42 protein-coding genes and 7 tRNA genes (1 of these 49 only partly in view) are annotated in these 48,705 nt (G+C 59.7%); 2 read left to right on the top strand and 47 right to left on the bottom strand.

Annotated elements, in window-relative coordinates; translation table 11 throughout:
- Positions 1-214: 214 nt before the first annotated feature.
- The 15 genes from DXB98_RS03565 to DXB98_RS03495 form a co-directional block, all read right to left on the bottom strand.
- Entirely contained in the window at positions 215-1,519 is a 1,305-nt protein-coding gene (locus DXB98_RS03565) for an MFS transporter (protein WP_117743168.1), read from the bottom strand.
- A gap of 3 nt (positions 1,520-1,522) precedes the next feature.
- Positions 1,523-2,824, bottom strand: a complete 1,302-nt coding sequence (locus DXB98_RS03560; RefSeq protein ID WP_199407108.1) for a M20 family metallopeptidase — start codon at positions 2,822-2,824, stop codon at positions 1,523-1,525.
- 116 nt (positions 2,825-2,940) lie between these two features.
- The gene (locus DXB98_RS03555) at positions 2,941-3,924 is read right to left on the bottom strand and encodes a DMT family transporter (protein WP_117734685.1); all 984 of its coding nucleotides are present in this window, start codon (positions 3,922-3,924) and stop codon (positions 2,941-2,943) included.
- 339 nt (positions 3,925-4,263) lie between these two features.
- Complete coding sequence (locus DXB98_RS03550) at positions 4,264-6,453, bottom strand: YhgE/Pip domain-containing protein (RefSeq protein ID WP_117743167.1); 2,190 nt, start codon at positions 6,451-6,453, stop codon at positions 4,264-4,266.
- The gene (locus DXB98_RS03545) at positions 6,454-9,228 is read right to left on the bottom strand and encodes a YhgE/Pip domain-containing protein (RefSeq protein WP_233505076.1); all 2,775 of its coding nucleotides are present in this window, start codon (positions 9,226-9,228) and stop codon (positions 6,454-6,456) included.
- Positions 9,229-9,682: 454 nt separating this feature from the next.
- Positions 9,683-11,707 carry a molecular chaperone HtpG gene (gene htpG / locus DXB98_RS03540; RefSeq protein ID WP_117743165.1) on the bottom strand — a complete coding sequence of 675 codons (2,025 nt, stop codon included), beginning with the start codon at positions 11,705-11,707 and terminating at the stop codon, positions 9,683-9,685.
- A gap of 202 nt (positions 11,708-11,909) precedes the next feature.
- Complete coding sequence (locus DXB98_RS03535; RefSeq protein WP_117743164.1) at positions 11,910-12,410, bottom strand: GNAT family N-acetyltransferase; 501 nt, start codon at positions 12,408-12,410, stop codon at positions 11,910-11,912.
- Positions 12,411-12,450: 40 nt separating this feature from the next.
- The gene (locus tag DXB98_RS03530; protein ID WP_022094060.1) at positions 12,451-13,101 is read right to left on the bottom strand and encodes a tyrosine-protein phosphatase; all 651 of its coding nucleotides are present in this window, start codon (positions 13,099-13,101) and stop codon (positions 12,451-12,453) included.
- A gap of 17 nt (positions 13,102-13,118) precedes the next feature.
- Positions 13,119-13,859, bottom strand: a complete 741-nt coding sequence (locus tag DXB98_RS03525; RefSeq protein WP_117743163.1) for a CpsD/CapB family tyrosine-protein kinase — start codon at positions 13,857-13,859, stop codon at positions 13,119-13,121.
- A gap of 2 nt (positions 13,860-13,861) precedes the next feature.
- Entirely contained in the window at positions 13,862-14,518 is a 657-nt protein-coding gene (locus tag DXB98_RS03520) for a YveK family protein (protein WP_117734691.1), read from the bottom strand.
- Positions 14,519-14,713: 195 nt separating this feature from the next.
- Positions 14,714-16,138, bottom strand: a complete 1,425-nt coding sequence (locus DXB98_RS03515) for a cell wall metabolism sensor histidine kinase WalK (RefSeq protein ID WP_117743162.1) — start codon at positions 16,136-16,138, stop codon at positions 14,714-14,716.
- Positions 16,139-16,141: 3 nt separating this feature from the next.
- Positions 16,142-16,870 (bottom strand): response regulator transcription factor, encoded by a 729-nt coding sequence (locus DXB98_RS03510; protein WP_089572665.1) that lies wholly within the window; start codon positions 16,868-16,870, stop codon positions 16,142-16,144.
- A gap of 64 nt (positions 16,871-16,934) precedes the next feature.
- Positions 16,935-17,810 carry a phosphate ABC transporter ATP-binding protein PstB gene (gene pstB / locus DXB98_RS03505; RefSeq protein ID WP_117743161.1) on the bottom strand — a complete coding sequence of 292 codons (876 nt, stop codon included), beginning with the start codon at positions 17,808-17,810 and terminating at the stop codon, positions 16,935-16,937.
- A 103-nt stretch (positions 17,811-17,913) separates the two neighbouring features.
- Positions 17,914-19,152: a sensor histidine kinase KdpD gene (locus DXB98_RS03500; protein WP_117743160.1), complete on the bottom strand. Its 1,239-nt coding sequence runs from the start codon at positions 19,150-19,152 to the stop codon at positions 17,914-17,916.
- Positions 19,153-19,177: 25 nt separating this feature from the next.
- Positions 19,178-19,873 carry a response regulator transcription factor gene (locus DXB98_RS03495; RefSeq protein WP_117743173.1) on the bottom strand — a complete coding sequence of 232 codons (696 nt, stop codon included), beginning with the start codon at positions 19,871-19,873 and terminating at the stop codon, positions 19,178-19,180.
- Between the two features lie 199 nt (positions 19,874-20,072).
- Between DXB98_RS03495 and DXB98_RS03490 the strand changes: the two genes are divergently transcribed.
- On the top strand, positions 20,073-21,413 hold the full coding sequence (locus tag DXB98_RS03490; protein WP_158553135.1) for a D-alanyl-D-alanine carboxypeptidase family protein: 1,341 nt from the start codon (positions 20,073-20,075) through the stop codon (positions 21,411-21,413).
- Positions 21,414-21,735: 322 nt separating this feature from the next.
- Here DXB98_RS03490 and DXB98_RS03485 read toward each other — a convergent pair.
- From DXB98_RS03485 to serS, 8 genes are all read right to left on the bottom strand, one after another.
- Positions 21,736-21,826 (bottom strand) — tRNA-Ser (locus tag DXB98_RS03485).
- Between the two features lie 92 nt (positions 21,827-21,918).
- Positions 21,919-24,360: a lipopolysaccharide assembly protein LapB gene (locus DXB98_RS03480; RefSeq protein ID WP_117743158.1), complete on the bottom strand. Its 2,442-nt coding sequence runs from the start codon at positions 24,358-24,360 to the stop codon at positions 21,919-21,921.
- Between the two features lie 352 nt (positions 24,361-24,712).
- Positions 24,713-24,789, bottom strand: a tRNA-Arg gene (locus DXB98_RS03475).
- 347 nt (positions 24,790-25,136) lie between these two features.
- A tRNA-Arg gene (locus DXB98_RS03470) sits at positions 25,137-25,213 on the bottom strand.
- Between the two features lie 354 nt (positions 25,214-25,567).
- Positions 25,568-25,644 (bottom strand) — tRNA-Arg (locus DXB98_RS03465).
- Positions 25,645-25,998: 354 nt separating this feature from the next.
- Positions 25,999-26,075 (bottom strand) — tRNA-Arg (locus DXB98_RS03460).
- Positions 26,076-26,152: 77 nt separating this feature from the next.
- Positions 26,153-26,530 (bottom strand): hypothetical protein, encoded by a 378-nt coding sequence (locus DXB98_RS03455; RefSeq protein WP_117743157.1) that lies wholly within the window; start codon positions 26,528-26,530, stop codon positions 26,153-26,155.
- 173 nt (positions 26,531-26,703) lie between these two features.
- Positions 26,704-27,987: a serine--tRNA ligase gene (gene serS / locus DXB98_RS03450; RefSeq protein ID WP_117734698.1), complete on the bottom strand. Its 1,284-nt coding sequence runs from the start codon at positions 27,985-27,987 to the stop codon at positions 26,704-26,706.
- A gap of 111 nt (positions 27,988-28,098) precedes the next feature.
- On the opposite strand from serS, the gene DXB98_RS10265 reads away from it, so the two are divergent.
- Positions 28,099-28,272: a DUF6724 family protein gene (locus tag DXB98_RS10265; protein ID WP_171025133.1), complete on the top strand. Its 174-nt coding sequence runs from the start codon at positions 28,099-28,101 to the stop codon at positions 28,270-28,272.
- Positions 28,273-28,428: 156 nt separating this feature from the next.
- On the opposite strand, the gene proC is transcribed toward DXB98_RS10265, so the two are convergent.
- The 24 genes from proC to rsgA all read right to left on the bottom strand — a co-directional run.
- The gene (gene proC / locus DXB98_RS03445; RefSeq protein WP_117634270.1) at positions 28,429-29,199 is read right to left on the bottom strand and encodes a pyrroline-5-carboxylate reductase; all 771 of its coding nucleotides are present in this window, start codon (positions 29,197-29,199) and stop codon (positions 28,429-28,431) included.
- A 73-nt stretch (positions 29,200-29,272) separates the two neighbouring features.
- Complete coding sequence (gene rlmH / locus DXB98_RS03440; protein WP_022094530.1) at positions 29,273-29,743, bottom strand: 23S rRNA (pseudouridine(1915)-N(3))-methyltransferase RlmH; 471 nt, start codon at positions 29,741-29,743, stop codon at positions 29,273-29,275.
- 6 nt (positions 29,744-29,749) lie between these two features.
- Positions 29,750-30,688, bottom strand: a complete 939-nt coding sequence (locus DXB98_RS03435) for an SPFH domain-containing protein (protein WP_117743156.1) — start codon at positions 30,686-30,688, stop codon at positions 29,750-29,752.
- Between the two features lie 577 nt (positions 30,689-31,265).
- Positions 31,266-31,352: transfer RNA gene (locus tag DXB98_RS03430), tRNA-Leu, on the bottom strand.
- A 43-nt stretch (positions 31,353-31,395) separates the two neighbouring features.
- Positions 31,396-32,313, bottom strand: a complete 918-nt coding sequence (locus DXB98_RS03425; protein ID WP_117743155.1) for a TatD family hydrolase — start codon at positions 32,311-32,313, stop codon at positions 31,396-31,398.
- Entirely contained in the window at positions 32,303-33,163 is an 861-nt protein-coding gene (gene rsmA, locus DXB98_RS03420; RefSeq protein ID WP_117743154.1) for a 16S rRNA (adenine(1518)-N(6)/adenine(1519)-N(6))-dimethyltransferase RsmA, read from the bottom strand. Before rsmA ends, DXB98_RS03425 begins: the two co-directional genes overlap by 11 nt.
- A 107-nt stretch (positions 33,164-33,270) precedes the next feature.
- Positions 33,271-34,872 carry a methionine--tRNA ligase gene (gene metG / locus DXB98_RS03415; RefSeq protein ID WP_117734704.1) on the bottom strand — a complete coding sequence of 534 codons (1,602 nt, stop codon included), beginning with the start codon at positions 34,870-34,872 and terminating at the stop codon, positions 33,271-33,273.
- 69 nt (positions 34,873-34,941) lie between these two features.
- Positions 34,942-35,820, bottom strand: coding sequence for a 16S rRNA (cytidine(1402)-2'-O)-methyltransferase (gene rsmI / locus DXB98_RS03410; protein ID WP_117743153.1), 879 nt, complete (start codon positions 35,818-35,820; stop codon positions 34,942-34,944).
- 6 nt (positions 35,821-35,826) lie between these two features.
- Complete coding sequence (locus DXB98_RS03405) at positions 35,827-36,888, bottom strand: glycoside hydrolase family 5 protein (protein WP_117743152.1); 1,062 nt, start codon at positions 36,886-36,888, stop codon at positions 35,827-35,829.
- A 391-nt stretch (positions 36,889-37,279) separates the two neighbouring features.
- Positions 37,280-37,352: transfer RNA gene (locus tag DXB98_RS03400), tRNA-Phe, on the bottom strand.
- A gap of 123 nt (positions 37,353-37,475) precedes the next feature.
- Positions 37,476-37,760 (bottom strand): ribbon-helix-helix domain-containing protein, encoded by a 285-nt coding sequence (locus DXB98_RS03395; protein WP_035137167.1) that lies wholly within the window; start codon positions 37,758-37,760, stop codon positions 37,476-37,478.
- Positions 37,761-38,085: 325 nt separating this feature from the next.
- Positions 38,086-38,445 (bottom strand): DUF192 domain-containing protein, encoded by a 360-nt coding sequence (locus DXB98_RS03385; RefSeq protein ID WP_233505075.1) that lies wholly within the window; start codon positions 38,443-38,445, stop codon positions 38,086-38,088.
- Complete coding sequence (locus tag DXB98_RS03380) at positions 38,442-38,918, bottom strand: TadE/TadG family type IV pilus assembly protein (protein ID WP_055285913.1); 477 nt, start codon at positions 38,916-38,918, stop codon at positions 38,442-38,444. The genes DXB98_RS03385 and DXB98_RS03380 overlap by 4 nt, the downstream gene beginning before the upstream one ends.
- Positions 38,918-40,978 carry a hypothetical protein gene (locus DXB98_RS03375; RefSeq protein ID WP_117743149.1) on the bottom strand — a complete coding sequence of 687 codons (2,061 nt, stop codon included), beginning with the start codon at positions 40,976-40,978 and terminating at the stop codon, positions 38,918-38,920. Before DXB98_RS03375 ends, DXB98_RS03380 begins: the two co-directional genes overlap by 1 nt.
- 64 nt (positions 40,979-41,042) lie before the next feature.
- Positions 41,043-41,579 (bottom strand): TadE/TadG family type IV pilus assembly protein, encoded by a 537-nt coding sequence (locus DXB98_RS03370; protein ID WP_117734710.1) that lies wholly within the window; start codon positions 41,577-41,579, stop codon positions 41,043-41,045.
- Entirely contained in the window at positions 41,515-41,733 is a 219-nt protein-coding gene (locus tag DXB98_RS10080) for a hypothetical protein (protein ID WP_117734711.1), read from the bottom strand. Before DXB98_RS10080 ends, DXB98_RS03370 begins: the two co-directional genes overlap by 65 nt.
- A 1-nt stretch (position 41,734) precedes the next feature.
- Positions 41,735-42,298 (bottom strand): hypothetical protein, encoded by a 564-nt coding sequence (locus DXB98_RS10365; protein ID WP_147336106.1) that lies wholly within the window; start codon positions 42,296-42,298, stop codon positions 41,735-41,737.
- Entirely contained in the window at positions 42,262-42,495 is a 234-nt protein-coding gene (locus DXB98_RS03360; protein WP_117734713.1) for a hypothetical protein, read from the bottom strand. Before DXB98_RS03360 ends, DXB98_RS10365 begins: the two co-directional genes overlap by 37 nt.
- Before the next feature lie 10 nt (positions 42,496-42,505).
- A complete protein-coding gene (locus DXB98_RS03355) occupies positions 42,506-43,147 on the bottom strand; it encodes a type II secretion system F family protein (RefSeq protein WP_117734714.1) in 642 nt (213 codons plus the stop codon).
- A complete protein-coding gene (locus DXB98_RS03350; protein WP_117743148.1) occupies positions 43,144-44,070 on the bottom strand; it encodes a type II secretion system F family protein in 927 nt (308 codons plus the stop codon). Before DXB98_RS03350 ends, DXB98_RS03355 begins: the two co-directional genes overlap by 4 nt.
- The gene (locus DXB98_RS03345; protein ID WP_117743147.1) at positions 44,043-45,371 is read right to left on the bottom strand and encodes a CpaF family protein; all 1,329 of its coding nucleotides are present in this window, start codon (positions 45,369-45,371) and stop codon (positions 44,043-44,045) included. Before DXB98_RS03345 ends, DXB98_RS03350 begins: the two co-directional genes overlap by 28 nt.
- A complete protein-coding gene (locus tag DXB98_RS03340) occupies positions 45,368-47,017 on the bottom strand; it encodes a P-loop NTPase (RefSeq protein WP_117743146.1) in 1,650 nt (549 codons plus the stop codon). The genes DXB98_RS03345 and DXB98_RS03340 overlap by 4 nt, the downstream gene beginning before the upstream one ends.
- Positions 47,017-47,676, bottom strand: a complete 660-nt coding sequence (gene cpaB / locus DXB98_RS03335; protein WP_233502122.1) for a Flp pilus assembly protein CpaB — start codon at positions 47,674-47,676, stop codon at positions 47,017-47,019. The genes DXB98_RS03340 and cpaB overlap by 1 nt, the downstream gene beginning before the upstream one ends.
- Positions 47,677-47,928: 252 nt before the next feature.
- A protein-coding gene (gene rsgA / locus DXB98_RS03330) for a ribosome small subunit-dependent GTPase A (RefSeq protein ID WP_199407110.1) crosses the window boundary here: on the bottom strand, positions 47,929-48,705 show its 3' portion. Its footprint extends 177 nt past the window's final position; only the last 777 of its 954 coding nucleotides appear in the window; its start codon lies off the right edge, out of view; the stop codon is at positions 47,929-47,931.

The raw sequence follows: 48,705 nt of genomic DNA, 5'->3' as shown, positions 1-48,705 counted from the left end.
GGTATGGGGACTCGTTCGGCCAGACGCGCCGCCGCTGTTTGTGATCCCTTTTCCTCCGTCCCCTTCGGATCACGTGATCCCTTGGGGACGGAGGAAAACGGATCATTTCGTAGGCCCGTAGCCGCCTTGGAAACCGAATGATGGTACGAGCATCCATTCGGCTTCCAAGGCGGCCACGGGCAGAACGGGGCGAACAGAAAAGAACGACGGGCGCCTACTCCCCCGCCACGCTTGCGCGCAGCTTGGCGGCGATAGGCTCCGAGGCCAGCAGGAATACGAGCATGACCACAGAACACACCAGGCACACGATCCAGGTGCTCGCAAAGGAGCCCGTGGCATCGAACAGCACGCCCGAGACGATAGCGCCTACGGTGCCACCGACCATCTCGAGCGAGGTAATGGTGCCCGTGACCTTGCCGAGGTCGGCCATGCCAAACTGCTTGGACGCGGCGATGGTAGGCGTGATGGTGCCCATGCACGTTCCGATACCAAAGCTCACCGCGGCGACAATAGGACCGAGGTCCGTCGTCGGGAAGCACAGCGCCACGCAGGCGATAATGCACGCAACAGAGCCAAGGATATTGCCAAAGCGCAGGCCAAAGCGGTCATAGATCGCGCCGAGCGAAATCTTGGCGATAACGACGGTAACCATATATGCCGAAAGCACAGTACCTGCCCACATGGGATCGTGGCCGCCCGTGACAATCTTGGCGCCGTTGACGGTAACGCTCGTCATGTTGGTGACCTGGTTGGGCAGGATGGCGCCGTTGACCAGGCCCATAAAGAGGAAGGCAACGACGAGCAGCCAAAATGCCGGGCTCTTCTTGATACGAGACCAGCCGACGCTAACCTCGGGAGCCGTGTGCTCGTCCTTGTCGCCAGCCGTCGAGACGGACGGATCGCCCGGGTTCTCGCCGAGCGGCTTAAGGCCGATCTCGGAAGGCTTGGTGCGGAAGGAATACGCCGTGATGGGCAGCGCCGCCACCATGCAGACGGCAGCGAGCACCAGGAACGCAGAGCGCCAGCCAACGCTCACGATAAGCGAGCTCACGATGGGAGACAGAATGGCTCCGCCAAAGCCCGAACCCGAAAGTGCGATGGAAATGGCAAGGCCACGTTTGGCGGTAAACCAGTTGGCGGTCACTAGGCTGATGAGCAGACGGGTCGAGGCGACGGCAAAGCAGCCCGAGACGGCAAAGAGCACGTAGACCTGCCACAGCTCACCGACAAAGCTCATACCCGCGAGCACCGCCGAGGTAGCGATAACGGTGAGCGAGCCCAATACGCGGCCACTCACCTTATCGGCAACATGGCCGATAACGAGCGAACCCACGACGCTCACCACGGTGGAGATAGCGTTGGAGACGTTGTACTGGGCAAGCGTAATCCCGAGGTCGCTGACGATGAGCGGCTGGAACAGGCTCATGCAGTTGACGAAAATTGTGTAGCACGTGGCCATGATCACAAAGCCGGAGGCCACCACGAGCCAGCCAGGGAAGAATTTACGTTGCTGAGACATGGATTACTCCTTGTGGTCCGCAATGTATCCGAGAGCGACGGCGGCATAAGCCGCGGCGCCGAGGGGAAGCTCGGCATCGTTAAAGCGCGCCTTGGGATGATGCTGGGCAAAATGCTCGTCCGTGTCGGTTACGGCCGCGCCCACCGTAAAGTACGCACTTGGGATCTCGCTCGAGATAAGCGCGAAGTCCTCACTCGCCATGGCATGGAACAGCGGCAAGAAGGCGGCCTTGGGCAGCACTGCGCCCACGTAACCAAGCGACGCCTGAGTCATATCGCTGTCGAGTACGAGCGGGGGAACATCCGAGAGTGTCTCGATAGTCGCCGGCGTACGATATGTTGCGGCAACGCCGTTGACGACCTCGGCGATGCGGGTCTTGAGGTGCTCCATGAGCTCAACGTCGAAGCCGCGCAGCGTGCCTTCCAGCACGCAGGTATCTGGGATGACGTTGGCAGCCTGACCGCCGGCGAACTTACCCACGGTAAGTGCGACCTCCTTGGCCGCCGGCACCTCGCGGGAGATAAGCTCCTGGAGCGCCAGGTGCACATGCACGCCCGCCGTGATGGGGTCGATGCAAATCTCGGGGCTCGAGCCGTGACCACCCTTGCCCTGGAGCGTGATGCGAAAACCGTATACACCCGAAAGTGCAGGGCTGCCATAGAGCACCAGGCCAAGCGGCGACTGGCTGTTAACGTGCATGGCAAAAGCCGCCTGAGGACGCGGGTTCTCGAGCAAGCCGTCGGCGATGGCAGCGCGGGCGCCCTCAAAGGTCTCCTCGCCCGGCTGGAACAGCAACTTAACCGTGGCGTTGGCATCAACAAGCTCTGCCTCGCGGGCCTTGAGCAGGCGCGCCGCACCAAGCAGCGCCGTCGCGTGCATATCGTGGCCACAAGCGTGCATGCAGCCGTTGGTGGAAGCGAAAGGCTCGCCCGATTCCTCGGCAACGGGCAGGGCATCCATGTCGCCGCGAAGCATGATAACCGTACCGGACTGCTCGTCCGTGCACGCACCATTGCCCTGAGCAGCCGCGGCCGCACCGGCACCGATCAGGCCAACAACACAGGAGCCGTCGACAAGCGTGGTATAGGGAATGTCCATCTCGTCCAGACGTGCCTGGATATAGGCAGACGTCTGCGGAAGATTGTTACCGAGCTCGGGCATCTGATGGAGATCGTGGCGCCATGCGGCAAGCTCACCGGCAAATGCCTGGGCTTCTTTGACCAGGCCATCGTCGATAACGGTCTGCGCCGCTGTGGTAGCCTGAGGCGCTGGTTGCGGTTGAAGATCGGACAGAGCTGGTGCCATAGATGCCCTCCAGTAACGTTTTTGCAGCACGCACTTTGACAGCATAAAGTGCAAGGCACAACTGTAAGGGCATGACACAAAAAATGCCGCCCTGGAAGGGCGGCGCAGCAAGTTGTTTACAATTGCGGGCGAGATTTTCGGCGCAAGAAATCGAAATGCGTCTCGCTCAAGATAATCGACAAAAAGATGAGCGCAAAGCCGGCAAGCAGGCGCGAGGTGAGCGCCTCCCCCATCAGCAGCACCGAGAACAGCACGCCCGAGGGGGACTCCATCGAAAGAAGCAGCGAGCCCGTCGAGGCGGGGACATGCGCCAGACCGACGTTTTGGACGAGCAGGGCCACGCACGTACAACCCACCGAGAGAAAGGCCACCACGCCGATAAAGCTCGGCGTCCACACGGACAGAGGCGCCTGAGTCTCGAATAGTAGTGACGTGATTAAGCTCAAAACGCCATTGCCCACAAACATCCAAAACGTGATGACGTTGATATCCATCTTGCGGCCATACTTGGCGGTCACCGCCATCTGGATAGCAAAGAAGACCGCGCCGCCCAACGTGATGACATCTCCGGCATTGAACTCGACGCTATCGAGTGCCACCAGGCCAATGCCCGCCAGGCACAGCAATGCGGCGCCCAAGTTGTAACGGGTAAGCTTTTCTCCGCCCAGGACATAGCTCGCAAACGGCACGAGGATGCAATAGGTACCCGTCAAAAATGCACTCTTGCCCGCCGTGGTCTGTGCCAGGCCAATCGTCTGCAAACCGTACGCGCCCCACATAAGTGCGCCCATACCAAGCCCGACGATAAGGTTGCGAGCATTAAAGTGCGCGATGATTCGTTTGTGGAAAATGGCAAACATAACCAGTGATGCCGGGAGAAAGCGAACGTAGACCAGCTCGAACACCGGAACGGTATCGAGCGCATCTTTCATGGTGGTAAAGGAATAGCCCCAGATGACCGCCACCGAAAACAGCAAGGCCTTCCAGAAGAACGGAGAACGCGCTCCGGCGCCACGGGAGGTGCCGCCGGCGCCCAGGTCCTCCCGTGCGACAGGGCTATCGGGCATGTTTTCGATTTCATCAACGGCATTCTGGGCCATAAGGCATCCTCGCGCTCAGTCTGGGCGTGGTGTCCGCACGCGCGTGACCGCGTGCCGCCTCATGGTCAAATAAAAACAGGGCGCACCGGACCCCCGGTACGCCCCGCTACTGTAGCAACAACCAGTGCCGCATCGCAATCCAGCCCACTAAAGCGTTTTGTTCCGCCGTTCTACCGAACGGCGGACCGGCCGACGCTGCGCGAGCCGCATTCACGCCAATCTGACGTTCAATTTCAAGGGCGCGACCAGAAGGTCAGCGCCCTTTCATTTCACGTCACCTTGGCGCAAATGCGGCTCGCTCGCTGGCATTAGCGCTGCATCGGCGTTAACGTTGCTGTACTAGATAAGCTTTGTTGATTCCAGCTTTTCGATGATCCAGTCGTTGGCTTTGATGACCGGGCGGCGGAAGACGACGCCCAGTGCCAGCGACGGAATCAGATAGCTCGCCAGAATGCCTAGCTCAATCCAGTACTCCATATGGTAGGCACCGGCCATGGCGGCATGCATGGCGTTGATGCCGTGAGTAAACGGCAGGAACGGATAGATCGCCTGGAACACGGGACCGGTCATCTCGATGGGGAATGTGCCGCCCGAACCACCGACCTGCATGACCAACAGCACGACGGCGAGAGCCTTACCGATATCTCCAAACGATACCGTAAGCGTGTAGACGATATTGGAGAACACGAGGCTCGCGACCCAGCCCGCCAGCACAAACTGCAGCGGGTTGTCGCACTGAATGCCAAAGAACAAGATGTCGCCGGCGCACACGAGCGTCGCCTGCAGCAAGGCCAAGCCGCCAAAGAACAGGTAGCGGCCCAAATAGATCTCGTGCAGGCGTACGGGGATGAGCTCGTTGATAAGCTCATCGTCAACCGAGACCTTCATCATGGCCGCCAGTACGATCGAGCCGACCCAGAGCGACAGAATCGTGTAGAACGGCGCCATGGCCGAACCGTAGTTGCGGATCGGATAGACCGGCTTGCGATCGAGCGCAACGGGGCCGGAAAGCGACGCGGCGAGGCCCTCGGGGTCGTTGCCGATCATCGTCTTGATCGTGGCTAGATCATCAGACATAAGGGCACCGTCGAGCTCGTCCTTAAACGCGCTGATCTTGTCCGACGCCTCGCCCAGCTGATCGGAAGCCTTGTTGACCAGCTTTGCAGCCTTGGAGAGGCCCTTTGACAGCGAACCGGAAGCAGCGGTCAGGCCGGCAACAGCGCTATCCAGATCGCCCGAGATACCGTTGAGCGAATCCAAAACGCCCGAAATAGTCTTCTTGAGTTCTTTGGCCTTGACCGAAAACGTAGAGTCGTAGTCAATCTTGGCGCCCGAGATACCAGCCTTGGCATCCGCGATTGCCTGATCGACCTCGGCACGCGACTTGTTAACCTCTGCCATACTGTCCGTGAGCGATGTCTCGATTTTATTCAGCTCCGTGGCATTGTTGCGGTACTCCGTCGCGGTTTTGTCAAGCTCAGCAGCCGCGTCCTCAAGCCCTGCCTTGAGCTTATCGTTACTCACCTGGCCAGCAAGACTACGGAGCTCATTCGCCGTGTCAGCAATCTCGTCGGCACGTGTATTGAGCGCCGCTTCGGCTTTGTAGAGCTGAGACACCGTAAGGTCGACATGTTGGTTCGCAGCATCGAATGCATTTGCGAGCTCGGTGGATACGTTATCGAACGAGTCCGCGCTCCCATCAATAGCGGCATCGATCGCATCGCTGGCGGACTTGAGCGCTTGCTCGGAATCGGCAATACCGCTCTCGGCATGCTGCATGAGCTGCTTCACCGACTCCTCGGTCGATCCGGACTGCTTGAGCATACCGCTCGCCGACGTCAGCGAATCGGACGTGGAGCTCAAAATGCCCGCAAGCGACGTTGCGCTGGCCTGAATGTCCTGCAGGTCCTGGACCGAATCGCCCAGCGTCGAGGACAGGTTGGCGATAAAGTTGCTCACCTGGTCGGTGCTCATGTAATCGAGCAGGCTGGACACCGTCTTAAGGCCGATGGTCGTGATGGTCTTGGTAAAGGTCTCATTGACTTGGCTCTGGACGGCGCTCGAGCCCTTCTCGGTCACAATCTGGGCAATGGCGTTGGCCTTCTGGTTCTCGTAAAACTCGATATCGGCATGCTTCACCTCGGTCGAGAAAAGCGTCATCATGTCGGCGCTAAACGTTTTAGGGATAACGACGGCAGCGTAGTACGCGCCCGACTTAACGCCCTCGATCGCCTTATCGCGGTCGTTGAGGACAACCCAGTCGAAGTTCTCGTTGCCGCGCAGGGTGGCGGTTACGTTTTCGCCCACGTTGACCTCGACGGGGATCAGATCGCTCTCGTAGCCCTCATCGGTATTGACCACGGCAATCTTAAGGTTGCCGGTATTGCCGTAGGGATCCCAGCTGCCGGCGATGTTAAACCACGCGTACAGGCACGGCACGATAATGAGGCCCATCACGACGACCATGCCGATCACGGAGCGAGACACGTTTTGGACATCGCGCTTAAACAGGTGCAGGATGTTTTTCATTTATGCCTCACCTCCTTTAGAGTGCTTGCCAAGCGGGGTGGTGTCCCCGTCGTTTCCGTTTACGTTGTCAACGCCGTCGGCATCTTGAGCCTTACGATGCGCACCGATATGCGGCAGACGGCTCGTGGGCTGTTCGCTGTCCTTGGTGCCCCGCTCGCTGGCGTTGAGACCAAACATGCGACGGGCGGCGGGGATGGCAGCCGTGTGCTCGCGCATCTCGCGGCGCAGGTCCTCGTCCGAAAGCGCCGAGATACGCATCTGGGTATTGAGGCTCGCGCGGATGTACTCGATGTTGATGAGCCAGCCACAGATGGCGATAACCGAAATGATCCAGATAACGAGCAGGATGATCTTGCCGTTATTGTCGATATCGAGCACCGTCGAAAGCACAAAGAGCAGGACCTGCACGCCTACCACGGCGGCAAAACCGCCCTTGATGTAGTACGGGTAGCGATGCTCAAACGCCACGGCATGATCGAGCAGCTCGCGACGGTACGAATCCGAATCGAGCATGACGCGCATGGCCGTGCGCAGCGAATAGCGCTGGCGCGGCAGGTCGTTGGACTCGCAGATCATGAGGCCCGTCGTGGAAAGCTGCTTATCAAAGAGCAGATTGAGGTTGAGCAGCAACGGGCGCAGCTGCAGACCGATAAAGAGCGCCACGATCAAGAACACGCCCAGAATGCACAGGTTAAACAGGTAGTTGAACGAATACATGCCGCCGACGGTCTCGCGCAGCAGATTGATGCCGTAGGTAAAGGGCAGCAGCGGGTGCAGCCACTGGAAGAAGCCGGGCATCATCTCGATGGGATACATGCCCGACGAGCCGGGGATCTGCACAATGACGAGGATGACGCCAATGGCTTTGCCGATATGCTTAAAGGTAGTGGACAGCGCATAAATGATGTTGACGTAGGTGAACGAGATAGCGATGCCGCCCAGCACAAAGAGCAGCGGGTTGACGCACTGAACGCCAATGACCAGATCGCCCACCGTAACGATGATGGCCTGGAACGCGCCCAGGATCACCAGGAGCAACCAGCGACCAAAGTAGCCCTGACGCGCGGTAAAGCTGCCGATGCCCTCGCGGTCAACCTCGAGCTTGTAGATGGCGATGAGCACATAGCCGCCCACCCACAGTGCCAGATTGGTGTAGAAAGGAGCAATGCCCGAGCCGAAGCTCTTGACCGGATAAATTGACTTTGAGGTCAGCTCGACCGGAGATGCCATAAAATCTGCGACGTCATTGACATCGACGCCCATCAGATCAGCCAGCTCGCCCATGGACTCGGAAGTCTGCAGGGCCGCGATGTCGTTGGCAGCGGTTGCGAGCCTGTCCTGGACCTTGGCAAGAGAGTCGTCGGTCTGGGACAGTGTGGTCTTGGCCTGTTTGAGCGTCGCATCGAGTTGGGCCAGCGTGCCACGCGCGCTCGCAATCGTGGGCGTAAGACCCGATACGATGCCGGTCAGGTCGCCCGAAACGGCGGCGAAGGAGTCCAGAGCGCTCGAAGCCTTCGGCAGCGCGTTCTGCCCCAGATCCGTCTGAGCCTGATTCATGTTGGTCGTACCGGTTTTGATCGCAATGTTGATAGCATTGCTGGCGACCGAAACAGCCGTAGCGTCATTCGCAATATATTTTGACTGAGCGGAGAGATTATTCTTGACGGCCTGAAGGCTCTCATTTTGCCCTCGAAGCATATCAATCGCAGACGCGATCAGCGCATTAACTTCTTCCGAGCCCGTCGGCGCGCTGTCGGCCAGCTTCTGCAGACTCTCGATAAGAGTCTTGTTATGGTCGATCGTCGCCTGAAGCGAATCGAGCGAGTTGACGATGCGGGTGGTTGTGGACGTCAAAGCACCCGTCATCTTTCCGACCGCGGCGTTCGCAGAAGCCGATGTCTTGCTCAACGCGGCGCTGCCCTCCGAGAGCGCCTTGGAAAGCGAGGTGATGGACTTGCCAGCCGTGGTGCGAGCTTCGCCCAGCAGATCATTACCCTGAGCGATTGCCTGCGTTAGCGAAGGCGCCTGTCCCTGCAGGCCCGCCAACGCAGCATCGGCCGAAGCAATCGAGCTGCTTGTCTTGTCGATGGCGGTGTTCATGTCGCCAATGGAATCGCGTACTTCGCCCAAGGTATCGGATGCTTCGGACACCGAACTTGCCAGCGAATCCTGGGTCTGGGTTGCCTTGTCCTTTAAATCGACTCCGGCATCCTTGGCGATACCGGCAACGGTCTCGCCCGCCGTGGAGACAAATTCCGAGTTGATCTGCTCCTCGATGGTGCTTGCGCCGGTGTCGGTAACCTTCGGCGCAATAGCGCTCTTCTTCTCATTGACGTAGTACGTAAGCTTGGGCTGATGGTAGTTGCCGTCGAGCATCGAAACCAGGTTATCCGAGAAGTTCTTGGGGATTACGATGGCCGCATAGTACTCACCGCTCTCAACGCCCTCTTTGGCATCGGCCGCCGAATCGACGAAGGTCCAGCCCAGCCGATCGTTCTCCTTGAGCTGATCGACGACCTTATCGCCCGCGTTGAGCTCGCCCACCAAGTCGTTTTGGGTGCCCTGATCGTTGTTGGCGATGGCAATCTTGATACCCTGGGTGTTTCCGTACGGATCCCAGTTGGCAACGATGTTGTACCAGGCATACAGCGAGGGAATAACGCACACGCCGAGGGTAACCACCAGGGCGACGGGGTTCACGATCAATCGCTTGATGTCGCGTTTAAAGATTGCAAAGGAAACCTTTGCATCGGATAGTTTGCTGCCGAGACTCACGCTTGGACCATCCATCCTGTCGTTGAATCGAATCGTACTATCGATAACCATTGTACGAAGGCGTTTTAACGTCTCGATGCACAATGGTATTGAGTTTTGCGGGTAGCAATATACTACGAAGATGAGTTAACGTACAGTTGTACAGTATCTTAAATTTCAGCAGGTCACAAAACCACAACCCGCACAAATTAGCAGCCCGAATAGTCATTGGGTAGTCATTGGAGACGTTCTTGAACGACTAGTCAAACAAAAACGTCCCCAACGACTACTTTGGACCATTACGGCGCCGCAGGTAGAGGACGGACAGCGAGCGGGCCGCATTTGAGGCAAGGTGACGTGAAACGAAAGGGCGCTGACCTTCTGGTCGCGCCCTTGAAGTTGAACGTCAGATTGTCCAAATGCGGCCCGCGCAGCGTCGAGCCGTTACGCCGTTCGGTAGAACGGCGTAACTAAGTTACATCAGGTCGCAGACAGCTGCGGCGAAGGCCACGGGGTCCTCGGGCAGAATGCCCTCGACCAGCAGGGCCTGATCGTAGAGCAGACCGGAGTACTGCTTGATCTTGTCGGCATCGCCTGCCTTCTGAGCAGCAACGAGCTTGGCAAAGACCGGGTGCTTGGCGTTGAGCTCGAGCACGCGCTGGCTCTTGGGCATGCCGTCGGGCGCGCCCTCGGGTCCCTTCTGGAGTACCTTCTCCATCTCGAGCGAAAGCGGGCCCTCGGTGGTGATGCACGCGGGGGCATCGGTCAGGCGCGCAGAAACGGCAACCTTCTCGACCTTGTCACCGAGCGCCTCCTTCATAGCGCTAAAGAGGTCCTCGTTTTCCTTGGTGGCGTCCTCGGCCTCCTTCTTCTCGTCCTCGGTCGCCAAGTCAAGATCGCCAGTCGCAACGTTCTTGAGCTCCAGGTGACGATCCTCGACCTCGGGCTCGGCACCGTCGGCAACGGCCTTCTCGGCAGCCTCGCGAGCAGCATCGTCCTCATAGATCTTGGGCATATCGCGCGCCACGTACTCACGCATGGCCTGGAACGTGAACTCGTCCACATCCTGCGTCAGCAGCAGCACGTCATAGCCGCGGTCGAGCACGCCCTTTACCACGGGCATCTTGGCCAAGCGCTCACGCGAGTCGCCGGCGGCGTAGTAGATGGCCTTCTGATCCTCGGGCATGCCCTTGGCATACTCGGCCAGGGTAATCATCTTCTGTTCCTTGGCAGACCAGAACAGCAACAGGTCGGCGAGCTCATCGGCCTTCATGCCATAGCTCGAGTAGATGCCGTACTTAAGACCGCGGCCAAAGTTTTCGAAGAACTTCTCGTAGGCCTCGCGGTCGTTGTCGCGCATATCCTCAAGGTCGGCGGTGATCTTCTTCTCGACACGCTTGGCGATGGCCTTGAGTTGACGGTTCTGCTGCAGTGTCTCACGCGAGATGTTAAGCGACACGTCGGCAGAATCCACAACGCCACGGACAAAGTTGTAGTAGTCGGGCAGCAGGTCGTCGCACTTCTCCATAATCAGCACGTTGGAGCTGTAGAGCGCCAGGCCCTTCTCGTAGTCCTTGCTGTACAGATCGAACGGGGCGCGGCCCGGCACAAACAGCAGGGCGTCGTACTCGAGCGTACCCTCGGCATGGAAGCTGATAGTGCGTGCCGGATCGTCAAAGTCGTGGAACGTGGACTTGTAGAACTCGTTGTAATCCTTCTGCTCAACGTCGGAGCTGCGCTTTTTCCAGATCGGCGTCATGGAGTTGACGGTCTCGAGCTCCTGGTAGTCCTCGTACTCGGGCTTATAATCGTCGCCAGCATCCTCGGGCTTGGGCTTCTGGCGGCTCTTGGACACCATCATCTGGATCGGGTAACGCACATAGTTGCTGTACTGCTGAATCAGGCTCTTGAGGCCCCACTCGGTCAGGAAGCGATCGTAGGTCTCGGCCTCGCCGTCGGCGTCGAGCTTCTCGTTCTCGCGCAGCGTCAGGACGACATCGGTACCGTGCTCGGCGCGCTCGCCGTCTTCGATGGTGTAACCCTCAAGACCATCAGACTCCCACACGTGAGCGGTGTCCTCGCCATAGGCGCGGCTGACCACCTTCACATGGCTGGCAACCATAAAGGCAGAGTAGAAGCCCACGCCAAACTGACCGATGATATCGACATCCGAACCCTGCTGCTCGGCGTTCTCGGTCTTAAACTCCTCGGAGCCGGAATGGGCGATGGTGCCCAGATTGCGCTCGAGCTCCTCGGCGGTCATGCCAATGCCGTTATCCGAGATGGTAATGGTGCGGGCATCTTTATCAAAGGAGACGCGAATAGCCAAGTCGCCCTGGTCGAGCTTGACGCTCGGATCCTGCAGGCTCTTAAAGTTGAGCTTGTCAACGGCGTCGCTCGCGTTAGAGATAAGCTCGCGCAGGAAGATTTCCTTATTGGTGTAGATGGAGTTGATCATGAGGTCGAGCAGTTTTTTGCTCTCGGTCTTAAATTGACGCATGTGCAGTCCTTTCGCGCTACCCCCGTCCGCAAAAACGGCCCGGTTGCCCGAGCCGCATCGCAGACCTGCTATGTTCAGACTTAGATTTTATAACCCATTAGCGCGCATATATACACACGGTATCGAAAAACTGTATGTCCGAGCGTTCCAATGCGCCAATTGCCAAGGAGTGTCCCCAACTGCCGACAGAAAAGGAACGTCCCTATCTGCCATCTACGCGCTTGGCCATCCAGACGTGGGGCTGGCCCTCGTCTTCGTAATCTACCGGGACAATTTGCGTGTAGCCCGCCTTTGCATAGAGCGGCAACACGTATTCCTGCGCATGCAGCTTAATAAGCTTAGCGCCGGCATCGCGTGCACACGAAGCACTGGCCTCGACGATCGCACTCGCCAGTCCGCGACGACGCATAGCCGGCAGCACGGCGACGCGCCCCATAATGTAGGTCTCCCCCGCCGAAACGCCTTCGTCCATGTCGCATGCCGGCAACACCGGGGCCTCTGCGTCAGCCACGCGCTCAAGCTCTTCGGGAAACACGCGCGAGCAACCGGCAAGCTCGCCGTCTACATAGAGCGTCACATGAATGCAGTTCTGATCCTCGTCGATAGCGTCGAACTCATTCTCGTAGCCCTGCTCGTCCATAAAAACGACGCGGCGCACCAACGCCGCGTCATCAAAGCATCCCGTCTTAAGTTGGATATCCATGGCTGCCCTTTTATTCAATGCGAACGTTAGGGACAGATAATTAGCGAAAATGAGCTCCGCGCACACTAAACTTCGCGCGAGCCTTCGCCAGGCAGTCGTAATGACCCACGTTATGGGCATCGCTCGCGATGAAGCTGTACAGGTTCTGATCGAACAGGCGCTGTGCCGGCTTTTTCTCGCGACCAAAGCGACCGCCGGCAATAAAGTCCGCCGAAGCCTGCAGCTTGCAGCCCATATCGACCAGACGCTCCGCCACGCTTACATCCTTTTGAACCGCACGATAGCGCTCAGGATGAGCGATGATCACCTGGTAGCCACGGCACTGCAAATCGTAAATCGTGTTCTCGTACTCTCTAAACGCATACGCATCGGCATGCGTCGAAAGTTCGAGCAGAAACTCGTTGGTCCCATCGAAATGCAAGTGCTCCGCGGCATCGATACCAAGCTCAACGAGCTTTCGATGGTTGACCTCGAAGCCCATCTGGAGCGGAAAACCGTCAGCGTTATCGCGCAGCAGCTCAAAGGCATCCCACATCTTGTCGTAATCAAAATAGGGATCACGGCAGTGAGGAGTGCAAACGATTCTGGTTACACCGGCCCGCTTGGCGGCCTCGAGCATCGCCAAGCTCTCATCGAGATCGGCGGCGCCGTCGTCTACACCCGGCAAGATATGGCAATGAATGTCACGCATAGATCAGCCCTAATTAACTAAACGTTTGCACGGTTGGTGAAGATGCCCTTTTTGGAAGTCCCCTGATCGCCGGAGCCCTTCTTCACCTTCTTACCGTCCTTGGTGTAGTAAGAGTAGTAGTAGTACTCGCTGGTCTCGGTCTCGCAGTAGTTCATAACGGTACCGATAAGCTTGACTTTCTCAGACTTCTTAAGCTGACCGATGGCGTTGAGCGCCTCCTCACGCTTGGTGAAATCCTCGCGCACGACAAAAAGCGCGCCGTCGGTCAGGCTCGCGATCTCGGCAGCATCAATAAAAGTACCGACCGGAGGAGCATCAAAGATGACGTACTGGAACTTGGCGGACAGTGCCTTTACCAGCTTTGCAAAGCGGTGAGAGACGATGATATCAGCAGGATTGGGAATGTGCGGCTCGGCATCGAGGAAGTAGAAATTCTTCTGGCCGGTCTCGACGATCGCCTGGTCGATAGACACCTGCTCAGACAGGACCGAATAGAGTCCGCCACGGGAGCGGACACCGAGCATATCGGCAAGGGACCTGCGGCGCATATCGGCCTCGACCAGCAGGACACTCTTGCCGCTGGTGGCGATAGCCTGGGCAAGGTTGATGGAAACCGTGGACTTGCCCTCGTTGGGAATCGAGGACGTGACGGTAATGGTGCGAATGGGATCGTCTACGCTCGCAAAGCGAATATTGGCCAAAAGGGTCTTGGCGGCATTCTGCACAACAAGCTTGTCGGTGTTTTTCGCCTTAGCCATGCCTATTTACCACCTTTCATAGCCGGAATTCGGCCAACAACGGGAATACCCAGGAGCTCTTCTGCCTCTTCGGCACCGCGGATGCGGGTGTTGAGCATGTCTGCCAAAACGACATAGGCAACTGCGATAAAGATACCGGCGAGGAACGCGACGGCAATATACAGCGCGCGCTTGGGGCCACTGGGGGCTTCGGGGGTCTTAGCCTCGTCGATAACGTTGATGCTCTGGGCAGCGCCGACGTTCTGAGCGACCGTACTCACCGAGCTGGCCATGGCCTTTGCGACCTCAGCCGTCTCCTTGGCATCGGTGCCGGTAACCGAAAGCGTAATGACACGCGTGGTGGTCTCGGAGGAAACAGACACCTTGTAGTCATCCAGATCGGTGAGGCCCAGTTCTTTGGCGGCGCCGCTCTTAACGCTATCGCTATCCAGCAGCGTGGCGATATCGTTGGAAAGCATCTGGCTCGCCGAGAGATCGTTGTAGCTCATCTGACCGCTATCGTCGGTCTTGGCGAGAATGTACATGCTCGTCGTCGCGGTGTAGGTGTTGTCCATCGCAGCGAAGGACACGATGCCCATGGCGATCGCGCAGACCACCGGAAGGGTGATGACCAGCTTGAGGTGCTTCTTCAGCAGCTGGAACAGTTCGAGAAGGGTCATGCAGCTTGCCTTTCATTTCCCCAGTTCGGATTGACAAAACTGTCCGTATGTTATCGCATCTTTTTACCGAGACCAAACTCTATACATAAGAAACAGGCTCTCCTGTAAAAATGACGGAAACAATCGTAAAATTGCACAACAACGCCGCACCCGAAAGTCCGATGCGGCGTCTACATCATTATCTATGTTGTATCGCTATGCGAATGGCTCGTCCTGCTGTATGGGAAACGTCACCGTAATGGTGGTTCCCACGCCCAACTCGCTCGATAGATCGATCGTGGCGTGATGATACAGGGCCGCATGCTTGACAATGGCAAGCCCCAGACCGGTTCCGCCGCGTGCCTTGGACCTACTCTTGTCCACGCGATAGAACCGCTCAAATACCTTGCCCTGTTCTTCAGGCGCGATACCGATTCCCGTGTCGGCGACCGCGAGGAACGGATGGGCTTCGTCGTTGGTGCCGCACTGCAGCGTAACCGTACCGCCGGGTCGATTGTAGCGGATGGCGTTGCTTGCCAGATTGTAGATGAGCTCGTCAATCAAGCGCGACACGCCTTCGATGACCACAGGCTTGGTCTCATGACTTATCGTCACATTCGCCTGACGGGCGACCTGTTCAAGACGCTGCTCAACCGTGTAGATGGCACGCGAGAGCTCAATAGGCTCCGTGGACCCAATGGGCACCGCCTCGCCCTCAGTTGCACGCTCGGCCTCGTCCAAGTTAGACAGCGTAAGGATATCGTTGACAAGCGCTGCCAAGCGGCCCGCCTCACGATAGATGCGACCGCCAAAGTTGCGCAGGTCATCCTCGCCCTCAACCATGCCGTTTGCGATGAGCTCGGCATAGCCCGAAATCGCCGTAAGCGGCGTCTTGAGCTCATGGGTGATATTCGCCGTGAACTCGCGGCGCATACGGTCGTTGTCCGCTAGCACCGCCATTTGGCGCTTGAGTTCCTGGCGCTGCGACTCGATACGCTCAAGCATGGGGACCATCTCGGCATAGGCGTGCTCATAGCTACGGCGCGGGTGGTCCAAATCCACCTCTTGCAACGGCGCGATGATGGCACGGGACTCGCGGCGCGCCATGAAAAACGAGAGTACCGCACCCGCTGCTGCGATAAGCAGCATCGGCGCCACCATCGACAGCAAAATCGCCGCAACGCCAGGCTGGGCCTGCGCCAAGCGGACAACCTGGCCGTTATCAAGGGCGACGGCGCGATACAGCATAATCTCGTCGAGCGTAGAGCTTGCGCGCTCCGCGGAACCCAAACCACTCTCAAAGGCCTCGATGACCTCGGGGCGATCGCCATGGTTGGGCAGTGTGGAAGGCGATGCCTCGTTGTCGTAGGCAACCGATCCATCCTTGTTAATCAGCGTGATGCGCAAGTCCTCGCGATCGAGGCTACGCAAGAACGGGATGGGCTCCCGCTGCTCGTCGAGGGCGGCAGCAATGAGCTCGGTTTCCTGCGCTAGATTGGCACTCGTGGCATCCGCCAAGGTGTTTTGCAAAAAAAACGCACCCAGCACCGTAAACGCCACGATAACCGCCATGGCGCAGACAAAGATCGTCACAAAAACGCGGTGCGACAGCGTTTGTTTTCCCTGGGGGGCGAAGACCACGGGTTACTCCTCCGATGCGGTGGCCGCGGTGTCGTCACCTTCGGCACCATCACCGGCAGAAGGCTCGGCCAAGCGGTAGCCCACGCCGCGCACGGTCTCGATGGCGCTGGCATGCTCGCCCAGTTTTTGGCGAAGCGTCTGCACGTGGACGTCAACGGTGCGCGAACCGCCGTCGAAGTCCCAGCCCCACACGCTCTGCAGCAACGACTCGCGGGTAAAGACCACGCCAGGCTTGCGCATGAGATACTCAAGCAGGTCGAACTCGCGCAGGGTAAGCTTAAGCGGCTCGCCGGCAACGGTCACCTCGCGATGGCTGGGCGAGAGCACGATGTCGCCCACACTGAGCACATCGCTCGCCTGCTTGACCATGCCGCCGCGACGCAGCAGTGCGCGGCAACGGCTCGCAAGCTCCATGAGCGAAAACGGCTTAGTCAGGTAATCGTCGGCACCGCCATCGAGCGCCATCACCTTGTCGAGCTCGGTGTCCTTGGCGGTAAGCATCATGATGGGCACCGTCGCCGTCAGGCGGTCGGCACGCAGGCGACGCATAATTGCCAGGCCATCGGTATCGGGCAGCATGATGTCGAGCAGGACAGCATCGGGCACCCGTCGCGCCACGGCAGCTTTAAACTCGCCATCGCACGAAAAGCCCTCGGCCTCGATCCCCTGCTTGCGCAGCGCATAGACCGTCAAATCCCTGATGTTGTCATCGTCCTCGACGTAATAGATCATGTTGAACCCCTTTGCGGCCGGCATGACCGCATCTTAACCCTAAAGGTACCTTTACGAGATGGTATCAGCCAAAACGTCCCGTCAAATAATCCGCTGTGCGCGGATCGGTCGGATTTTTGAAGAGCTGAGCGGTGGGCGCGTGCTCCACCAGCTCGCCCAGCAAGAAAAACGCGACCGAGTCGGAGATGCGCGCCGCCTGCTGCATATTGTGCGTCACGACCACCAACGTGCAGGTCTCCTTGAGCTCGCAGGCAAGCTGCTCCACCACCAGCGTCGACACGGGATCGAGAGCGCTCGTGGGCTCATCCATCAGCAAGATGTCGGGTTGCACGGCAAGCGCGCGGGCGATGCACAGGCGCTGCTGCTGCCCGCCCGAAAGGCCCAGCCCCGACTCCTTGAGCTTGTCCTTGACCTCATCCCACAGAGCGGCTCGACGAAGGGAATCCTCGACCAGCTCATCCAGCACGGCGCGATCGCGCACGCCCATGCCACGGGGGCCGTACGCGACGTTGTCGTAAATACTCATGGGAAACGGGTTAGGACGCTGGAACACCATGCCCACGCGCTGGCGCAGACGGCAGATGTCGTAGTCGCCCAGGATATCCTGGCCATCGAGCGCAATCTTGCCCTCGATGCGGCAATCCTTGATGTCGTCGTTCATGCGGTTAAAGCAGCGCAGCAACGTGGACTTTCCGCAGCCCGAAGGCCCGATGAACGAGGTGATCTGCTTGTCGCGGATCTTGATGGACACGTCCTTGAGTGCGCGGTGGTCGCCATAGAACAAATCGAGGCCCTCGACGTCGATGCGCGTCGGCGAGGCGGCAAGGTCCTGCGCCGTGGGGCGCGTCGCGTCTCCGACTTCGCGCTCGTGCGCAGCCTCGGCTCGCGCTTCCATGAGTTCTTCAAGCTCCGTGGGCTCCACAGCCGCAGCAGCCGTCATACCGCATACCTCCATATCGATATCAATCCAGCAGTATCGATAGTAGGAATCGCGGCTCATACGCACGTGAGCGCATTGTCAGGTGTTTGTAAGGGCGCCTACGCTACGCGGCGGGCAGCTCGATGGTAAAAACGGTATGCTCGGGCGTCGATTCGCACGCGATGGTACCGCCATGCGCGCATACAATCTCCTTGGCGATGGCGAGACCCAGCCCAGCGCCGCCGCGATTGGTCGCACGCGCCGCATCCAGGCGATAGAACTTCTCAAAGATCACCTTGAGCTTTGGCTCAGGGATCGGATCGCCCTGGTTTATAAATCGTACGCGCACGCCGCCGTTACCCAAACGTCTGGCCTCAATCGTGATCATCGAGCCTTCATAGCTATAGGCAACAGCGTTTTTCATGATGTTGTTGAATACGCGAGCCATCTTGTCGCCGTCCACGAGCACCGTCAGATCCTCGCAGATATCAACCTGGGCTTCTTTATGCTGTTCGCTGAGAATGGGATAGAACTCGTCGGCCACCTGCGCCAGTAAGAGCCCCAAATCGACGTAGCTGCGGGTGAGCACGATATCGTGGAAATCAAAGCGCGTGATGTCGAAGAACTCCTCGATGAGCGCATCGAGCCGGTGGGCCTTGTCGATTGCCACGCCCGTAAAACGTGCGCGCTGCTCAAGCGGCAAATCGGGGGCCTCCTGCAAGAGCGAAAGGTAACCCACCACGCTGGCGAGCGGCGTGCGCAGGTCGTGCGCCAGGTACGTCACCAGGTCGTCTTTGCGGTGGGATTCGTCACGCAGGGCTTGTTGAACCCTACGCTCACAATCGCGCGCCCGGTTGAGCGCACCCTCGACCTCGAGGAAGTCGCCGTCAATGTTGTCCCATGTGTCGGGGTTATCGATCAGACGGTCCTGAATGCGGGCGGCAATCACGCGGTCTGCGTGCAGCTCGCCCTGCTCGTAACCCTGGTAGTACAGGGCGCGTCCGCAGAAGAACAGGACGCACACGGCAAGCGCCAGCACAAATCCAAGCATGTTGAACACAAAGCCGGCGTCAAAGAATACGGGCTCGCCAATACCGCCAAGCGCCATGGACCCGATCGCCAACGTAATTGTCCACGCGGCGCCGCCGATCACCACACAGCGGCGAACGATTTCGAATCGATCAATCAGCAAAATGCCAATGAGTAGAACTGCCAGGATGCCAACGATATTGTCAATGCCGATGAGCAGCAGACTCAGCAAAAAGAGCAGCACCGTCGCTAACGCACGGTTGTCAACGACCGCCCTTACGTATTCAAAGAGTCGATCGGGCACCTCGAATGCCCGCCTATCGTCTTTTGTCATATCTACTCCCCCACCATCAAAGGCGTTATTCGATTATGTAGCCGACGCCCCAGACGTTTTTTATAAAGCGCGGCTTCTGGGCATCGTCGCCAATCTTTTCGCGCAGATGGCGAATGTGCACCATAACCGTATTGTTGGAGCCGGGCATAAAGTCCTCGTTCCACACCGCGCGGAACAGGTCCTCCACGGGCACCACGCTACCACGATGCTCGACCAGATACAGCAAGATGGAATACTCGATGGGCGTAAGGCGCACCGACGCACCGTCCACCGTCACAGAGCGGGCGTCGCGGTTGATCTCGAGGCCGTCGAGCTGGATGATCGGCGACTCGGCCACCTGTGCGCGGCTGCCGTAGCTGGTATAACGACGAAGCTGAGCATGAACGCGTGCAATGAGCTCCAGCGGACGGAACGGCTTGACCACATAATCGTCTGCGCCAAGCGAGAGCCCCTCGATCTTGTCTTGCTGGGCATCGCGCGCCGTCAGCATAATCACGGGATAGGTATGGCTGGAACGAATCGTACGCAACAGCTCAAAGCCATCGATATCGGGCAGCATGACATCCAGCAGCGCCAAATCAAACTCCTGCTCCAGAATCGCCTTGGCCGCACCGGCCCCGCTGTAGGCAATCTGGACATCAAAGCCTTCTTTTGTAAGGTAGATGCCAACTAGGTCGGCGATGGCCTTCTCGTCATCAACTACCAAAATGCGCTCGTTCATGCGTGCTCCTCTCGCGCTCCATTATGCCCGAGGGGGCGCCCGTCACACACAACAAGCGTGGGTGATTAAGTCGGCCTTAAGCACCCTTGTGCCCGTTCGGGCGCGGATGTGGGCCACGCACGCACGCGCGCCGATTGCCCGCGCCAGCAAACGATATACTTTGAACTCTGAAGAGACCATCCCGTCGAAAGCGAAATCTGTGAAGTCCCTCACCTCTTTTGCAAAGCGCTCAGCCCAGCTTGCCGCCGGCTTTGTCTGCGCTATCGCCCTTACCGCTGGCGTGCCCACCGTCGCCGGCGCCCAAGTGCTCACGACCGACAATGTCTGCGGCAAAACCGCCGATGCGCGCGTCATCACGGCCGAAAACCTGCCCGATATCGATGCGGCCAATGCCCTCGTCATGGGCAAAGACGGCACCGTCTACTATGGGCGCGGCGCCGATGAACAGGTCAAAATCGCCTCGATCACCAAGGTCATGACCGCAATCCTAACCGTCGAGAATTGCGAGATGGACGAGAAGGTCACGGTGAGCAACGCCGCAGCCACCGTGGGTAATTCGACCGCCGGCTTGCTCGAAGGCGACGAGCTTACCGTGGAGCAGGCGCTGCGCGGCCTGATGATTCCCTCGGGCAACGACGCCGCCATCGTGCTCGCCGAATATGTGGGCAAGAAGATCGACCCTAAGACCAAAGACGCCGAGGCCACATTTGTGAAGGCCATGAACGAGCGCGCTAAGAAGCTCGGCTGCACCGGTACGCTTTTTGAAAACCCGCATGGTCTGGACTTTGATGAGTGGGCTGGCGATATGCACTCAACCGCACACGACGTAGCGCTGATGATGCAGGAGGCCATGAAAAACGACACGATCCGCGAGGTCGTAGCGAGCGAGGATTCCTGGATCGAGGTCACGGGCGCCGACGGCACCGACCATTCGCATTCCATGGACACGCATAACTATTTGCTGGGCCAAGATGGCAACATCGGTGGCAAGACCGGCACTACCGACGATGCAGGCTATTGCTTTACGGGTGCCTACAACCGCGATGGCGACGAGATCTACACCGTCGTTTTGAACTCCACCACCACCGACCAGCGCTTTACCGATACCGCAACCCTTGCCAATTGGTACTACGGTCACAAGGTGACGGTCGCGATCGCCAACACGCAGGAAAAGACCGCCAACGGCAACCCGCTTATGGCGCGCATTGGTCAAACCGACTGGACTGATAAGACGATCGACGCCACACTCGCCGATCCTACGGCGCAAGCGACCGTGTTTTCCCTTGCCGGCGAGGTGACCGAAAAGGTTAGCTACGACGATCTTTCGGGCACGGTGCATGTGGGCGACAAGGTGGGCAGCATTACGCTCAAGCAGGACGGTACCAAGATCGCCGTCATGGATTTGGTTGCCGACGAGGAAGGCTCGGGGCCGAATCCCATTGAGTGGCTACTCGTGAAGCTCGACCGCCTGGGCCGTCGCATCGACAACCGCCCACTCACGGCAGAAAGCGAGACCGTCGCCAAGGCGCCCGAGGTGTAGGACGCAATAATAATAAGCTCATTAAAAGGAGGCGTCCGAAAGGATGCCTCCTTTTTTGAGGGTTCGAATCCCCAGCCGCCATTCTTGATAATAAAAAAGGGCCCCAAATGGGACCCTTCTTTCAATTCATACTGGCGGAGAGCTGGGGATGTCCGGGCATGCTACGCATGCCCTCCGGCTTCAAAGCCTGGCGGCTTTTCGCCCACGGGCTACAAACGCTTTCGCGTTTGCTTAACGCCCGTGCCCTCTCGGGTTCGAATCCCCAGCTAACGTGGTTCAACTAAAAAAGGGTCCCTTTCGGAACCCTTCTTTAAAGTCTTACTGGCGGAGAGCTGGGGATTCGAACCCCAGATGCCCTTTTGGGGCATACTCGCTTAGCAGGCGAGCACCTTCGGCCTCTCGGTCAGCTCTCCGTAACAGCCGTTCTATAGTAACCAAACAGCCGAAGTTGGGCAAGAGGAAATTTTCTAATTGCCTAGCAGCCTTTCCTCCTTGAAAGCTTCGCCTACCCCAGCGAGCGGTTGAGGGAGCCGAGCTCGTCGTTGCCCATGGTGCGCCACATTTGGAAGATACAACCGCGTGCCAGGAAAAAGAAACCGTTGTCGACCAGTTGCACAGCGGCATCTGCAAGCTGATTCGTCACGGCGGACACTGGCGGCAGCTCGAGTCCAGCCTTGCGGATGGTCTCGACCGCTTCCTCGAACGTCGGAGGCTCGCTGACGCCCATCTCGTTCATAAGGCCCTGCATTTCTTCCAGCGCGCTGCTGCCCGACTCCTCGCCGCGCGGCACCAGGCGGTAGCACGCCAACGCGAGCTCGAGCTGGTCGCAGTTCCAATAGGCAAACGCCAGGCGATAAAACAGGTAACCGATTGAAGTACGGTCGCTTGCAATGCGCAGGCCATGGCGCGCTACCTCGATAATCTCGTCAAAGCGCTCCAGACGTGCCAACACGTTGATGAGCGCGAAGTGAGACTGCATGGACGAGCGCGCCAGATCGTAAAGATGGCGCACCTCGGGCAGTGCTCGTTCAAAGTCCTCTTGCTCGGCGTAAAAGCTGCAGATCTCGTGCTGGGCAAAGTACAGCGCATCGGGCGCACGAAGGATTCGCACAGAGCGGTCTTCTTCCAACACCGGTAGCACCATGCGCACCAGCTGGTTATCACAAAACTGCGTTTGAACCGGACCCGTCGCCAAAAGCTCGGCGACGGCGCACTTAGCCTCCAACTCCTCGACAAGACGGGAAAAACCTTCAAAAGCACCTGTACGGTCGACTTTTGCCTGCTCGCGCAATTCAACAACACGGGCCACGTATGGGTCATCGTCCTCTTCCATGACCTCCAACTCGTCAGCCTTATCGGCAAGCAGCAGATCGCGCAGCGCCGGCGGCAGCGTGCGATGGTCATCACGCGGACGAGCATGAACCTCCGCAGGTTCAATCGTCTCCGGAGCAGTTGACTCATAGGCCTCAAGCACACGCTTGCACGGCATATCGTCCATGTCCATGCTCTCAAGATCCTTGGCGACAGGCACGCAATCGGCCAGATAGGCCGCGCGCCCAAAGAAATACGTTGCGACAACGCGCTCGCCCTGCTCACTGTCGGGAGCAGCAATCTGCACATAGCAGCGCGTGATGCAGGTGCCCGCGGCAAAACACGCCGCCGCAAGCGTGAGCGCCACGCGCGCATCGTGCTCCGCAGCCCAGATCGCACGCGTGTCCTCTTCCAGCTCGCGCCAGGCGTCATCTTGAGCGTCGTATTCACGTTGCGGCATGGTATCCACGACAGAGCGCCCAAACCGAACGAGCATAATCCCCTCGGCAACGTTTGCCCGATAGGTATAGTCGAGCCGTGTGACCACGTTGAGCGCTTCTACGATACGTGCAAAGCGGGTGCGAACGTCCCACTCACCGCCCGGCTGGCAAGCCACCGTACCCGGTTTGCCCCACGGGTTATCGCTTGAGGCCGTATCGAGCAGTCGGGGAACATCGTTGGTCGTCTTGGCGATATGCCACGCATCAAAGAGCGCGCAGCCCTCAAGGCTCGGCGAGGATGCCGCGGGGACCAATCCGGCCCCGATGCGCTCAAGGATGCCGGAGAGGCGGTTGAGACGGCACTCGACGGCAAGCAACATGTCAATCTCGTCCTGGTCCAGCAAGCTGCGATCAAAATTGAGATAGAACAGCTTTGACCGGTCGATGCGCGCTAGGCTCATTTCGGACTTGGCGGCAATGGTGCGTAGACGGGGCAGGTCGACCTCGCTCATAAGGGCGGCGGCATAACGCTCGATACCGCTCGGATTCTCGGCATGGTCAACGCGGTAAAGCAGCGTCTCGATAGCATCGGGGAGCGGTGCCGTGTTAAAGCCCAAAAACACCTCGACCGGCTCGGGTAACTTTACGAGCTTGATCTTGTCGACAACGTTTTGCATGTCATCATCGAGACCGTCGACGCCCGCCGTGTTCGCAATAGCGCTTTCGGAGTTGGCAAATATCACGTAGCGCAAGAACATCGAGGCCATGAACTCGCCGTAAGGAAGAGCGCGGGTCGAATTCCACGTCTCGCGGTCGGACTGCTCGCGCATGGGGCCTTCGGGAGATCCGGCAGTTCGCGCGCACGCGCGCATGGCGCCGTTGGCCGCCCTCACCATAATCTCGCCAATACTGGAATCGGACTCGTCAAGGACCAGTTCCATGTCGGGATCGTTGGGCAGCGGAGCCTCGCTAACGGGGCGGTCCACCTTGTACACCTCACCCGAAACGCTTACGTAGCCCAAAAGCGACACATGACTTTTGCCAACGAATTCGACGACATAACAAGATTCATGTTGATCCTCGCCAAAGAGTTTCCAGACCACGCCATATGAGCGTCCCGCAGGCTGCTCGGGCATCGCCGGAAAGCGCTTCTTGGGATCGAGAAACCTGAGCTTGTATGTCGGACGCTCTGCCACGAAATATCACCCTGATCGGTCGCTTGAGAAGGAGTGGTCGCGAATAAGTCGCGACATCTACTCGGAATCTTACACGAGTCGACAGGAAATCGTCCCTTTGGACGAAAGCACTCAAGCTGGCGCAAAAGAAAAGCCCCCGTTGCCGGGAGCTTTAATCTCAAATGGTGCGGCGTATAGGATTCCGCGCATCCGCTGCGCGGATCCGCACCGGCTTCGCCCGCCCGCCGGCGTGCTCGCCCGCGGGCTAAAAACGCTCCGCGTTTTCTTTACGCCCGAGCCTCGACCGAGGTTCGAATCCATGCGGTGTTTACGTAAAAGAAAAGCCCCCGTTGCCGGGAGCTTTAATCTCAAATGGTGCGGCGTATAGGATTCGAACCTATGACGTTCTGATTCGTAGTCAGACCCTCTATCCAGCTGAGGTAACGCCGCGACTTGTTGATTATTATGCACATGGACTGAATAATCGTCAAGCGTTTTTCAAAAAAAGTTATTGAATTTGATTTTTACTCATTTTGACCCCTTGATGCGATCTTCGACGCATCGCGATATAAGAAAAGCTCCCGTTGCCGGGAGCTTTAAAGCCAATTGGTGCGGCGTATAGGATTCCGCGCATCCGCTGCGCGGATCCGCACCGGCTTCGCCCGCCTGCCGGCGGACTCGCCCGCTCGCTAAAAACGCTCCGCGTTTTCTTAACGCTCGCGCCTCGACCGAGGTTCGAATCTCCGCAATGCCCCCGTAAAGGAAAAGCCCCCGTTGCCGGGAGCTTTAAAGTCAATTGGTGCGGCGTATAGGATTCGAACCTATGACGTTCTGATTCGTAGTCAGACCCTCTATCCAGCTGAGGTAACGCCGCAACGCACGGATTATTATGCACGTGACCCCTCGATGGGTCAAGCGACAATTTGGAAAAATTTTACGAAGTGATGATTAAGACGCTCGCGCCTCGACCGAGGTTCGAATCCATGCGGCGTCCGCCTAAAAGAAAAGCCCCCGTCACCGGAGGCTTTCAATTTCAATTGGTGCGGCGTATAGGATTCCGCGCATCCGCTGCGCGGATCCGCACCGGCTTCGCCCGCCTGCCGGCGGACTCGCCCGCTCGCTACGGACGCTCCGCGTCCGCTTCACGCTCGCGCCTCGACCGAGGTTCGAATCCATGCGGCGTCCGCCTAAAAGAAAAGCCCCCGTTGCCGGGAGCTTTAATCTCAAATGGTGCGGCGTATAGGATTCGAACCTATGACGTTCTGATTCGTAGTCAGACCCTCTATCCAGCTGAGGTAACGCCGCAACGCACGGATTATTATGCACGTGACCCCTCGATGGGTCAAGCGACAATTTGGAAAAATTTTACGAAGTGATGATTAAGACGCTCGCGCCTCGACCGAGGTTCGAATCCATGCGGCGTCCGCCTAAAAGAAAAGCCCCCGTCACCGGAGGCTTTCAATTTCAATTGGTGCGGCGTATAGGATTCCGCGCATCCGCTGCGCGGATCCGCACCGGCTTCGCCCGCCTGCCGGCGGACTCGCCCGCTCGCTACGGACGCTCCGCGTCCGCTTCACGCTCGCGCCTCGACCGAGGTTCGAATCCATGCGGCGTCCGCCTAAAAGAAAAGCCCCCGTTGCCGGGAGCTTTAATCTCAAATGGTGCGGCGTATAGGATTCGAACCTATGACGTTCTGATTCGTAGTCAGACCCTCTATCCAGCTGAGGTAACGCCGCAGCGCAAGACATATAAAACCACTTTAGCTTATTGGAGTCAAGCACAATCTCAAACTTTTTTGTGGAACGCAGTTTTGTCACGCCGCTCCGCATATACCACCGTTCCCCGTACGATCGATTGGCTTTTCGATCACGTCAAACTTAGCATCAAGTTCCCTCAGGAGCGATCTCACCCGCTGGGCACAATCATAATCGGCAAACGAGATGCTCAGCATGCGCGCAACCTGGTTAGATGTCCGGACCCCATAGAAATGCTCCAGGCCCACAAGTCCCTCGTGCGTCACAAAGGTCTCGACCACATGCGGCGACTCCTCAAAGCACCATTGGGTCAACGGACCCTCGCTCATCTGTCGAACCACCAGGCCACCCATGCCAGACGGCTCACACGTTACAAGCAGGTACTCCCCGCCCTCGTCGCTCTCAAACAAAACCACCCGATCATCAAACAGCTCCATCGCGTCCCCTTTCTCTCGCTCTTATTTAGCAAAAGCATAGCAGGTAGATGGCTGTATACAGAACAGTTGTTCGTGTGTTTTCTATTGAGCTGTCCGCACGGCATGGTATGGACCTGCGCACGAAATAGGGCGCCCCCGAAGGAGCGCCCTTGCATATCCCCTATGCAGCCAAGTTACGCGACCGGCTCGATCTTCTCGAGACCGCCCATGTAAGGACGCAGAACCTCGGGGATCGTAATGGTGCCGTCGGCGTTCTGGTAGTTCTCCAGAATGGCGGCCATGGTGCGGCCGGCCGGCAGGCCGGAACCGTTGAGAGTGTGCAGGTAGCGCGAACCCTTGAAGTTCTCGGGGTCACGATACTTGATGTTGGCGCGGCGAGCCTGGAAGTCACCGCAGTTGGAGCAGGAGCTGATCTCCTTGTAGGCGTTGTAGCTCGGCAGCCAGACCTCGACGTCGTAGGTCTGACGGGCAGAGAAGCCCAAGTCGCCGGTGCACAGGCTAATCACGCGATACGGAAGGCCCAGCTGCTGCAGCAGGTACTCGGCCTCGGCGGTCATGCTCTCGAGCTCCTCGTCGGACTCCTCCGGCTTAGCGAACTTGACCATCTCGACCTTGTCGAACTCGTGCTGACGGATGATGCCGCGGGTGTCGCGACCGGCGGAACCGGCCTCCTCGCGGAAGCAGGGGGTGAAGGCGGTGTAGCGGCGCGGCAGGGTGTCGGCGTCGAGAACCTCGCCGGCGTGCAGGTTGGTGAGCACAACCTCGGCGGTAGGGATCAGGAAGTTGTCGCCCGAGACGTGATAAGCGTCGTCCTCGAACTTGGGCAGCTGCCCCGTACCGAACATGGTCTGACGCTTGACGACGATGGGCGGCCACCACTCCTTGAAGCCACGACTCGTGTGCGTGTCCAAGAAGAAGTTGATGAGGGCGCGCTCAAGACGGGCGCCGGCGCCACCGAGAACGGTAAAACGGCTGCCGGAGAGCTTGTTGCCGCGCTCGAAGTCGAGGATGTCCAGATCGGTGCCCAGATCCCAGTGCGGCTTAAAGTCGAAGTCGAACTCACGCGGGGTGCCCCAACGACGGCGCTCGATGTTCTCGTCCTCATCCTTGCCGTACGGCGTGGCCTCGCAAGGAATATTGGGCAGGTGAGCCATGAAGTCGTACTGCTCTTGCTCGAGAGCGCCTCGGCGCTCGGCCAGACCGTCAATCTTCTCGTTGACGGCGCGCACGGCCTCCTTGGCGGCCTCTGCCTCGTCCTTCTTGCCCTCCTTCATCAGGGCGCCGATCTTCTTGGACTCGGCGTTGCGCGTAGCCTGGAGCTCCTCGACCTCGGTGATGACGGCACGGCGCTCGTCGTCGAGCTCAAAGAACTTCTCGCGATCCCAAGATGTCTGGCGGTTAGCCATGGCGACATCGATGGCATCGGGGTTCTCGCGAACAAACTTGATATCAAGCATTAGATCCTCCGGCGATATACATTCCATTTAGGTTGCAACCTTGTACATGTATGGGCAAGTATATACTTATGAGCGTTTACGACCCAACTCAACTACGCAAGAAGGCACCCAATGGACGCAGTTTTTTCCTTTTTGTTTGGCACCCGCACCGGTTTTGCCATCCTTTTCGCCGGCGGCATCCTGCTGTTTGCGATTCTTGCCTTTGTAATGGAGAAGCGCACCCATAAGATGTATGTCGACCGCGGCCCCAAATCCGAGGACGAAGAAGACGGCTTCTGGGACTAACCGACCAAAAAGGGACAGGTTTATTATGGTCGGTTTTATCTGGGCAAACGCAAGCGCCCCGCAACTGGAATTGAGCCAGTTGCGGGGCGCTTTTCGCTAAAAGGACAAAACCGCAGGAAAAACCTGCCAAAATAAACCTGTCCCTAAATGGCAGGTTTACTGGAGGGTGGCGTCGATGGCCTTGACCAGGGCGCTGCGCATGCCGGCGTCCTCGAGCGCGACGACGCCCTTGATGGTGGCGCCGCCGGGCGAGCATACGGCATCCTTCATCGCCGCAGGATGCTGGCCGCCTACAAGCTGCAGTTTTGCCGTACCCAGCACCATCTGGCTCACGATGCGGTAGGCATCGGCGCGCGGGATACCGTGCTTGACGGCCGCATCGCCCAAGGCCTCAATCGCCATGGCGACAAATGCCGGTGCGCAACCGCCCACGGTACCGCCCACAAACAGCAGGCTCGTGTCGAGCTCGACGACGGCGCCAAGCTTACCGAGCAGGTCGAGCACAACAGCACGTTGCTCGTCGTTGAGCGTAGAGGACTTCTCGCAGGCGATAACGCCCTCGCCCACTGAAACCGGCGTGTTGGGCACCGTCGAGATGTGCGCGACACCCGGCAGGACCTGTTCCCACTTGGCGCTGTCCCAAGTCCAGGCGACCGAAAGGACAACCTTGTCGGCAAGAATGTCCTTGAGCGGAGCGAAGACCTTCTCGATCATGTACGGCTTGACCGCAGCAACCACGATATCAGATGCGGCGACAACCTCCGCCGCATCATGGCAGGCGACCATCCCACGCGCCTCGCAGCGCTCAACCAAGGCGTCGTAGCGGCCCGCGCAGGCGCACATGTCGCTCGCAGTCACACCGGCGGCAATCCAGCCATCGGCCATGGCGCTCGCCATATTGCCAAAACCGACAAATCCGATCTTCATATCACATAGTCCTCTCAGACACATTCCTCAAAACGAAAGGTATTGTCCCACGTCACTGTTTCGTATTGCCGACCTATTTGTGATACGGCTCGCCACGGCTGATCTTGCAGGCACGGTAAATCTGCTCTAGCAGCACTACACGCGCCAGGTTATGCGGCAAGGTAATACGTCCAAAGCTGAGCATCTCGTCGGCTCGTGCGCGCACGTCATCGCTCACGCCGTCCGAACCGCCGATTACAAAGGCAATGTCGCTACTGCCTCGCAGCATAAGATCGTCGAGCCTCGCCGAGAGCTCCTCACTCGAACGCTCCTTGCCCTCGATAGCCAGCAGGATCACATGCGCTCGAGACGGCAAGGCAGCAAGAATCGCCGCCCCCTCCTTGTCACGCGCGGCATCCACGCCGCCCGCCTTGGCAGGGTCGATATCGGCCACCTCGCGGATATCCACCTTGGCATAGGCGCCCAGGCGCTTGGTGTACTCGGCACACGCGTCCTTCCAAAAGCGCTCTTTGAGCTTGCCAACACAAACGACGGTGTATTTCACGCGTGCCTACTCCTTCGAACCGTTTTGAACTTTGCCGGCGGTCAGCATCTGCTCGAACATAGAGGCCGACTGCGAGAAGTCGCTCGGCAGCACGACCGTCGAGGTTTTACCCGTGCGAGCAAACTCCGTCATCATCTCGGACCACTGCGTAAACATGAACAGTTGGTTGGCCTCATCGTTGCCAACACCTGTCTCCTGGATAATCTCGAGCGAGTCCTTAATGCCCAGAGCGATCGCCTTGCGCTGGTTGGCGATGCCCTCGCCCGCCTTTTCCATGGCCTCGGCTTCGGCGGTCGCCTCGGTGACGCGCTTGATGCGGTCGGCCTCGGCGAGCTCCTGTGCCGCAGCGCGCTTGCGCTGGGCGGCGTTGATGTCGTTCATAGAGTTCTCGACCTCAGTCGGCAGTGCGATCTTGGTAATGAGCGTCGACACGAGGGTGAAGCCGTAGGCAGCCATCTGCTCGGAAACGGTAGCGTTAACATCCTTGGCGATGTCATCCTTCTTGGCAAAGACCTCATCGAGTGTGTAGACGGGAATCGAAGAGCGCAGGGCGTCGGTGATGAAGTCACGCATCTGGTCGACGGGCTCCTGCAGCATATAGTAGCTCTTGTAGATGCCCGAATCCGCCGGGCCAGCACCCATGTCATAGCTCACGTGATATTGAGCCGAGACCTCGAGGCCGATAGTCACATTGTCCTGAGTCTTAACGTCGATACCAAAACCGTTTTTCATCGTGCGCAGGCTCACCGTGGCAGCTTTACGGTCGACTACGGGCACCTTCATGTGGAAGCCCGCGTTGACGATGCGGTTGAACTTGCCTAAGCGTTCGATGATCACAGCATGCTGCTGTTCAACGACATAGCAGGCGCTGGGCAGCAGCAGCAACAGGATGATGATGGGAATCAAAAGGCTGGTAAGGGCGGCGATGATACCGGAAAACAGCATGGTCTCTCCTCTGATAGGCACACGTTGGGACTAGGATACCCGCACGAAGCAGCTGTGTGACACCAACAAGAGGACCCGTGGTCAAAAAAGACCAAATATGAGTACTGTTACCAGTTTAGTAACAGCGTATTTGGGTCAAAATCGCCTCTTTGAACCCGAAGTCTATCGAAATTACTTCATTTCGTCTCATGATTGAGTCAAATTAGCGTACATCTGTTGCGTAAAATGAGCAAAAATGGCTTCGTGAAATGTCTCTATTTTCGTGCCAGTACTCATATTTGCCACTTTTTGACCGCAGGGGCATCTACCGCGCGAAATCGATAGGTCAAATCTGCCAAAAACGGCCCGTAACAAAAAAGCTCCCATTGCTGGGAGCTTTCTCAATCAATGGTGCGGGCGAAAGGACGTCCGCGTATCCGCTTCGCGGATCCGCACCGGCTTCGCCTGCCTGCCGGCGTACTCGCCAGCTCGCTAAAAACGCTCCGCGTTTTCTTTACGCTCGCTCCTTCGCAGGTTCAAGCCCCCGCGATGAGCACATAACAAAAAAGCTCCCATTGCTGGGAGCTTTCTCAATCAATGGTGCGGGCGAAAGGACTTGAACCTTCATGGGGTTGCCCCCATACGGACCTGAACCGTACGCGTCTGCCAATTCCGCCACGCCCGCGTGCAGGAATTAGAATAACGGAGCGCCACCGTGAACGCAAGAACTATTTTTGAAAAAGTTTGCAAGCATTTTCCCAAGCGGCTTGCGCGATTGTTTCGGCGTCCTCACCAGTGCGATCGACACAGTCGTTAACCAGCGCGTTTGCCGTAATGGAGATCATTGCCGGCTCGCATTCCAGACCTCGAATGGGCTCCGGCGCCATATACGGGCAATCCGTCTCGAACAAAATGCGAACGAGCGGGGTCGCCGCAAATGCCTCGCGCACGTCGTCGTTGCGCTTAAAGGTGGCCGCACCACCATAGGCGATATAGCAGCCCAGCTCCACAAAGCGCTCCATCGTGGCGCGGTCCTCGCCAAAGCAGTGCAGCACACAACCGGCCTGGGGCACGCCCACCTCACGAAGCACGTTGTAGGCGTCCACGTGCGAGGTACGCTCCGGGTCCGTGTCCTCGTGACGCAGATGCAGCTCCACCGGCACGTTACGGCACACGGCAAGCTCGAGCTGGCGCGCCATACAGTCAATCTGCACGTTATGGGGCGCCGGCGCGATATCGTCGTCATAGTCCATGTGGTAGTCCAGGCCGATTTCGCCAATACCGGCGCATAAGGGGTCATCGAGTGCGGCAACGACCTGTGCGTGAACGTCGTCGGTATAGTCCGGCGCGCCATACGGATGCACGCCGGCAAGATATTTAATCTGCGGAATATTCTGCATTGGCAGAATCTCACGCGTTAGCCAGTCGCTATAGTCCGCCACACTGCGCTTATCGGCAATGGGGTCGAAGATCGTCACCAACAGGTCGACGCCCGCGGCTTTAGCGCGCACGAGCGTCTCGGGCACTTCCTTGCCCCAAAACGAAAGCAGGTGCGCATGAGTATCAGCGAGCGGCGCCAAGGGCTCCGGACAGGCGACCGTTTTCTTTTTCTTGGTAAACGTCACACGTTCGGCATTAGGCGTCATGGATGAGCTCCTGGGCCAGACGGACAAAGTCGGCAACATCGAGTGTCTCGGCTCGCGTGGTCGGCGCGATACCGCAAGTCTCAAAGGCGGCATCGAGCACATCCTTGGCAAAGCCGTTGGCGCTCATGGAATTGCGGATAGTCTTGCGACGCTGAGCAAATGCGGCGTCGATCACGCGGGCCACAAACTCGCGATCGAGCCCCTCGGGCACCACGCCGTCAACGCAGTCGATGCGCACGACGGCTGAGTCCACATGCGGCGCCGGCATAAAGCAGCGCGGCGGCACCTCAAAGCGACCCGTCACCTGCGTATACAGGCCGAGCTTTGCCGTATAGCCGCCATAGGTCTTATTGCCCGGCGTCGCGGCAATGCGATCGGCAACCTCCTTTTGCACCATGACGACGGCACGCTTGAGCGTCGGCATCGTCTGGAAAAATTGCAAAATGATCGTCGCCGCCACGTTATAGGGCAAGTTCGCGACAAATACCGTGGGCTCGCCGCCAGCAGCCTGCTCAATCTGCTCCGGGTCCACCTTGAGCGCATCGCCCATAATAAAGCGGAAGTTGGCATAGTCGGCGGCATGGGCATCGAGCACCGGTTCGAGCTCAGGATCGGCCTCAATGGACGTAACGCACGCCGCTTCCTGCAGCAACGCAAGCGTGAGCGTGCCAACACCCGGGCCAACCTCGAGCACGCGCTCATCGCCCGCAAGCTCGGAAAGTTCGCAAATGCGCTCAATCACATGGTTGTCGATCAGGAAGTTCTGGCCCAGGCGATGCTTGGTCGCAAGGCCAAACTCCTCCAGCAGCTCCCTTGTTGCCGTGGGGTTTGCCAAAGGCGAAGTTGTCATAGTTGCCTCCTTAGCATGGTGGCGACGTCTTGAAACAAAAGGGCATGGACCGTTGCGGCCATGCCCTTACACCTAAACTGCGAATTGCCGATATGGCGCGCGGCGTCTTAACCCAGACGCGGGAACAGCGGCTCGCCCTTCTCGACGGGAGCGCCGCCGGCAAGCAGACCCCAAGCGCAAATACCCTTGAGATCGTCGCTTGCGGCCTCGTCCTCGCAGGACAGACGGCGCAGAGCCTCGGCAGAAGTCTGAGGCATGAGCGGCATCAGCAGGTGGGCGGCGATGCGGATGGCTTCGAGCAGGCTGTAGATCACAAACGCGAGCTCGTCAGCCTTGGCCTCGTCCTTGGCAAGCGCCCAAGGCTCGGAGTCCTCGATGTAATGGTTGGCGGCATGGACGAGCTCCATGACCTCGTCCTTGGCTCCACCGTAATCGAGCACGTCCATCTTGGCCATATAGCGCTCGACCAGGCCATCGGCAATCTTTGCCAGCGGACTGTCGAACGCATCGAACGATGCGGGCTTGGCGGGCGCGCAGCCGTCAAAGTACTTGCCGCTCATGTTGAGCGAACGCGAGATAAGGTTGCCCCAGCTGTTGGCCAGGTCGGCGTTGTAGACCTGCTCCATGCGATCGAAGCTGATGGCGCCGTCGGTGCCGGGCACCACGTCGGTCATGAAGTAATAGCGATAGCCCTCGACACCCAGCATGTCGATGACGTCCTGCGGAGCGATGGCGTTGCCGCGGCTCTTGGACATCTTCTCGGCCTTGCCGGTCTCGGCGTTGCGCACGGTCAGGAAGCCGTGGGCAAAGACATGCTCGGGCAGGGCCTCGCCGATGGCCATGAGCATGGCGGGCCAAATGACGCAGTGGAAGCGGATGATGTCCTTGCCCACGATGTGGAACTGCGCGGGCCAGCGATAGGCCAGCTCGGCACGGGCCTCGTCGGTGTCGACACCGTAGCCGACAGCCGTCATATAGTTGAGCAGGGCGTCGAACCACACGTAGGTCACGTGGCCCTCATCAAACGGAACCTGAATACCCCAGTCAAAGCTCGTGCGGCTCACGGAAAGATCGTTGAGGCCGCCCTCGACAAAGCTGCGCACCTCGTTCATGCGGAACGCAGGCTCAACAAAGTCGGGGTGCTCGTCATAGAGCTTGAGCAGCTTGTCCTGGAAGGCGGAAAGCTTAAAGAAGTAAGACTCCTCCTGCACGCGCTCAAGCGGACGGTGGCAATCGGGGCACAGGTGCTGACCGACGCTGCCGTACTCCTCGTCACCCTTCTGGACCTGCGTATCGGTGAAGTAGGTCTCGTCGGGCACGCAATACCAACCATCGTAGCTGCCCTTATACAGGTAGCCGGACTCCTTCATGCGCTCCCACAGGTACTGTACGGCATGATGCTGGCGCGGCTCGGTGGTGCGGATGAAGTCGTCGTTGGAGATCTCGAGCTTGCTCCACAACTCCTTGAAGTGCGGAGCCTGGCTGTCGGTCCACTCCTGCGGCGTCATGTTGTGCTTGGCTGCGGCCTCGGCGACCTTCTCGCCATGCTCGTCCATACCGGTCAGGAACTTGACGTTGTAGCCGGCAGAGCGGCGATAACGAGCCTGGACGTCGGCGATGATGGTGGAATAAGCCGTGCCCAGGTGCGGATCGGCGTTGACGTAGTAGATGGGCGTCGTGATAAAGAACGAAGGCTTGCTTTGATCCATGGGGTTAGTCCTCCAGAAAAACGTTGCATACAGGGGATGATTCTAGCGCAAGGGCTGGATATCCTCCATCTATTGCATATCGAGCACCATGGCATAGACATCGCGCTTGCGGCGCGAATACTTCTGAGACAGGCGCTTGGCCACCGCAGAGGCGGGCTCCCCCTCCTCGAGCGCGGCGCGGATATCCTCGCGCAGGGCCTCGTCGGGGTCTGCCGCCGCAGCGCCAGCCGGCACGATGCCGGCCTCCTCGTCCTCACTCGGCGGCGCGATGACCAGCGCAATCTCGCCCTTTACCTCGCCACGAGCACGCAGCTCCTCGGCAAGCTGGGCGGCGGGCCCACGCAAGACCTCCTCGTGTAGCTTGGTGAGTTCGCGGCAGACGGCAACCTCACGCTGGGGAAAGACCTCGGCCACAGCCTCGAGCGTCGCCACGATGCGATGTGGAGACTCGTAGAAGATGAGCGCGCCGGGCACCACGGCAAGGCGCTGCAGACGGCGCACGCGGTCACCGTGCTTGCGGCCCAAAAAACCCTCGAAGAAAAAATGCTCGCAGGGAATGCCGGACGAAACGAGCGCCGTGACGCAAGCAGAGGGCCCGGGGATAACTTCGACGGGCACATCGGCCTCACGCGCTGCCTCGACCAGTGCCTGGCCGGGATCGGACACGCTCGGCATGCCGGCGTCCGAGGCAAAGGCGAGGGTTTCCCCCGCCAGCAGACGGTCGACCAGGCCGGCGGCGCGGCTGGCGATCACATTATCGTCGCAACGGACAAGCGGCTTGGAGATACCCAGGTGCATTAGCAGCTTTGACGTCACACGCGTGTCTTCGCAGCAGATGGCATCGGCGGCGGCAAACGCCTCGCCAACGCGCGGGGACAGGTCTCCCAAGTTGCCGATGGGTGTGCCGACCACATAGAGTTTGCCCGTATGGGCGCTGTTTTGCGTCATATCAACCTATTCAATCATGCCGCGCTCGAGCGTACCGAGCGCCGCGCGGGCATCCCATGCTGCAATGCGCTTCTCGGTCTTCCACGTTTGGAAGAACCAACCGGCAGCCGGCGCAAACGATGCCAGCTGATTGGCGATGAACACGCGCTCGTAGGCATTGCGGCCCTCGGGCGTAACCGACGAGTTGGCAAAGATCGCCGCGCCCGACCATTCGCCCACCAGCACGGGGAACCCCGTCGAAATCGCTTCTTTAAGCTCGCGCTTGTTACGCGAAATCGCCGTCGTCAGCCCGCGGGGGCTCGTGATGTCGAGTGCATACTCGTCACGGTAATGGTACAGGTGAAGGTCCATGTAGACGTTCTTGTACTTGGTGCCGCGCATAAAATGCTTCCACTCGCTGGGATACCCCGAAGACGAGAAGACGACGATTTTATCCTCGGGCATATACGAACGGACGAGCTCGTAAGCATCGCGATAGAAGTTGCGCAGGTAGTGAGCAGGAATGCCATCCGTCATGGCAAAGAGGCTCTTGCGGACGCTCATCTGCGGCGTGTCAAGCAGCTCAATGCCCAGCAGGCTCTCGGCCTCACCGTAGCGATCGGCCAAACGCTCGAGCACGTCGAGTGCGACATGGCGGCCGTTAGTGGACGAATGCCACTCGGCAACAGCCTCCGGCGTGGTGGGCGAATCGTTGGAATCGCCCTGGCCACCGGGCACAGTTGCCAGGTCAAGCAGCACGCGAATGTTGTACTTGGCAGCCCACTCAATCGCGCGGTCGATGTAGTCGACAACCGAGATGTAGGAGGCATCGGACTCCTGTGAGCCAAAGGCATACCAAGGCACCGGCAGGCGCACGGCGTTGAGGCCGATCTGCGCCATACGGCGAAAATCACCCTCGCTCACAAACATCTCGTAATGACGACGCATGCGCTCGTTATAGGCGGCGGTGCCCATGGCCTCCTGCAGCTCGGCCGCGTTGGATGCACCGGTCGCCGCGTACAGCGACGGGGTCACCCAAGGCTCGGGAATAAACCAGCCAGAGAGATTAACGCCGAGTATCCTCTCCATCACTGCCCCCTTCGGATCGTGCAGGTCGAGCCCGCATCGTATTGCATAGGAAAAGTATCGTTTTGAGTATACCCGCGCGTGCGGACAGGCGACCGAATGGTCTGAAAAGTGACGCAAAAGCGGGAGGAATGTCTGGGATGCGCTTTCCGCAGGGGACTACATAAAAGAAAAGGACCCCTTTGCAGAGGTCCTAGTCAATTCAAGGTGGCGGGGAAGGGAATCGCGTCCGCGCGCTGCGCGGACGGACCGCTGCGGCGCTTACGCGCCTTGCGAGCTACGCTGGCAAACGCTTGCGCGTTTCCTCAGCTCCGCGCCCTCACGGGGTTCGATTCCATGTGGGGACTACATAAAAGAAAAGGACCCCTTTGCAGAGGTCCTAGTCAATTCAAGGTGGCGGGGAAGGGAATCGAACCCCTGACACGAGGATTTTCAGTCCTCTGCTCTACCAACTGAGCTACCCAGCCATTTGAGGTGTGCCTTGTTTCAAGGCTTGATTAGTATAACCAAGGACGCGTCCCGGTCAACCGAGAATTTTAAAAAAGTTTTTGAGCACAGCCTCGGTTCTATAAATCGGCACGTCAGAGGCATCAGCCGGCAGCAAGAAGTTTTTCACTCAGAGCCGCACGGGCAAACTCACTTGGCGTCATCCCCTCGGCAGCCGCCCGTCGACGAATGGCCTCCTTCATTCCCAGAGGAATCTTGACCGACAGCGTTGCCGTCCCCTCACCTGAGAGTGGGGGCCGTCCATGCACAATTCCACCAACGGTGTGTTCACCATCCGGAAACTCTCCGCGCTCGTACGACTCGCACCACGCGTCAATCATTTCATCCGTTACAACCTGACCATTAGCGGCCGTATACGTCTTGCCCATCATCGACCCCTTTGCCGAGTCTGTTCAATCTCCTGCCAAAATTTCTTCTGGACTGGAGACAAGGCATGAATGATAAGCCACCCACGGGCAAGCTCGACCGCGACAAGCTCCACGCTTCGTCCGTCTGGGAGCCATCCAATCGCAAGCCATCTCGGCGGCTCGTCCTTCGACTCGCGACGAATGCACTCAGTAACCGCAAGCCAAGCGCTAAGCACCTGCTTTTCCGTCAGGTGCTTTTTTAGCGTTGGGATGGATCTCAACATCCATGCATCTTCTCCTCCATCTTACCCAATTTCGTATGACGAAAGTCAGCTGTCGCCAATTCTTACGCCGGCACTTGTTGGAGGGCAGGGAGCGAGGCGAGGATTGAGGGACGTTCCAGTACGGCCCAGGCGCACGGGTGAGAGCACATGCGCCACGGACGGACGTTTTCATAGCGTGCGAGGATGTTGCCGTTGCGGTCGATAAAGGCAATGTCGATGGGATAGGCCATAAAACATGTGTGGACCGAGGAACAGTGCGGAAACGCCATGACGAGCGGCAGGCCGTTGGCGGCAACCGGACGCCGTCCCAGCATGCCGCGCAGGCGCACGACGAACGACTCCGCCACCGCAAACTCGGCCGGCGTCCAACCCAGCCTGTTGAGTGCCCGCGCGTAAGCGATGTAGGACGAGACCGCGGTCACATGACCACCCCCGGACGCCATGGATCGACCGTCACCGCGCGCTCGTGCGACAACGTTGTCGGCGCCCCCAGCGGAACGCCAGCGATGCTGAGAGAAGTCGGCCACGGCTCATAGTGCATGGTGCAGGTGTAGGTCCTAAACGTACCGGATAGGGAGAGCAGGCCACCATCCGATGCCTCCGCGCCTTGCTCGCTCGACACTTCGATCTGCAAGTCATAGCCTTCCATGGCATTCAGAATTTGAGTCTGAACCGTCGCCGAGGCATCGGCAGAGCTTTCGTCGCCCTCCCCCTCCGACGCCACGGCGTGCGCCAACACGATGTCGGGCACCACGCGGTCGAAGCGCGCGACAGCGCTGGCAAAGATCATGACGTTGTACACGATGAGTGCCAGCACCAGCAAAACGGGCGTAACCACTGCCATCTCCACCGTCGCTTGGGCGCGCTCCTCGCGCAGACGCATGCGGATACTCATTACGACCCACCGCCCAGAGCGCCAACCAGCGTGGCGACATCGACGGTGAGTGGAATGGAGCCGCCGCCGGGCAGAGGAATCTCCGCAAGCGTGAACACCGTACCGCCAATGGTGCGTTCGACTTGATATTCCAACGCCTCGCAAAGCGCCTTGGGATCGGTCACGCCCAACGGAATACCTCGCAGCTTGTCTTGCGCTTGAGAGAGACCAGCAATGTCAGACCCCGGACTCTTAATGACGTTGGCGGAATCGGTCAGCACCGGCTTTCGCAGGCGCAAGTCGCACGGTTCCAAACCCAGCGCCGCCACGGACGCCGAAACGGTATCGCCGAGCCACGATGCGATGGAGCCCAACGCGCCGCCGCCCCCTCCTAGGTCTTTAATCATCTCGTCCATAAGTTCGTCGGCCGAACCTTGGATATCACCGTATCCTACGAGCAGCCGTCCCCAAACATCCATGACGCCGTCGAGCACGCCGGCAACGCCGCCCGAGCGTTCCTTCAATGTCGAGAAAAATCGCGAAAGCACGTTGTTTTGCGCCGTCGCCTCATCGGGCGCCAGCACCGCGGCAGAGATGGCACCGCGACTGCCAAGCTCAACCGCCGTGTTAAACGAGGAGTTAAGTTGATTGGGGCTGGTCATATCGCCCGAAACCGCAAGGGCGACCACGCCATTGCGACCGGGCGGCGCGATACGCGGACGCTCACCCGAAAGCGCTTGAATGGCCTGATCGAATGCGCTTCCCGCGCGATCGGCCTCGCCTTCGGTCTGTCGCTCGAGCTCAAGCTCTTTGTTGCGGCATTCGGCGTAGTCTTCCATGGCGTCTTTGAACTTGTCAAAGTGATACTCGAAGCCGTTTTCGATCGATGTAGAAGGAGCGGCGACGGCACCCAGTGTCTTGACTCCAAAATGGCAGCGGTCGCATGCTTCTCTCCCGTCAAAGTCAGCAACCGATGACAGTCCTCCCGGCGCTCCCTTTTTATAGTTTGGGCAGCCAGTTCCATAATGGATGTACGTCTTGCCGTCATTGCTGCTCGTCGGCCACGCGGCATCGGTATAAAGATCGCTCGCCCTGACCTCGTCCGCATTGCGCGGCAGCAGCGGCAGGTCCGCGACGACGCTCGTGCCGTCGTCCACGATGGAGGCACGCCCGAGCTCTTCACCGGCATACCGATAGAACGCCTTTCGAGCGGCAGACTCCGCCTGCATCTCGACACCGCTTCCAAGCGGCTTTTCGTTAGCCAGGCGCTGACGGTAATATGTTCTCGCTCGGTCAAGCGCTACCTGGGGCTCCCACGTGACGCTCGATGCGTAATGTGGGTTGAGCTCGCCCGACAGCGACGCCAGCTTCTTCGCGCGCTCCCACATGCACGAACGGCTACCAATCGTGCCCTTGTCCGACCCGCCGCAGTCCGCAAGCCAGGCGCGCTCTTTTGCTTTCGCCGTATCCTCAGAAGCCTCCTTCAACTTTTTGGCTGCGAGCTCTAAATCATCTGACGTGTCTTTAATAGCATCGGGCGAGATCTCGGACCCCTCGAGCGCAACGAAATCGGACTCGGACGTCCTGGGCACGGCAAGCGCCGTACCGGTATAGCTCACGCTATCGGTATCCTGCGCCGACACCGCCTGTGTAGCTCGCGCGGCAACCAGATACGGCAGAGCCGTCTCGATTTTCTGTAAGCCTTCCGATGCGCTTTTGGCAAACTTGTTGCGCGTTTTAATGATCCCAATCCCGGTGTCGACCATATTGCCGGCAACCGGCTCGGCACCCGGGATGAGGATGGCGACCAGGCCCGTCCCGATCGTGGCAAACCCTGCCAGCCCCAGACTCAAGATGCTCGCATCAACCACCGTGGCAGCCGTGTGATAGGACGACACTACGTTGGCACCCGCCAGCGCGCCGCTATCGGCCGCCACCTGGGTATCCCCGGCACGCGACATGCTCCATATCGCCGCGGTTGACGAAAACAACAACGTAAGCACCACTAGGATGACCACGGCAGAGGAAAGCGTGGTGTAGGCACCGTCTTCGATAAACAGGTCGATACCGGCTCGACCCATAAAGCCGCCTCGTTTGCGATGGCAGCTCGGACGGCGCGTCAAAACGCGCCTAGACCAGAAACGCTTAATCCCATGCAGCAATCCACGAATCATAATCTCCCTCCAGCCATTCGGGACGCGATTGATACGAGACATTGACCTTGAGCTCAACGTAGTCGCCCTCGGCGGTACCACCCATAGCCTGCGCAAACGCACCGATCACAGGCAACGGCTTGACCTCGCCGGAAACGGACACGGACGAGACGCCACCCGCACCGGCCCGGCCAAGCTCGATATCCCACGACAACGGCCCGCCGGCATGAAAGATCGAAACGTTGGGCACTGCGGCAAGCCGGCGGCGGGTGAACTCCTTAAGATCATCGTCCTCCGCCGTCGTCGTGGTCATGAGCCGCGCGGTCTCGGCGGCGGCAGACTCCATGACCGCGCGCGTATAGAGCAGGCACACCGGTTGCAGTGCGAGAAGGATGAGCGTCAGAAACGTCGGCAGCAAAAAAGCGGCCTCGACCGTAGACTGCGCCCGGTCCTCACGCGCGATATCAATACAACGCGATGTCCTTAGCGCCCGCAGCGGCGTCGATAACCGACGTCGAGGCAACGCCATGGGATGCCGCCCGCTCGACCAGCGCCGCCAAGCGCCCATCGGTGCCAGCACGCCAAAGTCCCGCGATCGCCAGCACGATGGAAAGCAGCGCCACCGTGACGATGGCGTATTCGACCGTCGCCTGGGCAGATTCCTCGCGCAGGACGTCATGCATTTCACGACCCCTCCTTTGAGTTCGATGCCTGCGGGCTCAGGCGGATCACGCGCAGGCGGCACGAAGCATCGCCGACATCCGCAGCAACCGTCACCATATCGACCCAGCCGCGTCCATCGCGCACGATGGCGCCCCATACGTTGCCCTTAATATCGAGATAGCCGCTCAGGGCGAGCTGGGCCGTTGGCACCTCGCGGTAGGCGCGTAACATATCCGCCGCTGCCTCGGTCATCGGTCGGTCCTCGGACCATGCAAGCCGGACCGCAATCGCGTTGCCCTCAGGCGAATCCGTCGCAGTGGCAGACCGCTTGTCGAGCGTCCGCAGAAAGGTTTGCGCCGTGACAGCGACATCCGAATCGTCCGCATCTCGCGTCTCATCTTTTTGAGACGCCACCGCCGAATCTGAGCCCGAGTCGAAGGCGGCCCCAGGACGCTGCTGCCGCGCGGAGTTAAGCCCCCAAAGCACCGCCGCTATCGCCACGATCAGGCAAGCAAACACCAGCAGCACCCCGATGGGGCGCTCGCCCTCTACAGGCTGTTGATGCCCTCGCTGATCGCATCCCATAGCTCTTTAACCTTGCCTTTAAATGCAACGATGGCAATAATCGCGATCACCACAAGCACGCCCACCAAAATGGCGTACTCGGTGGTACCCTGCGCGCTCTCCTCCTGCAACAGTTCCTTGGCATGCTGGCGAGCGCGGATCGCCCGGCAAAAAGCCCAGTTCCAAGCCTTGTCAGCAACTTCGACCATCGTGTTCATGTATTCCTCCCTACATCATCCCGCCTGCTCCCAGCAGCGGGCCCAATATGGACAGAAGCAACGCCGGCAAGATGAGCGTGCCGGTGGGAATCAGCAGCTTGACGGGCGCACGCTCGATCTCGCGCTCAACCGCGGCGCGATGAGCTGCACGGATCTCGCGACTTTGAGCGGCCAGCGTCTCGGCAAGTGGGGCACCCAGGGCGAGCGCCTGCCCCACCGTGATGGCAAAGGTCTCGAGCGCTCGCACGTCCAGGTCGCGCGCGGCGGCCAACAACTCGTCCTCACGCGTGCCCACGCCCACCTGCCACGCCATGCGGGCCCGCTCAAGGCGAAGAGCCAGCACTGACCGGCGGTTGGCGCAGAAAATCTCAAGCGCCGCATCAAACGAAAGACCGGCCGAAAGACCCAAGCGAACAACATCGATCATCTCGGACACTTCGCCGAGCGACACTCGCGCCGGGCCGCCCGCCCCAACCGCGCCCTTCACTCGCGCGGTCAGGGCATCGGCCACCGAGCGACCCGCAGCAGCGACCAGCACTGCCTCGCGCTTGCAGGTACCTGCGATCTTGCGTGCATCCGCCCGATCCAAACCCGTCGCGACAAATACACTCAGGGCGCACAGGCAAGCCGCAACTGCAACCAGGGCGCTCATAGCTCCACCCTCATAATGCGCCGGATAACCACCAGGGCAACGGCGTTGAGGGCAAGACCCAGCACCACAGCGCCCGCACCGGCAGGCGTCACAAGACCGCGACGATAATCTGCCGAAAGCAGCGCCAACACCGCGCACATGCCCGCCGGCATCGCCGCGACCATATGCGCCGACATGCGGGCCTGCGACGTCTTGACATCCAGGCGGCGCTTGAGCTCAATGCGCTCCCCCACCATGCTCGACGCCTCGGCCAGCAGGTCGGCAAGCGGGGCACCGGTTCGCTGCGACACCTTGAGCGCCAACGCGACAAGCGAAAGCCCGGGGGCGTCGATGCGGACAAGCAGGTCGTCGAGCGCATCGGTCGCCGAGATGCCGCAATCGATCGCCGCCGCCACCCGCAAAAACTCGGTATGCACCGGCTCTTGCGCATGAGCGCCCACAAAGCGCATGCCCTGGGCCAGCGAATGTCCCGAGGCAAGCGACATGGAAAGTGCGGTAAACGCCTCGGGCATGGCCTCCTCCACATCGTGTTGCTCGCGCCGGCTCTCAAAGCCATCCCGGGCGACGCCAACGGCAAACGGGGCAACAAGTCCCAAGGCAAATCCGAGGGGCGATAACGACACCATCGTTAGCAAAACACAGCAGACACCGCTCGATAGCAGCAGAAATGCTAGGCGAGTCGCGTTATCCTCAATAGCAAGCCCAAAGCGATCTGTGGGGACCAACGATGCCCACGAACGGGCGATCTTTTTCAGCAGATCGTTTTCCACCAGCTCACGCGGCAGCTTCTCTGCCACCGTCTCGAGCGCCTGACGTGCCAGCTCCGCCGGCGGTACCCGCGGCACACGAGGCTCTGCCCCACACACCGTCGCGACAGAAAGCCCTGCCAAGCCCCCTACGACGAGGGGCATAGCGATCTCCATTCGTCCACCTCCTCTTGTGTAAGCGTCCCCGACCGCAGGCCTTCTGCGATAAACGGCGGCTCGCGGTCGAGCGTCCAGGTGCGCTCGGCGGCATCGAAAGTCACGTAGCGTTCGAGCTCAACACCGCCCGACACGCCGCGGTGAACCCCCGAATATGAGGCCACAAAGCGCCTGCCATCGGCGTGGCGCTCGGACATCACGATGCCGTCGAGCGCCATGGCAATCTGCTCCTCGATGAGCTCGCTCGGCAGATCGATGCCATAACGTGCAAGCAACGTCAGACGCACCACGGTCTCCTGTTCTGAACCCGCATGAAGTGTGGTGAGCGACCCGTCGTGGCCCGTGTTCATGGCCTGCAACATGTCGCAGCACTCGGCACCGCGCACCTCGCCCACCACGATGCGGTCGGGGCGCATGCGCAGGGCATTAGTTACCAGGTCGCGGATCGTCACCGCGCCCTCACCCTCAATTGAAGCCTCGCGCGCCTCTAGGCGCACCACGTGCGGATGATGTGCAAACTTGAGCTCGGCAGAGTCCTCGATCGTCACGATGCGCTCGCCGGTGGCAATCTCGCATGACAACGCGTTGAGCAGGGTGGTCTTACCAGATCCCGTGCCTCCCGCAACCGCCAGGTCCTGTCGCAGCGACACCGCGCACGACAGCAGCTGCGCATACCAAAGCGGCAGCGATCCCAACCCCACGAGCTCGTCCAGCGAGCAGATACGGTCCGAGAACTTTCGGATGGTGAGAATCGGTCCGTCAATCGCCACAGGCGGAATCACCGCGTTGACGCGATAACCCGTCTTGAGGCGGGCGTTGACGATGGGGCTACGCTCGTCGATACGACGGCCGAGCGGCGAGATGATGCGGTCGATGAGCACACGGATCTGCTCGTCGTCCTCAAACGCGTGCTCGATGGGATACAAAACGCCGCCGCGTTCAAAGAAAGCCGAACGGCAGCCGTTGATCATGATCTCGGTAACGGTGTCGTCCTCGATGAGCGGCTGCAACGGCCCCAAGCCCACCACATCATCCAAAATCTCGTCGATGATGGTCTCTCGCTCGGGCGTCGCGAGATCGGTCGGCTCCTCAACATTGAGCGCCGCCTCCACCGCGGGACGCAATTCCGAGCGGGCAAGCGCCGGGTCGATATAGGCGCTGATACGCGCCACTTCGTCGTAACCCATGCGGTCCATTACGGCGCGCTTGGTGCGTCGTTTCACCGCGCGGCGACGCCCTGCATCTACAGGCGCTGCCGTCGCTGCAGCGCCGGCAGCCTTAATCCTCGTTTGCAGGCTCATCGCTGATCACCCTCGCGCGACCAGGGAAGGCGAATACGCGGGCGTTCGGTGCGTGTTGCACGGTCGGCGACCATATCGCTCCAAGGGCCGACGGCGCACCCCAGTTCCACGAGCATCTCGCGCGTGGCCTTGCGCACGCTGGTCGCAAAAGCGCTGGTCTGCCCCACTGCCTCGTCAGCGCGCCCAAACGCCATGAGCGCTGCGAGATCCTGTCCGCCATCGGCGATACGAATCTTGGAGCTCAACGCACAGGCAATCTCAAAGCGCATGGCGACGTCCTCGTCTGCCCCGCGCGCACCGAACCGGTTGAACACAGCGCTCATGCGCGTGCGCGGCACACCTACTCGACTTGCCAGTTCAATGACGCGCGACGCCGATGTCGCGGACGACACCGCCGCATCGCCAACGACCAGGCAACGGTCGCTCGCCGCCACCGCAGCCGCCACGGCGTCGCCCCAAAAGACCGAGGTATCGATAAAGACCACGTCGGATTCGCGACGCAGAACATCAAGCAGTAGCTCCACCGGACGCGCCATGAGCTCGGCTTGCTCGGGCGCCGCGACGGGACCCCAGAGCGTAACGCCCGGCGCCACGCGCATCGATGCGGCTACGATATCCGGCTCGGTGAGCGCGCCCGCCGCCGACGGCTCGATAAGTGCCGCTATATCGCGCGGAGCATCGACGCCTAACAAGTCGTAAAGGTTTCCAAACATCAGGTCCAGGTCGAGCACGGCGGCACGCAAGCCCAACAGCGACGATGTGTGTGCCATGGTGGCAACAATCGTCGACTTGCCGCAACCGCCCGAACCCGAAATGGCGCAGATGACCGGAGCTCGATGCGGCGGAGCGGCGGCGTCTGCCGGCGGCATCTGAAGCGGCGGGGCGGGCGTCGGTGACAGCGTCCCCGTCTCCCCCGCCGCAACCATACGCTGCGTCCAAGCCGGCATGGCAGCTTGTTCGGTCTGCGAGGCAGGCTCGTTCTGTGCAATCTGCTCATGCTGCATCGGCGACAACTCGCCGCACCCGGCAAAGCCCTCAACTTCGTCAAGTTCATCCGCCAGATTCACCCCGTGCACGTATCCCATATCTACAGCCGGGGAGTCGCCAGCATGCTGCGCCGGTCCTCCAGCGTCATCGTATACAAGGGGGTTCCGGGGGCGCCGACCATGCTCGGCTTCCGCTTTTCCATAATCATCAACACGCGGGCCTCTTGTAGCGCGAGGCGCCCCGGGTTCCCTATCAACAAAAGCATCGGGCTCAATCGTCATGCGCCGATCGGAATCAACCGCTCCCTCGCCCGCCTGCCCGTTGCCGCATATACTGTGCGCAGCGATGACCTCGGTCGCCCCCGCGCGAAACAGCCCCTCGATATCCGACGGATCGAGCGCTTCTATCAACACGACCACACGACTCACGCGGCCTTCGGCCGTCAGGCGCGCAACAGTCTTGCGCACATCTTCGATATCAAACAGAGACGCCGCGATGATGGCAGCCCCGCGGCGCGACGGAAACGCCCGCGCCATGGAAACCAGCCCGTCCAGGTCACCCACGCGAAGCACCTGTGCACCCGCATCACGGCCCTCGACTTCCCGCTGCAACAGCCCGTAATCGCCGCACGCGCAGCACGCAAGCCAGATCGCCTTCATCACTCGTCGCCTCCGCTCTTTCTGCCGCGCGCCGTGGCGGGAATCGTCAAGCTGACCGTTCCCTTGCCCGAGGCGCCCAGCAGTTCCTTGACGTCTTCGGGGTCAGCCGCCAGCGTCACCCATTCGATCTTGCCCTCGCGCGTGGCACCGGAATCCTCACTGGTATCGATCACGTACGCGCCGCACAGCCGATCGGTTACGCCGTCTTTTTGCACATACACATCCACGTAGCTGCCCACGCCCGTGGCGCCGCCGACCGAGTGCTCGGCATCGACCGCCACCGAAACGGCGACCTTGCCCTTAGGCACCTCGAGCTTGTGGCTCTCGGCCTTGGTGTAGACATTGCAGATCACGGCGTTTTTGGGAATACGCGAAGTCGTCACGTCGCCGCGCACCTGGCGCAGCTCGGTCGCCGCGTCACGCGGCAGCAGGCTCGTCAGCCATTCCTGGGTTATGACATTGGTCTCATCGAGGGTCTCGCCCACATCGATATCGCGCGCCGCAACGCATACCTCGACGCGATCGCCCCCGTACTTGGCCAAGGTCTCAGCCTGGACCTGTTCGGCTTGCGAGCGGATCGACGAGCCGTAAACCATGCAGAGCAGAGCAGCGAGCACGCCTGCGACCAGACTGATGGCGATGCGCTTGCTCTTGTTCACGGCCGCTCCTCTCATGGCAGTGCCGGGCGAATGCCCGTACCACCATTGTCTGGGCGGTCAGAGTGCAAAGCGGCGCAATCGCGATCTTGGTTTTCGATGTCAAACCAATCGCTGACCAAAAACTGACCAGCCCGTCAAGCTCGTGGCAAGGTTTTGGTCAGCACGTCAGCAAACTGCATGTTTCGAGGCTTTTCCGCAGCAAAAAAGCCGTCTCCCGAACAGTTGGGAGACGGCTGCCATAGGAAAAATCAATTACAAATGGACATCGGGATCGAGCATTTGAGCGCTCACGCGCATGGATGACGCCAGGTTTTGGAACGTTTCCAGACGCAGGCCGTCGATCTGCCCGGCGTCCTCAGCCTCGCGAACGGCGCAACCCGGCTCATGGGTATGTGTGCAATCGCCAAACCGGCACGCGCGCGATGCCTCGACAATCTCGGGGAAGGCGCGCGCCAGACCCCGCTCGTGACCCACGAGCGGTAGGCTGCGCAGGCCCGGGGCATCGGCGATCACGCCGGCGTCGCCCGGCAGCGCCACCATCACGCGCGCGACGGTAGTGTGACGGCCCTGATCGTCGCGTTCGCGCACACCGCCGGTCGCCAACGTATCGTGGCCCAGCAGTGCATTGAGCAGCGTCGACTTGCCGGCACCCGACTCGCCCAGAATCATGGCGCAGCTCCCAGCAGGCACGCAGGAACGGACCTCGTCCAGGCCGCGGCCCTCGGCAGAGGACGTCACGATCACGCGCACGTCCGGACCCACCAGGCGGCGCGCGCGGTCCAGATCGCGCTCGAGCTCCTCGGCATCGCAGCGGTCAGCTTTGGTGAGCACCACCACCGGTTCGGCATCGCAGTCGAGCGCCAACACCAGCGAGCGCGCCACGCGGTCGAGCAGCACCTCGCCAGCACCGAGCGCCTGCACGATTAGCACGCTATCCACGTTGGAGCAGAGCACCTGGCGCTCTCCGCGGGCACGGCCGCGCCAACGTTCAAAGCTCGTATGGCGCGGCAGCACGCACTCAATCACGCC

It is taken from the genome of Collinsella sp. OM07-12 (assembly GCF_003438275.1).
In the GTDB taxonomy this organism is placed as follows: Bacteria; Actinomycetota; Coriobacteriia; order Coriobacteriales; family Coriobacteriaceae; genus Collinsella.
The sequence above is the reverse complement of the archived record's forward strand: the minus strand, read 5'-3'. Positions and strand labels throughout refer to the sequence as shown.

What these genes read in the sequence shown, in the direction of transcription:
- DXB98_RS03565 (WP_117743168.1), bottom strand. Translation starts at nt 1,519, where the DNA reads ATGTCTCAGCAACGTAAATTCTTCCCTGGCTGGCTCGTGGTGGCCTCC.
- DXB98_RS03560 (WP_199407108.1), bottom strand. Translation starts at nt 2,824, where the DNA reads ATGGCACCAGCTCTGTCCGATCTTCAACCGCAACCAGCGCCTCAGGCT.
- DXB98_RS03555 (WP_117734685.1), bottom strand. Translation starts at nt 3,924, where the DNA reads ATGGCCCAGAATGCCGTTGATGAAATCGAAAACATGCCCGATAGCCCT.
- DXB98_RS03550 (WP_117743167.1), bottom strand. Translation starts at nt 6,453, where the DNA reads ATGAAAAACATCCTGCACCTGTTTAAGCGCGATGTCCAAAACGTGTCT.
- htpG (WP_117743165.1), bottom strand. Translation starts at nt 11,707, where the DNA reads ATGCGTCAATTTAAGACCGAGAGCAAAAAACTGCTCGACCTCATGATC.
- DXB98_RS03535 (WP_117743164.1), bottom strand. Translation starts at nt 12,410, where the DNA reads ATGGATATCCAACTTAAGACGGGATGCTTTGATGACGCGGCGTTGGTG.
- DXB98_RS03530 (WP_022094060.1), bottom strand. Translation starts at nt 13,101, where the DNA reads ATGCGTGACATTCATTGCCATATCTTGCCGGGTGTAGACGACGGCGCC.
- DXB98_RS03525 (WP_117743163.1), bottom strand. Translation starts at nt 13,859, where the DNA reads ATGGCTAAGGCGAAAAACACCGACAAGCTTGTTGTGCAGAATGCCGCC.
- DXB98_RS03520 (WP_117734691.1), bottom strand. Translation starts at nt 14,518, where the DNA reads ATGACCCTTCTCGAACTGTTCCAGCTGCTGAAGAAGCACCTCAAGCTG.
- DXB98_RS03510 (WP_089572665.1), bottom strand. Translation starts at nt 16,870, where the DNA reads ATGATCTATTACGTCGAGGACGATGACAACATCAGGGATTTGACGGTC.
- pstB (WP_117743161.1), bottom strand. Translation starts at nt 17,810, where the DNA reads ATGACGGCTGCTGCGGCTGTGGAGCCCACGGAGCTTGAAGAACTCATG.
- DXB98_RS03500 (WP_117743160.1), bottom strand. Translation starts at nt 19,152, where the DNA reads ATGACAAAAGACGATAGGCGGGCATTCGAGGTGCCCGATCGACTCTTT.
- DXB98_RS03495 (WP_117743173.1), bottom strand. Translation starts at nt 19,873, where the DNA reads ATGAACGAGCGCATTTTGGTAGTTGATGACGAGAAGGCCATCGCCGAC.
- DXB98_RS03455 (WP_117743157.1), bottom strand. Translation starts at nt 26,530, where the DNA reads ATGGAGCTGTTTGATGATCGGGTGGTTTTGTTTGAGAGCGACGAGGGC.
- serS (WP_117734698.1), bottom strand. Translation starts at nt 27,987, where the DNA reads ATGCTTGATATCAAGTTTGTTCGCGAGAACCCCGATGCCATCGATGTC.
- DXB98_RS10265 (WP_171025133.1), top strand. Translation starts at nt 28,099, where the DNA reads ATGGACGCAGTTTTTTCCTTTTTGTTTGGCACCCGCACCGGTTTTGCC.
- proC (WP_117634270.1), bottom strand. Translation starts at nt 29,199, where the DNA reads ATGAAGATCGGATTTGTCGGTTTTGGCAATATGGCGAGCGCCATGGCC.
- DXB98_RS03435 (WP_117743156.1), bottom strand. Translation starts at nt 30,688, where the DNA reads ATGCTGTTTTCCGGTATCATCGCCGCCCTTACCAGCCTTTTGATTCCC.
- DXB98_RS03425 (WP_117743155.1), bottom strand. Translation starts at nt 32,313, where the DNA reads ATGACGCCTAATGCCGAACGTGTGACGTTTACCAAGAAAAAGAAAACG.
- rsmA (WP_117743154.1), bottom strand. Translation starts at nt 33,163, where the DNA reads ATGACAACTTCGCCTTTGGCAAACCCCACGGCAACAAGGGAGCTGCTG.
- metG (WP_117734704.1), bottom strand. Translation starts at nt 34,872, where the DNA reads ATGGATCAAAGCAAGCCTTCGTTCTTTATCACGACGCCCATCTACTAC.
- rsmI (WP_117743153.1), bottom strand. Translation starts at nt 35,820, where the DNA reads ATGACGCAAAACAGCGCCCATACGGGCAAACTCTATGTGGTCGGCACA.
- DXB98_RS03405 (WP_117743152.1), bottom strand. Translation starts at nt 36,888, where the DNA reads ATGGAGAGGATACTCGGCGTTAATCTCTCTGGCTGGTTTATTCCCGAG.
- DXB98_RS03395 (WP_035137167.1), bottom strand. Translation starts at nt 37,760, where the DNA reads ATGGGCAAGACGTATACGGCCGCTAATGGTCAGGTTGTAACGGATGAA.
- DXB98_RS03380 (WP_055285913.1), bottom strand. Translation starts at nt 38,918, where the DNA reads ATGAGTATCCGCATGCGTCTGCGCGAGGAGCGCGCCCAAGCGACGGTG.
- DXB98_RS03375 (WP_117743149.1), bottom strand. Translation starts at nt 40,978, where the DNA reads ATGGGTCGAGCCGGTATCGACCTGTTTATCGAAGACGGTGCCTACACC.
- DXB98_RS03370 (WP_117734710.1), bottom strand. Translation starts at nt 41,579, where the DNA reads ATGGCGTTGCCTCGACGTCGGTTATCGACGCCGCTGCGGGCGCTAAGG.
- DXB98_RS10080 (WP_117734711.1), bottom strand. Translation starts at nt 41,733, where the DNA reads ATGCATGACGTCCTGCGCGAGGAATCTGCCCAGGCGACGGTCGAATAC.
- DXB98_RS10365 (WP_147336106.1), bottom strand. Translation starts at nt 42,298, where the DNA reads ATGGGATGCGATCAGCGAGGGCATCAACAGCCTGTAGAGGGCGAGCGC.
- DXB98_RS03360 (WP_117734713.1), bottom strand. Translation starts at nt 42,495, where the DNA reads ATGAACACGATGGTCGAAGTTGCTGACAAGGCTTGGAACTGGGCTTTT.
- DXB98_RS03355 (WP_117734714.1), bottom strand. Translation starts at nt 43,147, where the DNA reads ATGAGCGCCCTGGTTGCAGTTGCGGCTTGCCTGTGCGCCCTGAGTGTA.
- DXB98_RS03350 (WP_117743148.1), bottom strand. Translation starts at nt 44,070, where the DNA reads ATGGAGATCGCTATGCCCCTCGTCGTAGGGGGCTTGGCAGGGCTTTCT.
- DXB98_RS03345 (WP_117743147.1), bottom strand. Translation starts at nt 45,371, where the DNA reads ATGAGCCTGCAAACGAGGATTAAGGCTGCCGGCGCTGCAGCGACGGCA.
- DXB98_RS03340 (WP_117743146.1), bottom strand. Translation starts at nt 47,017, where the DNA reads ATGAAGGCGATCTGGCTTGCGTGCTGCGCGTGCGGCGATTACGGGCTG.